We start from the raw sequence: 55773 nt of genomic DNA on the forward strand, positions 1-55773 counted from the left end.
GAAGGTTCGGTGCTGTTCGGCCTGAACTCGTTCGGCGAAGGCCTGGATCTGCCCGGCGAAGCCTGCACCACGGTGGTCATCACCCAGGTGCCGTTCGCGGTGCCGACCGACCCGCAGACCGCCACCCTGAGCGAATGGGTGGAAGCGCGCGGCATGAACGCCTTCAACCTGATTGCCATCCCGCACGCGCTGCGCACGCTCACCCAGTTTGCCGGCCGCCTGATCCGCACCTCGACCGACACCGGCCGGGTCATCATCCTCGACTCGCGCCTGCTGACCCGCCGCTACGGCAAGCGCATCATCGACGCACTGCCGCCGTTCAAGCGCGTGATCGGCTGACGAACGTCGGCGGGGTCAGAGCCCTTTCTGCGAAAGGGATCCGACCCCTGCCGCGATCCGGGGTCAGATCCCTTCCGCAGGAAGGGCTCTGACCCCCGTATCCACGCCCGCCCTCAACCGCCTTCCAGGTTCCGGCAGGCCGGGTTGCCCATCGCATTGTGGTAGTCGCGATCAAAGCAGCGCAGGAAGCCATCCAGCACGTCCAGGTTGGGCGGCCACGGCGCATCCACCTGCTGCCCGCCGGCGGTGGTGAAGTGATAGCGCCCATCCTTCAGCGCCCCGGCGATCTGCTCCGGGGTGGGAATCGCGATCAGCGCTGCGCGCGCTTTTTCCAGCGCCGCACGGTCGCGCTGCAGGAAGGCGATCGTGCCGTCCACGTAGGCGTTCCAGTAGCCCGGATCGGTGTCCTTGGGCGCGTAGGTGCGTTGCATCAGCGCAATCGCCTGCGGGTATTGGCCGGCCTCGGCACGCATCTGGCCGGCGTGCCAGAGGATGATGTTCCTGCCCGCGGCCTTGGGCTGCGCAGCGTAGGCGATCAGCAGATCCGCCGCTTCGCGGTGGCAGCCACGGTCAGCCAGCGGGCGCCAGCCGCCTTCCAGGTCCTGGTCGAACGCATCCGGCTCCATCGCCAGCATGGCATCGCGGTCGTAGCTGCAATCCGCCGCCTTCGGCGGTTCCGGTGCCGCGCCCAGCGCAGCGGCAAGGGCAAGCGAAAGCAACGTCATCACAACCTCCGTGTCGGTGTTTTGTCCTACCTTACCGGGGTCAGAGCCCTTTCTGCGAAAGGGATCCGACCCCATGCCGCGATCCGGGGTCAGATCCCTTCCGCAGGAAGGACTCTGACCCCGTCGGACAGGGACGAATTCTGCATCGCGATGGAGCGGTGTTGAAGGGTGAGCCAGAGTCGTGGAGTGGCCGGGATCTGCGTTGCGGATCGCGCGGCGAGGCGCATGTACGGTTCCTCCGATTTCCCATCGGTGGATGTGCTGGCAGGCATGAGCTCGCCACACGCACCCCCTACAGCCACAAGCGAGTGAGGTCACATGCACGACTGGACAATCATCGCGATCCACGGTGACTGGATCGCCGCCACGTTCGACCTCGTCCTCCGCGATGCGGACCAGGCAGAGCGCCGCCTGCAGTTCGAAGCGGTGGAGCACGTGATGCTGGATAGAAGCGAACCGTGGGGTCCGAGTGCGTCGATCAACGAGGTGATGGCGCATGGAGATCGCGCCGAAGGCGTCGCGCGCATTGCGTTCGAACTGCAGTCCGGTGGCGCCATCCACATTACTGCGGGCGCGGTTCGCCTGGATGGGGCGCCGTTCGCGTTCTGAGGCCTGAGTCGGGGTCAGAGCCCTTTCTGCGAAAGGGATCTGACCCCATGCCGCGATCCGGGGTCAGATCCCTTCCGCAGGAAGGGCTCTGACCCCCACGCAATTCAATCGCCCAGCAGGGCGGTGTTGCGCACGGCGCCCTTGTCGGCGCTGGTGGCCAGCAGGGCGTAGGCCTTCAACGCGCTGGTGACCTTGCGCGGGCGTGCTTCACGCGGCTTCCAGCCACGCGCATCGGCCTCGCTGCGGCGCTGGGCCAGGGTGGCCTCGTCCAGCAGCAGGTCGATGCGGCGGGCCGGGATGTCGATGCGGATGCGGTCGCCATCTTCCACCAGACCAATCGTGCCGCCGCTGGCGGCTTCCGGTGAAACGTGGCCGATCGACAGGCCCGAGGTACCGCCGGAGAAACGGCCGTCGGTCAGCAGCGCGCACTGCTTGCCCAGTCCCTTCGATTTCAGGTAGCTGGTCGGGTACAGCATTTCCTGCATGCCGGGGCCGCCCTTCGGGCCTTCGTAGCGGATCACCACCACGTCGCCGGGCTTCACTTCATCGGCCAGGATGCCGGCCACGGCCGCGTCCTGGCTCTCGAACACGCGCGCGCTGCCTTCGAACACGTGGATCGACTCATCCACGCCGGCGGTCTTCACCACGCAGCCGTCGATGGCCAGGTTGCCGCGCAGCACGGCCAGGCCGCCTTCGGCGGAGTAGGCGTGCGCGACGCTGCGGATGCAGCCTTCGGCGCGGTCCACGTCCAGCGTGGGCCAGCGCGTGGCCTGGCTGAAAGCCACCTGGGTGGGAATGCCGGCCGGGCCGGCGCGGAAGAAGTCGTGCACGCTCGATTCGGCGCTGACCGCCACGTCCCAGCGCTCGATGGCGTCGGCCAGGGTGCGGCTGTGCACGGTCGGCACCGAGGTATCGAGCAGGCCGCCGCGCGCCAGTTCGCCCAGGATGCCGTACACGCCGCCGGCGCGGTGAACGTCTTCCATGTGGTACTTGGGCGTGTTCGGCGCCACCTTGCACAGCTGCGGCACGCGCCGCGACAGCGCATCGATGTGGGTCAGGTCAAAATCGACCTCTGCTTCCTGCGCCGCCGCCAGCAGGTGCAGGATGGTGTTGGTGGAACCGCCCATGGCGATGTCCAACGTCATCGCGTTGGCGAATGCGGCCTGGGTGGCGATGCCGCGCGGCAGCGCGCTTGCTTCTTCGCCACCGTACCAGCGGTGGCACAGCTCGACGATCAGGCGGCCGGCGCGCAGGAACAGCTGCTCGCGGTCGGCGTGGGTGGCCAGGGTGGAGCCGTTGCCGGGCAGCGACAGGCCCAGCGCTTCGGTCAGGCAGTTCATCGAATTGGCGGTGAACATGCCCGAACAGGAACCGCAGGTGGGGCAGGCGCTGCGCTCGAATTCGGCGACCTTTTCATCGCTGGCGCTTTCGTCGGCGGCGATCACCATCGCATCGACCAGGTCCAGCTTGTGCTCGGACAGCCTGGTTTTGCCGGCTTCCATCGGACCGCCGGACACGAACACCACCGGGATGTTCAGCCGCAGCGCGGCCATCAGCATGCCGGGGGTGATCTTGTCGCAGTTGGAAATGCACACCAGCGCGTCGGCGCAGTGCGCGTTGACCATGTATTCGACCGAGTCGGCGATGATCTCGCGGCTGGGCAGCGAGTACAGCATGCCGTCGTGGCCCATGGCGATGCCGTCGTCCACGGCGATGGTGTTGAATTCCTTGGCGACGCCGCCGACCTTTTCGATCTCGCGCGCGACCAGCTGGCCGAGGTCCTTCAGGTGCACGTGGCCGGGCACGAACTGGGTGAAGGAGTTGGCGATGGCGATGATCGGCTTGTGGAAGTCGCCATCCTTCATGCCGGTGGCGCGCCACAGCGCGCGGGCGCCGGCCATGTTGCGGCCGGCGGTGGAGGTGCGGGAGCGGTATTCGGGCATGGCTGGCGGAACGGGCGGGCCGTACAACGTGGGGGTTACCCGATCATGGCGGAGTTTTTCGGTTGCTGCTGCAACCACCTTCGCCGCTTGCAGCGGCTTGGTGGTTCGCGCATTTCTCCTTATCCCCGCGCCTTCGGCGCGCCCCCTTGAACAACAAGGGGGCTCCTCGCCTGAGACGTATGGAACGGGGTCGGATCCCATCGCGGCGTGATGGGCTCTGATCCCGGTGCCCAACCCCGGTGCCCAACGAAAATGAAAACCCGTTCATCTTTCGTACTTTGCCGATTCCGGTTGTTGGCGTGAATTTGGCATCATTGGGGCATTGATCCGAATCCGAGGCATGAGGCCATGAAGCGTTCCCGCACCACCGCGCTGCTGTTGATGAGCGCTGCACCCCTGCTGTTCACCGCCTGCCAGAAGGATGAACAGGTGCAGGTGCAGGAAGGCCTGTACACCTCGGTGGAGGCCTGCACCGAGGCCACCGGCGACCCGTCGTCGTGCCGCAATGCCTTTGCCGAAGCGAAGCAGAAGGCGGCCGATGCGGCGCCGAAGTACGCCAGCAAGGAAGCCTGCGAGCAGGACTACAAGCCGGAACAGTGCGTGCAGCAGCACACCTCGGCCGGTACGTCGTTCATCGGCCCGATGATGATGGGCTTCTTCATGTCGCAGATGCTGAGCAACCGCGGTGGCCTGGCCCCGCAGGCGCCGGCGTCGGCGCCGGCCTACCAGGACAAGAACGCGGGCTGGGCGCGCCCGGCACCGGGCGGCACCGGTGGCATGAACACCGCCAGCGGCATCGGCGCCGGCAAGGCCGGCCTGGCGCCGGTCACCAGCGAACCGAACCGCGCCGTGACCGCCAGCCGCAGTGGCTTTGGCAGCACCAGCGCACGCCGCAGCGGCAGCAGCTTCGGCGGCTGATCGACCCATGCAGCGTATCCAGATTGCCGAGCGCGCCCATTGGCGGGCGCGCGCGGAGGAGGCCGGTTTCCGCTTCCACACCATCGACGGCCAGCCGTACTGGGATGAGCGCGCGTACTACGCCTTCACCCTGCGCCAGATCGAACAGGACATCGAAGACCCCAGCGCCGAACTGCACCAGATGGCGCTGGACCTGGTGGGCGATGTGATCGCCAGCGAGCGCCTGATGGACCAGTTGGCCATTCCGGCGCACTACCGCGACTGGATCGCCGAGAGCTGGCGCCAGCGCCAGCCGCACCTGTACGGGCGGTTGGACCTGGCTTATGACGGCACCGGCCCGGCCAAGCTGTACGAACTGAACTACGACACGCCCACCTCGCTGTTCGAGGCCAGTTTCTTCCAGTGGCAGTGGCTGGAGGACCAGCGCAATGCGGGCCGCCTGCCGCAGCACGCCGACCAGTTCAACGGCATGCACGAGGCACTGGTCGAGCGCTTCGGCGCGCTGGCCGGGCAGCTGCCGCCGCCGTTGTTCTTCAGTGCGGTGGGCAGTTCCGAAGAAGACCGCGGCACGGTGGATTACCTGCGCGATTGCGCGTCGCAGGCCGGCCTGCACGGCCAGGCCATCGCCATCGAGGATATCGGCCTGTCCGAGGATGGTCGCTTCACCGCGCTGGACGATTCGGTGATCGGCACGCTGTTCAAGCTGTACCCGCTGGAAGACCTGATGGCCGAGGAATTCGGCCGCGCGCTGCCCGGGTCGGGTATCCAGCTGCTGGAACCGGCGTGGAAGGCGGTGCTGAGCAACAAGGGCATCCTGCCGCTGCTGTGGCAGCGCAACGTGGGCCACCCGAACCTGCTGGAAGCGCATTTCGACGATGGCAGCGCGCTGGCGTCGGGCTGGGTGCGCAAGCCGTTGTTCTCGCGCGAAGGCGCCAACATCGAAATGCACCTGGCCGATGGCAGCACCCAGCGCAGCGATGGCCCGTACGAAGGCCCGGCGATCATCCAGCGCGCGCACCCGCTTACCCGGTTCGATGGCGGTTACCCGCTGATCGGCAGTTGGGTGATCGGCGACCACGCCTGCGGCATCGGCATCCGCGAGGATGACAGCGCCATTACCCGCGACAGTGCGCGCTTCGTACCGCACGCGATCGTGGACGAGGCGCCGACGCGGATCTACGTCTGATGGCATCGCCGCCGAAGCGCCATCGTGATGACGGCCGTGCCCTGTTCCGCTATGCCGACCGGGTGGCGGTGCGCTGCCATCGCTGCGATACGCCCGGTTGGGTGACTGGCCCCTCCAACGCGCGGCGCTTCCGCTGCCTGGGGTGCAGCGAAGCGCTGGATGGCGGGTGCGGGTGCAGCCGCTGTGGCGCCGGTGACTGGGTGGGCCCGGTGCGCTACAGCGGCTACCGGCCGTGTGGTTACTGCGGGTACAAATGGGTAAGCATTGAGGTGCGTCGTGCCCGTGCCACCATGCCGCTGCGGACCCTGGCGGCAGACTGCAACCAATGTGGCCGCAGCAGTGATGTGGACGTTACCGTGTCCCGGTGGAAGGGCAACGAAGCCGTCGACCCCAGTTTCGGCCTGCCGCTGCGGTTGGTGGAAAAGACCGCTGCCGGTCTGCTATGGGCGTACAACGCCGAACACCTGCAGGCCCTGCACGATTACGCCACGTCCGCGCTGCGCAAGGGTAGTGGATACAACCGTGCGATGTTCTCGCGCCTGCCGCAGTGGATGAAGCTGGCGCGCAACCGGGTGCTGCTGCAGCGCGCGGTGGAGCGGTTGCAACGGCGATTGCTGAAGGTGTGATGCGGTGTGCCGGTAGCGCCGGGCCATGCCCGGCGAGCGCAGCGGTGGTTCCCCATCCGCCGGGCATGGCCCGGCGCTACCGCTTCAGAGCAGGCCTTCGCGCTTCACTGACAGATAGCGGTCCACCAGTGCGGCGGGCAGGGCATCGGCGGTGACGTCCAGCACCATCACTTTCTCGGCACGCAGCGCGTCGTGCGCCTGCGCGCGCTGTTGCAGGTACAGCGCAGTGGCACCGGCCCGGGTGGCCTCTTCCAGTGTGTTCACTTCGCCTTCCAGAACCCCTTCCAGCTCGCTTTCGCGCAGGCTGGCCACGCACACCAGATGGCGGCGCTGCAGCAGGCGCACCGCAGCCAGAAGGTCTTCGATGTCCTCGTCGCGCACGTTGCTGACCAGCATCACCAGCGCGCGCCGCTGCTGGCGCAGGGCCACCTCGGTGGCGGCGGCCAGGTAGTCGGTGGCCACCGGTTGCGGCTGCAGGTCGTAGCTGGCACGCAGCAGGTGTTCCACCGTGCCCATGCCACGCCGCGGTGCCACCCAGCGGCGCTCGCCACCGGCGGCAAACAGGCCCACTGCATCGCCCTGGCGCAGTGCCAGGTAGGCCACCACCAGCGACGCATTCAAGGCATGGTCGAAGTGCGAAAGCCCGCCTTCACTGGCCAGCATGCGCCGGCCGCTGTCGAGCATCAGCAGCAATTGCTGGTTCTTCTCGTCCTGGTACTCGCGCGAGATCAGCTTGCGCGCGCGCGCGGTGGCTTTCCAATCCAGCTGGCGCAGGCTGTCGCCGGTGCGGTACTCACGCATCTGGTGGAAATCGGTGCCTTCGCCGCGGCGGCGCTTCACGTGTGCGCCCACCAGCCGCGATGCCTGGTCGGCACTGAACAGGGCGAAACGGGTAAGCGGCACGAAGTTCGGGTAGACCCGAACGTCCAGCATGGGCGGCAGGGTGCGCTGCTGCCACCACAGGCGCCACGGCGAACGCAGGCGCAGGTGTACGCCGTCGAAACTGAAACGTCCGCGCTGCTGCGGGTGCACGTGGTAGTGCAGGGTGCTGGCATGGCCGGGGCGCAGCTGCAGCTGCTGCGGCAGCTCTTCCACCGGCCAGCCACCGGGTGCCAGGTCGAACACCTGCACATACTGGGCGCGCTCGGCCTGCAGGCGCAGGCCCACCTCGCGCCGCACGCCCAGCGCCAGCGCTTCGGGCACTTGCCGCTGCACCTGCGGCGACGGCTGCCGGGCCACCCGCCAGGCATCGAGCAGTGCCAGCACCAGCACCGCCGCGCCCATTGCGGCCCAGCTCCAGCGCGGCAGCAGGCCGGCCAGCACCACGCCGCCCAGCACGGCCCAGGCCACCAGTACAGCCAGCAGCAGCGGCGCAGGCCTCATCGGCGCGGTGCTTCCACCTTGGCCAGCAGGGCGCCCAGCACGTCGTCCGGGCCCTGGCCTTCAATCTGCAGCTCCGGGGCCAAGGCGATGCGATGGCGCAGCGCAGGACGGGCGATGTCGCGCACGTCGTCGGGGGTGACGAAATCGCGCCCGGCCAGCACCGCCTGCGCGCGCGCCGCCCGCACCAGGGCGATGCTGCCGCGCGGGCCGGCGCCAACGGCGATGCCCGGCCAGGAACGGCTGGCGGCCACGATGCGCACGGCGTAATCGATCACTTCATCGTCCACGGTGATCGCCGCCGTGGCCTGCTGCAACCCCAGCAGCTCGCCGGCGCCCAGTACGCGCGGCACCTGGCTCAGGTCGAAATCGCTGGCCGCGCGGCCGTGGGTGATCGCCGCCACCATGCGCTTTTCGTCGTCCAGCTGCGGGTAGTCGATCAGCACCTTCAGCAGGAAGCGGTCCAACTGTGCTTCCGGCAGCGGGTAGGTGCCTTCCTGTTCCAGCGGGTTCTGCGTGGCCAGGGCCATGAACGGCGGCGCCAGGGTGAACGCCTTGCCTTCGATGGTGACCTGGCCTTCCTGCATCACTTCCAGCAGCGCAGACTGGGTCTTGGCCGGGGCGCGATTGATTTCATCGGCCAGCAGCAGGTTGGTGAACACCGGGCCGCGACGGATCTTGAAGCTCTCGCTCTTCGGGTCGTACACCGCGTGGCCACTCACATCGCTGGGCATCAGGTCCGGGGTGAACTGCACGCGCCCGTAATCCAGTTCCAGCGCCTGGGCCAGCGCGCGCACCAGCAGGGTCTTGCCCAGTCCGGGCACGCCTTCGATCAGCACGTGGCCGCCGGCCAGCAGGGCGACCAGGATCTGGTCCAGCACGTCGGTCTGGCCGATGAAGGCACGGCCCACCGCTTCGCGGATGGCATCGACGCGCTCGATCAGGCTGGCAGCGGTGGGGGACGGAAGCTCAGGGGCATCGGTCATAGCAGGGATCTCATCTGGAGCAGCAAGCGGATGCGCTCGCGCAGGGCGGAGGAATCGTTGGCGGCGGGGACGGTCAGTGCGGTGGAAACGCGCGTGACCGGCCAGCGCAGCAGTTCGGCAATGGCCTGGTCGCGCGCGCCGCCGTCGAGCGCGGCGGCCAGCGGCGCACGCAGGCGCAACCGCTGCAGGAACAGCGCCTGCACCGCGCGGTACAGGTGTGGCCCCTGGCCGAAGCGCAGCAGCAGTTCGCCGCTGGCGCCCACGTGTTCCAGCAGCGAACGACGTGCCACCACCGGTGACGGCTGCGCACTGCCCAGCCGCTGCGAGCGTGTCCACAGCCAGCCCAGGATCGCCAGCAGCAGGGGCACCCACACCGGCCAGCCCTGCAGCACCAAGCGGGCGAACAGCGTGGGCGGCCGCTTGCCGTAGACCAGCCAGACCGTGCCGCGGCCATAGTTGGGGGCCAGCAGGTAGCGGGTCAGGTCGCGATGGGACAGGTCGTGCAGGCCATCACGCATGCGTTCCTTGGTATCCAGCACGCGCTTGTCGGTGATCGTGCCGGCGCCGTTGCCGCGCATGAATTCCATATCGGCCAGTACATCGATGCGGCCCTGGCCATGGCGCAGGCGTGCGAACACCAGACCGTGTTCGTTGCCCCAGCGGCGTTCGGTGTTGGCCGAGGCGCGGAAGCCCAGCGAGAAGCGGCGGCCATTGCAGAACTCCACGTGGTCCGGATCATCGGTCACGTGGAAGCGCTGGCATTGCTTGTCGTGGAACAGGCTGTCCACGCCGATGCGATCGAGCAGCGGACCCTGGTGGGTGTCCTTGCGCCGGCCGTCAGTGGGCGGGGGCGTGCGCAGCAGCAGATGGCCGCCCTGTTCCACCCAGGCCAGCAGGGCCTGCCCGGTGTGCGGTGACAGATCGCGGGTGTCCTGCAGCAGGACGAGGGTATCGCCCGGCGCCAACGGCATGTCGCGCAGCTGCAGCTGCTGGCGGGTCTGTACCTGCAGACCGTCGGCGCGCAGCGCCTGGCCCAGCACGTACAGCGGGTTGAAGCTGGCCTCGCCCTGTGGCGGCAGCACCAGGGTCTGGCTGACCTTTTCGTGGGTCCGCAGGAACAGGATCGTCAGCGGCACGCTCACCACGATCAGCGCGCCCAACAGCAGCGACCAGAACAGGCGCGGCTTCATGCCTGCCACCGGAACTGCTGCTGCAGCGCTGTGGACAGGTCATCGAAATCGCCACGGCTCGGCAGGCGCCCGCCGTAGGCGGCGAACTGCCACATGCGCACGATGCGTGCGAACAGTTCGCGGTCGCTGGCCTCGGGCATGCGCCGCGACGCGCGCAGGCACTGCGCTTCGGTGGCGCCGGGCGGCAGGACCACGCCGCTGCGGTCCACCACGGTGCCGACGCTGGCGCGATAGAGCAGGGCCAGCGCCTGGCGTGGGCGACCCTGGTCCCACAGCCGCGCGGCCTGGGTGGCCACATCCGGTGGCAATACGTCAGGCAGCACGATGCTGTCTTCGCGGATGGCCGGGGCGGCTGCCGCCTTGCGCCTGCCGCTGCCACGCAGCCAAGGCAGCCACGCAGCCAAGGCAGCCACATCCGTGCGGTCAGCAGCAGCACCAGCACCAGCAACCCCAGGCCACCCCACAGCGCCCACTCGGCGGCGCGTGCCATCCACAGGCGCATGTCCTGGCGGGCCTTGCGCGCGCGGCTGCCGTCGGCGTCCTTCTGCAGGTCCTTCTTGTCCTTCTGTTCCTTTTCGTCGCGGTCGATCGGCTGCCAGTGGGTGACCTCGCGCAGCGGCCGCTGCAGCGGATCCTCGTAGGCGCGGTTCACCGCCTGGCGGAAGCCGGCCGTGTCCACCGGCGCGTCGCCGAAGATCACCGCCGGGGTGTTGGCCGGATCTTCGGCCGCCTTGTTCCGCTTGCGCGCGGGCTTTTCGCTCTGCTCCGTGGTGGCCGGGCGATCGTCGCTTTCCTGTGCGTGGGCCGGCGCCAGCGGCAGCAGCAGGCACAGCAGCAGCACCAGCGAGGATGCCGCCGGCAGCAGACGGTCACGCAGCCGGCGCAGGGCCATTTCCACGTCCCAGGCCTCCATTTCCGTGCGCCGGTTCAGATACAGCCCGAAGCCGGCACCGACGTACAGCGGCCCGACCAGCGCCGAGGCCAGCCAGCACAGCAGGTTGAGCAACAGCAGGGCCCACGGCGGGGGCGCCACGCGCACCAGGTCCAGCGCCGCACGCCACGAGTCGGGCAGCAGATCCAGCGGAATGAACAGGAAGGCGGAGGCGATCGCGCCCAGCACCAGCACCAGCTCGAAGCCCAGGCACAGGCAGCACAGCATCATCGCCGAGCCGCCCGCACCGGCCGCCACCGCGCGGCGGCGTGGCGCGCGCTGTTCCGGCGCGTTGCCTTCCAGCAGGTTCACCGGCAGGCACAGGCTGCGCAGCCCGCTGAAGCGGCGCCAGCCCAGGTAGCCCCAGAAGCCGGTGTTGCCCCAGTGCCGCTGCGCACGCAGTGCCGCGCGCGGCGCCACCTGTTCGCCAAAGATGCCGCGCGAAAGCACGTACAGCGGCGCACGCTCGAACAAGGGTTTGCACCACCACATCAACAGCCAGGCCCAGCCGAACGCATCCAGCCACCAGGCCAGCGCGTTGAACAGGACGAACAGCGGCGCGCTGGCCAGCAGCCAGCTGCCCCACGCACTGCGTGCGTGGCGGCGGGCCAGGGCCATGCCCAGTTCCATCGCTTCCCAGCTGCTGCGGGCACGCAGCGCCACGTTCAGATGTTCAATCCGCACGGTTGCCCCCACGCCCACCGCGCCACAGCCACAGCAGCACACCGGCCCACAGCAGGCCGGCCACGCCGAACTTCAGCCAGGCCGGAATATCGCCAATGGAGGACCAGAACGCCTCCACGAAGGCCGCCAGCAGCAGCATGAAGGCCGCGCCCAGGCATAAGCGTGCGCCGATGCGCCCGCCCTCCACCAGCGCGTCCACGCGGCGCTGCCGGCCCGGTGCCAGCAGACGCATGCCCAACTGCAGGCCTGCACCGCCGGCAATCACGATGGCCGTCAGTTCGAACGCCGCGTGCCCGACTACGAAGCGCCAGAACGGGTCGCCGTGGCCGATGTGCTGCAGGTGGCCGGCCACCGCCCCCATGGTGACCCCGTTGAACAGCAGCACCAGCAGCGTGCCCAGCCCGGCCAGCAGGCCGCTGGCGAACGTGCGCAGGGCGATGCTGATGTTGTTCATGATGTAGTAGCCGAACATCATCCAGTCGGTGCCGCTGTCGCGGCCCAGGCGGTCGGCCGAAGGGTCGTACATGCGTTCCATGCTGGCGATCTGCGCGTTGTCCATCAGCAGGTACACGCTGTCCGGGTGCCACTGCACCAGCACGAAGCAGGCGATGGCGGGCACCGCGAACATGGCCAGCGCCGCCCACATGCTGCGTGCCTGGCTGCGCACCAGCAGGGGGAAATCGGCGACCAGGAATTCCAGCGCACGCCGCCAGCGCGTGGGCGGCGTGCGGTACAGCACGTCATGGCCCTGCTGCATCAGCCCCTGCAGGCGCTGCACCAGCTGCGGGCTGTAGCCGCGCTCGCGGGCCAGTGCCAGCTGCTGGCACAGCCGCCGATAGCGCTGGGCAAAGGCGGTATCACCGGGGTCTTCGCTGCCCACGGCAGGGCGCCGCCGCCCCAACAGGCCGCCGCGCCGCTGCAGCCACTGTTCCAGCGCATGCCATTCCTGCTGGTGGCGGGCGACAAACTGTTCCTGTTTCATCGGCGGCCCAGCAGCCAGTTGGCCATGGCGTACAGGCGCAGAACGCCCACCTGGCCGTTGGCCCCGGTGAGGGGCTGGGCCAACCCGGCCAGTTCCTGCTGGCGGGCCGGCGACAGGCGCGGCGCACGCTCGGCGAAGGCCATCACCGCGGTCTGTTCTTCCGGGCGCAGCGGTTGTGCCGGTGCCAGCACGCTGTCGATGGTGACCGGCGGCGGCAGGTAGAACGGCGGCGCGTGCACCACGACGGTGCCGGCGACCAGATCGCCCAGGCGGCGCCCATGCGGATCGAACAGGCAGCTGATCAGGCCCAGCGCGTAGGCGAACGGCAGCATGTCCACGGTGCGCAGCAGGTTGCGGGTGATCGCCCCGGTCCAGCCCAGCGGTGCGCCATCGCGCATCACCACGCGCAGGCCCAGCGCACGCTTGCCGGGGGTACGGCCCCACAGCGCTTCGCAGACGATGGGGTAGGCCCACATCAGCAGGAACATGATGGCCAGATAGATGCCGCGGCCGAACTCATCCAGCAGCGCCAGCGGAAAGGCCAGCACGAAGCCGGCGCCCATGCGGATGCCCAGGTCGATCAGCCAGGCCAGCGCACGCGGCATCGGCCCGGCGGCCGGCAACTGCAGCAGCACGCCTTCGGGCGTGACTACCTCGCGGTAGGTATCGAGCATGGGCGCGACCATCAGGGCGATGTTCGCGGATGTGGGCGCTGGAGTCCTCTCCGGCGTGCGGCCACGGGCATGGGCGGGGTCTCGACGGTTCCTGGTCGGGCCCCGACTGTAGCAGAGCGTGATGGCCGCGGAGCGGCTCAGCCCAGGTATTCGTTCTTCAGGCGCACGTAGTGGTCGGCCGAGTAATGCAGCGATTCGATCTCTTTGTCGCTGAGCGTGCGCGCCGGCCGCGCCGGGTTGCCCACCCACAGCTCGCCTTCGCCCACCACCTTGCCGGGGCCGACCACCGCGCCGGCGCCGACGAAGGCATGGCGGGCGATCTGTGCGCCGTCGAGGATGCATGCGCCCATGCCGATCAGGCTGTAATCGCCAATGCTGCAGGCGTGGATGATGCAGCCGTGGCCGACGGTCACGCCCTCACCGATCAGGGTGGGGTAGCCGGCCTTGTTGTACGGACTGTGGTGGCTGACATGGATGATGGTGCCGTCCTGCACGTTGGTGCGTGCGCCGATGCGCACATGATTCACGTCACCACGGATCACCGTGCCCGGCCAGATGGACACATCGTCGGCCAGCTCCACATCGCCGATGACGGTGCATGCCGGGTCGATGTACACGCGTTCGCCGAGTACGGGCATCTTGTCGCGGAAAGGGCGCAGCGGGTTCATCGGTGTCTCCAGCATTCGGGGCATTCGCGACGATGATACGCGTGCCGCCGCGCTCGCCGGGCATGGCCCGGCGCTACCGCGGTCTCGGCGCTACCGCCTATGCCGGCGCGTGCGCGGCCAGCATCTGCCGGAACAGATCATCCAGCCACGCCGCATTCCCATCCCCGGCGGGCAGTCGTGGGCCTTCGGCGCGCGCGGCCAGTTCCGCATCGATGTAATCACTGATGGCGGCAATGCGCGGCCCGGCCGCGACTTCGGCGCTGGCGCGCTTCACTACCAGCAGTGCATCGATGGCTTCACGCACCGGGCCGTGCGGCAGCAGCCGGTCCAGCAGGTCCTCGAAGGCCATCGGCGGCGGAGTCTGCTCGTGTTCGATCCATTGGCAGGCCAGCAGCGGGCGCAGTACGTACAGGTACTTCTTGGTGCGCACCGTGTCGCCGCGCAGGTAGCCGCGATGGTTGGAACGGGCCATGTTGAAGTAGTGCCACCAGGTGCCCAGCGGCGAGTAGAAGCGCTCGGCGGCCTGCCACAGCTGCGCCACGGCAGCGGCATCCTGCTGGTAGATGATGGGGGAGCGCAGCCATTCGATCAGGGTCGGGTTGGACTTGGATACCAGCCGCAGCGCCTTGCGCAGGTCCCAGCCGCTGACATCCAGCTCATCATCGATGGGCAGCTCGATCACATCGCGCTGCGCCTGGCCTGGGCCGGTGGCTTCGTTCACGCTGAGGTACCACGGCTGGCGGTGCACGTAGATGAAGCGCGCATCGTAGTCGCTGTCCGGCGAGGAGAAGCCCCAGCCGCGGCTGCCCGATTCGCAGGCCAGCAGCACGCGCACGTCATGCGTGCGTTCGATGTCGGCCAGGGTGGAAAGGATGGCGGCGCGCTTGTCCGGCGCGATCGGGTGGATGTCGTCCATGCAGAGCAGATTGGTAGAGTCGAGCTTGCTCGACTGTAGCGATCGTGTCGACCAAGGTCGACACCTACCAGGGCGGGTAGCGCCGGGCCATGCCCGGCGTCCACCAGGGGGTTACGCCACGCGGCCGCGGCGGGCGCGTTCCAGATGCACCAGCAGCAGCGAGATCGCCGCCGGGGTCATGCCCGGAATGCGCTGGGCCTGGCCGATGGTCTGCGGGCGTACGCGTTCGAGCTTCTGCAGCGCTTCGGCCGACAGGCCGCGCACGATGGCATAGTCGAAATCCTGGGCAATGGGCGTGGCTTCATGCCGCTGCTGGCGCTCGATCTCCTCGCGCTGGCGGTCCAGGTAGCCGGCGTACTTCACGCCGATCTCGACCTGTTCGGCCACCTTGCCATCGGCCACGGCCGGGCCCAGTGACGGCACCTGCATCAACTGCGCGTAATCCAGTTCCGGGCGCTTGATCAGGTCCAGCACGTTGGTTTCGCGGCTGACGGCCACGCCCAGCGTTTCCTGCACCTCGCGGCCCAGCGCATTGGCCGGGGTGGCCCACAGCGCGCCCAGTCGCGCGCGCTCGGCGGTGACGGCGGCCTGCTTGGTTTCAAACGCGCTCCAGCGGCGGTCGTCGACCAGGCCCATCTCGCGGCCGACCGGGGTCAGGCGCTGGTCGGCGTTGTCCTCGCGCAGCTGCAGGCGGTACTCGGCGCGGCTGGTGAACATGCGGTACGGCTCGTTGGTGCCGTGGGTGATCAGGTCATCGACCAGCACGCCCAGGTACGCCTCGTCGCGGCGCGGGCACCAGCCGTCCAGCCCACGTACCTGGCGCGCGGCGTTCAGGCCGGCCAGCAGGCCCTGCGCGGCGGCTTCTTCGTAGCCGGTGGTGCCGTTGATCTGGCCGGCGAAGAACAGGCCGTTCACCAGCTTGGTTTCCAGCGAGGCCTTCAGCCCGCGCGGGTCGAAGAAGTCGTATTCGATGGCATAGCCGGGGCGGGTGATGTGCGCGTTCTGGAAGCCGACGATGCTGCGCACCATCTCCAGCTGCACGTCGAACGGCAGCGAGGTGGAAATGCCGTTGGGGTAGATCTCGACGATACCCAGGCCTTCGGGTTCCACGAAGATCTGGTGGCTGGCCTTTTCGGCAAAGCGCACCACCTTGTCTTCGATGGACGGGCAGTAGCGCGGGCCGATGCCTTCGATCTGGCCGCTGTACAGCGGCGAGCGGTGCAGCGCGTCGCGGATGATCTGGTGGGTCTGCTCGGTGGTGTGGGTGATCCAGCAGCTGACCTGCTGCGGGTGCTCGTCCACCGAACCGAGGAAGGACATGACCGGCCGCGGCGTATCGCCGGGCTGTTCGTCCATCACGCTGTAATCGAGCGAACGGCCATCGATGCGCGGCGGCGTGCCGGTCTTCAGCCGGTCCACCTGGAACGGGCGCTCGCGCAGGCGCGCGGCCAGCGTGGTGGCCGGCGGGTCGCCCATGCGGCCGGCGGCGTACTGGGTGGGGCCGACGTGGATCTTGCCGGCCAGGAAGGTGCCGGCGGTCAGCACCACGGCCTCGGCGTCGAAACGCAGGCCGGTCTGGGTGATCACCCCGCGCACGGCATCGCCCTCGATGACCAGGTCATCCACGGCGGCCTGGAACACGGTCAGGTTGGCCTGGCCTTCCACGATGGCGCGGATCGCCATGCGGTACAGGTTGCGGTCGGCCTGGCAGCGGGTGGCACGCACGGCCGGCCCCTTGGAGGCGTTCAGGGTGCGCCACTGGATGCCGGCGCGGTCGGCGGCATGGGCCATGGCCCCGCCCAGCGCATCGATCTCCTTCACCAGATGACCCTTGCCGATGCCGCCGATGGCCGGATTGCAGCTCATCGCGCCCACCGTTTCGATGTTGTGGGTCAGCAGCAGGGTGCGCACGCCGGTACGGGCCGCGGCCAGCGCGGCCTCGGTGCCGGCGTGGCCGCCGCCGATGACGATGACGTCGTAACGATGGAAGGACGGGTTCATAGGGGCAGGTCAACAGGGGGGGCGGGCGCGCCGGGGGCGCTGCCGGGGTGGCGATTTTAGCGCCATTCGGCGGGGGGCGAAGGGGGCGCCTGCATGCTCGGATGAAATCAACCCTAAAGTTGGCAGGAAAGTTGCAGATAACCCGATAGCACCCATCGTGGCTGGCGCTCAGGCGTTGGTGACCGGAATTGGAACAGGGGCCGGTACAGGCGCACGATGGGGAAGCAGGGGGCCGGTGGTCGGGGGACTGCCGGCCCCGTTTTTTTTCGGCCGACAGTGGCGCTATCCACGCATGGCGTGGATCTACCGGCAGCATCAAAAACGAACGGCCCCGCAGTGCGGGGCCGTTCGTCCTGCAGAGGTGCCGACATCCGACAGGGCCGGAACAGGGGGGATCCAGATGTTCCTGTCGGATATCGACGTAGAGCGATTGGTTACAGCTGTGACGTTTTTGTCACTTTGTGACGCGGGCCGTCACCACCCGCGTAGATTGAGGCTTGAACCGGGGGAAATGCAAGATGGTTCAGGGCTCAACTGTGCGCTGCGTCGCACGATTGAGATTGCGCCAAGGGGAACCGTTCATCCTGGGCGCGCTGGGGGCAGCAGCAGGACGCGGCGGCGGCCCGGCCGGGCGTGGCGGAGGCGACGGCCGCTGGGCACCCTGCGGCGGACGGCGCATGGAATCCATGTTGCGCCACGGCGATCCACCGTTGTTCTGGCGGGGCGGCGGCGGCGGACGGTTCTCGCCGCCATTGCCCGGGCGCGGCGGCGGGCGATGGTTGTGCGGCGGTGGGCGATAGATCGGCCGCGAGTAGTACGGGTTGCCATAGCCGTAGTAGCCATAGCCGCCATAGCCGCCGTAGTACGGGTAGCCGGCATCGTAGGGATAGCCGTAGGGGTAGCGGTACTCCGTGGTGGGGGCACCGTGGTAGTAGCCGCCACCGCGGCCGCCGCCAACGTAGTCGTAGGTCGCGCAGCCGGTCAGGGCCAACATCAGGCCACCGGCAAGCAACAGGCGCATTTTCATGTGGAGTCCCCCCAAGGACGGGTGTAGAGCCAGCTTCGGGCGCGCGCGTTGAATCGGCCCTTAATCCCGCCGGCCAGAATGAATGGCGGTGAAGGCCTGCATGCTGGCACGGTCGCAGGCATCGCCGCCAGCGCGGGGGCTTACGTTAACCTTGCGTCATGAGCGATTCACTGTTGCCTACCCCCGCCGATGTACTGGCCGCCGCGGCGCGCATTGCGCCCCATGCCCATGTGACCCCGGTGCTGCGTTCGCACGCGCTGGATGCGCTGGCCGGTGCGTCGTTGGCCTTCAAGGCCGAGCACCTGCAGCGTGGCGGCGCCTTCAAGTTCCGTGGCGCGTGCAATGCGGTGTGGTCGCTGCCGGACGATCAGGCGGCAGCGGGCGTGGTCACCCATTCGTCGGGCAACCACGGCGCTGCGCTGGCGCTGGCCGCGCGCACCCGCGGCATTCCCTGCCACGTGGTCGTGCCTGAAGGCGCGGTGGCCGCCAAGCTGGCCAACATCGCCCGCCACGGCGCCACGCTGTGGCGCTGCCCGCCGACCACCGCCGACCGCGAAGCCACCTGCGCCCAGGTGCAGGCCGATACCGGCGCGACCCTGGTGCACCCCTATGCCGATGCCGCGGTGATGGCCGGGCAGGGCACCGCGGCGCTGGAACTGCTGCACAGCGATGGCCCGTTCGATGTGCTGGTGGTGCCGGTGGGCGGTGGTGGCCTGGCCAGCGGCACTGCGCTGGCGCTGCAGCAGGCCAGTCCGCACACCCGTCTGGTGCTGGCCGAACCGGCCGGCGCCGATGACACGGCCCGTTCGCTGGCCGCCGGTACCCGCCAGGGACCGTTCACCCCGGACACGATCTGCGATGGCCTGCGGACCCTGGTCGGGGTGCCCAACTTCGCCCTGCTGCAGGCTGCCGGCGCCGAGGTGATCGTGGTGGATGATGCCGCCACGATGGCCGCCATGCGCCTGCTGTGGGAGGTGTTGAAGCAGGTGGTCGAACCTTCTTCGGCCACCGTGCTGGCCGCGGTGCTGGCGCAGCCCGCGCGGTTTGCCGGCCTGCGTGTGGGCCTGGTGTTGTCCGGTGGCAACGTGGATCTGCCGGCACTGCGCTGGGAGGCGGCGTGAGCCGCGGCCGGCACCGTGCCCGCACCGGCCTGCTGGGCTGGTTGTGGCGGCTGTTCGTGCTGGTGGTGGTGTGGTTGCTGGGCGTGACGGCCTGGATTGTCTGGGTAGGCGAGCGCGACCAGGCGGCCAAGGCCGACGCGATCATCGTGCTGGGTGCTGCGGCGTACGACGCCAAGCCGTCACCGGTGTTCGAAGAGCGCATCCGCCATGGGCTGGATCTGTACCAGGCCGGCTACGCGCCATTGCTGATCTTCACCGGCGGCTACGGTGGCAGCGGCGCGCGTTTCTCGGAATCACAGGTGGCGCGCCGCTATGCGCTGAAGCATGGCGTGCCCGATGACGCGATCCTGATTGAAACCGCCTCGCGCAATACCGTGCAGAACCTGGTGGAAGCCAAGCGCCTGATGGAGCAGCGGCACCTGCAGCGGGTCATCATTGTCAGCGACCCGCTGCACATGGCCCGCGCGCTGCGCCTGAGCCAGGCGATGGGGATTGAAGCGCTGGCCTCGTCCACGCCCAGCACGCGCTTCCGCAGCTTCCATACCAGCTGGCGTTTCCTGCTGCAGGAAATCTACTTCTTCCACCGCGATCTGGTGCGCCCGCCGTTGAGTTCGCCGGGTAATACCTGAGCGGTTGCCACCCGTTCCTGGTGGGTGCCGAGCCCCGCCCGCTTCTGGTAGGTGCCGACCTTGGTCGGCACGATGTTGGGTCTGCCGGGTTGCAGGTTGCCCCGGTAGGTGCCGACCTTGGTCGGCACGATGCTGGGTGCCCGGCAATCTGACGGGTTGTGCCAACCAAAGTTGGCACCTACCAGAGCGGGATGCAGGTCGGCACGATGTTGGGTGCCCGGCGATCTGACGGGTTGTGCCGACCAAGGTCGGCACCTACCAGAGCGGGATGCAGGTTGGCACGATGCTGGGTGCACGGCGATCTGACGGGTTGTGCCGACCAAGGTCGGCACCTGCCAGAGCAGGCCGTGGGCGGTCATCAGGTCTGCTTGCGGCGGATTGGGATGGCCGACACGGGGACCGACGCAATGTCGTGGCCGCCTTCGCGGATCGGCGCGCCGGGGTCCGGTGCCCAGGCATGGGCGTAGATCACTTCCCAACTGCTGGGCAGCTTGCCATCGGCGCGGCGCAGGGGTTCGTAGGCCGCGGCGGCGGCGGCGAAACGGCCGCGCCCGGTCAGGGTGTGGCGACGGTCCACGCGGGCGTTGGTCGCCCCCATCGCGCGCAGTTCGCGCATCAGCGCGGGCAGGTCGTCGTAGGTCAGGGTGAACAGATCGCGGTCCAGCACCGGGTCGCGGAAGCCGGCCATCATCAGCGCATCGCCGAACTGGGCGATCTGCGCGAAACGACTCACGTGCGGGCGGTCATCGGCGGCGGCAAACGCTTCGTTCAGTTCGATCAGCGTTTCCGGGCCGAAGGTGGAACACAGCAGCAGGCCGCCGGGCTTGAGCACGCGGCGGAAGCCGGCAAACACGGCCGGCAGGTCGTCCAGCCACTGCAGGCACAGGTTGCTGAAGATCACATCGACGCTGTTGTCGGCCAGCGGCAGCGCGGCGGCATCGCCACACAGGCGCTGGAACGGCTTCCACCAGCCGGCCTGGCGCTTGGCCTGGCCCAGCATGGGCAGGGCGACATCCAGCGCGATCACCTGCGCCTTCGGCCAGCGCTTCTTCATCAGCGCACTGGCATGACCGGTGCCGGCACCAATGTCCAGCACCACCGCCGGCGTGCGTGCTTCCAGGTAGTCCAGCGATTCGATCAGCCGCGACTGCACCTCGCGCTGCAGGGCAGCGGCGGCGTCGTAACTGCTGGCGGCGCGGCCGAAGGCGCGGCGGACGTGGCGGGCATCGAAGTGGGACGGCATTGCGAAAGTCTCTTAGAACGTACCGGGGTAGGCGCCGCCGTCGATCAGCAGGTTCTGCCCGGTGAGGTAACCGGCCTGTGCACTGCACAGGAAAGCGCAGGCCGCGCCGAATTCGTCCGGCGTGCCGAAGCGGCCGGCGGGGATCTGCTGGCGGCGGCGCTCGGCCACGGCCTGCGCGTCGCCGTCCTGGCCCGCTGCATGGGCGAAGTTGGCGCGCAGGCGGTCGGTGTCGAACTGGCCGGGCAGCAGGTTGTTGAGGGTGACGTTGTGGCCGACCGTGCGCCGCGCCAGGCCGGCGACGAAGCCGGTCAGGCCGCTGCGCGCGCCGTTGGACAGCGCCAGGGTGTCGATCGGCGCCTTCACCGACGAGGAGGTGATGTTGACGATGCGGCCGAAACCACGCGCGATCATCGCGTCCACGGTGGCACGGATCAGCGCGATCGGCGCCAGCATGTTGGCGTCCAGCGCGGCGATCCAGTCGTCGCGTTCAAACGTGCGGAAATCGCCCGGCGGCGGGCCGCCGGCATTGGTGACCAGGATGTCCACCTGCGGGCAGGCGGCCAGTGCCTGGGCGCGACCGGCATCGGTGGTGACATCGGCGGCCACCGCGCGCACCTCGCCCGCACCGGGCACGGCGCGCAGTGCGTTGGCGGCGGCCAGCAGGGCGGCTTCGCCACGGGCCACGATCACCACGTTCACGCCCTCGGCCACCAGTGCCCGCGCGCAGCCCAGGCCCAGCCCCTTGCTTGCGCCGCACACCAGTGCCCAGCGGCCGGAAATACCCAGATCCATGCGTCAGTCCTGCGTCGTTCGGAAGGCGGTCATTGTCCGCCATCGGCCGGTGACAGGCCGGCAACGAAGTGTTGCAGGGCGGCGGCCACCTGGTCGGCATGGCCGAGGAACGGTGCATGACCGCCGTGGGCGATGGTCAGTGCCTGCGCGTTCGGCGCCAGCGCTGCGGCGGCCTGCATGGCCGCCGGTGACACCAGACGGTCGCGCTGGCCGGCGATCCACAGGCTGGGTGTGGCCAGCGCCGGCAGGGCGCCGCGCAGGTCGGTGCCTTCCAGCAGCCGCAGGCCTTCCAGCAGGGCGCGCTCGGTCGGCGCGCCCCGTTCCACCAGGCGCTGGCGCAGGGTGCGCAGTTCCTCGCGGGCATGCGCCGACCCCATCACGTCCAGGGCCAGGAAGCGTTCCAGGGTGCCGGCGAAATCGCTGGCCAGGTCGCGGCCGAACTGCTCGAACACCGCCGGTTCCACCGCGTGCGGCCAGTCATCGCCGCGCACGAAGCGCGGGGTGGCGGCGATCATCGCCAGGCCGCGCACCTTGGGTACGGTGGCCGCCGCATGCAGGGCGAACAGCCCGCCCAGCGACCAGCCGCACCACACCGCTGGCGGGGTGGCCGTGGCGATCGCGTTCACCACGTAGGGCAGGCGCAGTGGCGTGCTGTCGTCACGGCTGTGGCCGTGGCCGGGCAGGTCCACCACGTGCAGGGTGAAGTGCTCGGCCAGGCGTTCCACCAGCGGCGCGAACACGCCGCCCTGCAGGGCCCAGCCATGGATCAGCACCAGGTCCGGCCCGCGGCCGGTGACATCGATATGCATGCGCGGCCCTGCGTGTATCAGGCGATGGCGCGGTCGAACGGCAGCGACGGCGGCAGCGGATCGGGGGCGAGGGCGGCGCGGCCGACCTGGTCGCGCGCGGTGGCAATGGCGTCCACCAGACCGCGCACCTGTTCGGGCGTATGCAGCGCCGACAGGGTGACGCGCAGCCGCGCCTTGCCTTCCGGCACGGTGGGCGGGCGGATGGCACCGACCAGCCAGCCGGCCTGCTCCAGCGCCTGCGACATCGCCACGGCGGTGTGGTCGTCGCCGCACAGCAGCGGCTGGATCGGCGTTTCCGAGGCCATCACGTCCAGGCCCTGGCGGCGCGCTTCGCTGCGGAACAGGGCAATCAGATCGGTCAGGCGCTCGCGCCGCCAGTGGTCGCGGCGGGCCAGGCGCACCGCTTCCAGCGCGGCGGCGGCCAGGGCCGGCGGCAGCGCGGTGGTGTAGATGTAGGGGCGTGCGGTTTCGGCCAGGTGTTCAATCAGATCGTCGCGGCCCAGCACCAGGGCGCCAGCGCCACCGAGGGCCTTGCCCAGGGTGACCAGCTGCAGCGGCACATCGTCCACGCCCAGCCCGGCGCTGGCCACGGCACCGCGGCCGTCACCCAGCACGCCCACGCCGTGCGCATCGTCCACATAGAACAGCGCCTGCTGCAGGCGCGCCACCAGTGACAGCGCACGCAGCGGCGCGATATCGCCATCCATGCTGAAGACACCGTCGGTGGCCAGCATGGCCGCGCCGTCGGGCGCGTGCTTGAGCTGGCGCATGGCGCCTTCCGGGTCCAGGTGCGGGTAGCGGCGCAAGCGTGCACCGGCCAGCCGGGTGGCATCGAGCAGGCTGGCGTGGTTGAGCTTGTCCTGCACGCAGACGTCGTTCTCTTCGCTCAGCAGCGCCTGCTGCACCGCCAGGTTGGCGGCGAAGCCGCTGCCGAACAGCAGGGCGCGCGGGTACCCCAGCCAATCGGCGACTTCACGTTCCAGTGCGTCGTGCAGCGCGTGGTGGCCGCAGACCAGATGCGAGGCACCGGCGCCGGCGCCTTCGCGCGCGGCGGCGTCCTGCAGTGCATTGACCACACTGAACTGCTGGGCCAGGCCCAGATAATCGTTGCTGCAGAAGCCGGTCAGCCAGCGCCCGTCAACTTCCAGGCGCACGCCATCGCGGCGCGACACCGTGCGCCGGGGGCGGCGACGGCCTTGGGCATCGCGCAACGCGCGCTGGGCTTGAAGGCGGGCGGTCAGGTCGGGGCGGGCCATGGTGGCTACGGGCGACGACGGGGCGGCTAGGGTAGCGCGTTGCCGTCGCGCCCGCTTGTGCCCCGCATCAAGCGGCGCTGGCACGTGCGCAGCCGCCGATATCGGCATGCACGGTGCCGCCGTGGTCATGGCCGGCCGCGTCCACCTGCACCGGCATGGGCTGCAGGCCCAGGCGCGCGAACAGGGCCTGGTCGCGTTCGCTTTCCGGATTGCCGGTGGTCAGTAGTTTTTCGCCGTAGAAAATCGAGTTGGCGCCGGCAAGGAAACACAGCGCCTGCAGCTCATCGCTCATGGACTCGCGGCCGGCCGACAGCCGCACCATCGAACGCGGCATGACGATGCGGGCCACGGCAATCATGCGCACGAACTCGAACGGGTCCAGGGCCGCGCTGCCGTGCAGCGGCGTACCGGCCACCTGCACCAGCTGGTTGATCGGCACCGAATCGGGATGGGCCGGCAGCGTGGCCAGCGCCAGCAGCAGGCCGATGCGCTGCGCACGCGTTTCACCCATGCCGACAATGCCGCCGCAGCAGGTTTTCAGCCCTGCATCGCGCACGTGGCCCAGCGTATCCAGACGGTCCTGGTACTGCCGGGTATGGATGATCGAATCGTAGTAATCCGGCGCGGTGTCCAGATTGTGGTTGTAGTAGTCCAGGCCGGCCTCTTTCAGGGCACGTGCCTGTTCGCCGCTGAGCATGCCCAGGGTGGCGCAGGTTTCCAGGCCGAGCGCCTTCACTCCGGCAATCATCGCGGCCACCTTCGGAATGTCGCGGTCCTTGGGCGAACGCCAGGCGGCGCCCATGCAGAAACGCGATGCACCGGCCGCCTTGGCCTGGCGCGCCTTGGCCAGCACCGCGTCGGTGTCCATCAACTTCTGCGCGTTCACGCCGGTGTTGTAGCGCTGCGCCTGCGGGCAGTACGCGCAGTCTTCCGGGCAGCCGCCGGTCTTCACCGACAGCAGGGTGGACACCTGCACCTGGTCCGGATCGAACTGCGCGCGGTGCACGCTGGCGGCACGGAACAGCAGTTCCGGCAGGGGCAGGTCGAACAGCGCCTGTAGTTCATCGTGCTGCCAGTCGTGGCGGATGGCATAGGCCATGGCGGGACCTGGAAGGGGTTGGAGCGAGGGCGGCAGTGTGGGTGGGTCGGTGAAGACTGTCAACTTCAGATATTACATGTAGGTTTACAGATGTAGGTGCAGCAAGCCGCCGCTGCGGTGTAAGTTGATGGCTGCATAGGGAGTCGCGAGCACCTGCCATGGACAGTTCCCAGACCTACCCGATCGGCCGCGATGCGGTGCTGTGCAGCCTGGCCGAACTGCCGGGCGGCGGCCTGCGCGTGGTGCTGGATGATCTGCGCCAGACCGATCCGCTTGGGCACTGGAAGCACCACGTGCTGGTAACCTTCAAGGACTACCCGGCGGGGCAGCTCGATCCGTCGGCGCTGTCGAACGAGGAACTGCAGGCATTCGGCCATTACGTGCTGGTACGCCTGCTGGCCATCAACGGTTGCCTGCCTGCCGAGGAAAGTGCTGCCGAACCCGATGCGCCGCGTGCCGGCCCGTAGCGGCCGCAGGCACGACCGCGCCGCTACACTGGCCCGCCCAGCAACGGACCTGCCATGGAACTGCCGCACTTCGCCTACCACCCCGACCCGCTCGCCACCGGCAGTGTGATCGCCGCCGATACGCCGTGCGCGTGCTGTGGGCAGTCGCGCGGCTACGTCTATGCCGGGCCGGTCTACGCCGAAGACGAGTACGAGCAGGCGATCTGCCCCTGGTGCATTGCCGATGGGTCGGCGCATGCGCAGCTCGGCGCCACCTTCACCGATGAAGAAGGCGTGGGCGGTGGCGGTGAATGGGACGCGGTAGACGAAGCGATCATCGATGAGGTGGCCCAGCGCACGCCGGGCTTCAACGGCTGGCAGCAGGAACAGTGGTGGACGCACTGCGGCGATGCCGCGCAGTTCATCGGCCGCGCCGGCCGCGTTGAACTGGAAGCACAGGGCGCGGCTGCAGTTGCGGCGATCCAGGACAGTACTGGTTTGGACGACGGCCCACAGTGGCAGCACTTCCTGGCGGCGCTGGACAAAGACGGATCACCCACGGCCTATCTGTTCCGCTGCCGGCACTGTGGCGAACTGGGCGGTTACCAGGATTGCCACTGACAGGAGTCACAAGCATGCAGGCAAGCGAATCTGCCCGTGTTTCAAGGTGCGCCGCTGCGATGGCAATCGTGCTGGCCTGCCTGCTTCCGCTGCAGGGCGGGGCGCAGCAGGCGACGGCCACCGACATTCCCTACGCCACGCCAGACCTTGCCTTGCCTGCCCTGCGTGCGCTGCCGCAGGTACGCGAGCGCCAGGACAACGACTGGGTGGTGCTGCACGACATGCAGGGCCAGGTGTTCTGGTCGGTCACCCTGCCGGGTAATGGCTGGCATCCGTCCATCGTCCGCCGGCAGCTACGCGAGCAGCAGGGTGAAGTCAGCGTCGACATGAAGGTGCGCTGCGGCGCTGCCAAGGAAGACTGCGACAGGTTGCTGCAGGTGTTCCAGGCCAGCAACGACCAATTGCGCGCGGCGGCCAAGGCGATGGCCGGATCGCCGGACAAGGATGGAGGCTGACATGTACCAATGGCAGCCCATCACGTTGCCTGAGCTGGAGGCGCTGGTGGCCGAACAGCTGGGCCGCTGCACGCCCGCCCAGCAGGTGGCCTTCGCCACCCTGCGCGTGCCCTTCCATCGCGTGCCCCTGCATCGCCTCGGTGCCGTAGAGCAGGTGTGGGTGGTGGCCCATGCAGCGGCGGGCTGGCTGTACTACGAAGACGTGGAAGAAGGCTTCGAGACAGGCAAGCCCGATGCGCGCGGCGTACTGCCGGAACGCGGCTGCGATCAGCTAGAGCTGACCCACGCGCTGTACCGCCTGGGGCTGTAAGCCACTACAGCCCCGGCGTGCAGCGCAGCAGCGTCAGGCCGCCTTTGCCTGCTGGCGCGCGCGTGCGCGGCGTTCGATGCTGGCGGCGAACAGCGGGGTTTCGCGGCCATTGTGATCGCCGCCATCGCGCTGGCGTGCTTCGGCCGCTTCTTCGAACGGCGTGCCATGTTCGGCGATGAACTCCAGGAATTCCTGGGTGGGGTGGGCGACCACGCTGTTGGTGTACTCGCAGGTTTTTTCGTCGATCTTCTTCACGCTCAGCGTCCAGATCACCTGCACGCGGGTGCGCCCATTCGGGGTGAAGGCATCGGAGGTGGACACCATGCGGCACAGGCTGGGCGTGGCCACTTCGGCCACGTAGTGCTGCACCATCAGGGTCTTGCCGATCATTTCCACGTTGATGGACATGCGCGTGCCATCGTCGGTGGTGGTGCTGCCAGCGGAAATATGGTCCGGCGGGCAGCAGCGCTGGTACTCGGCTTCGGGCAGGTTGAACAGCCACTCGGCGATGTCCACCTGTTCGATCGGCAGGTTGATGATGGCGCTGTAGGCCGAGGAAGACAGCTGCTTGTCGCTGATGATGATGTCGGACATGTGCGGGCTCCGCAGGGGTGGGGGTGTGTGACCACTATCGGTTGCCGCTGCGCGCAGGGCAGCCAGCCATCGGTATGGGGGCCGCCATCCATCGGGGCGACCTGCCCATACGAAGGTAGGCACGGTGCTGCCGGCAGGTCGTCAGCGGCTGCCGGGTGCGCGAGGTGGCTGCAGCGCGTGCATGCCGGTGCGCAGCGCGGCCGAATCCTCCAGGTCACCCAGGCCGGCCTGCACAAGCAGGGTGATCGCCTGGCCCTGGCGACGGGCCATGTCCTGCACCGATTCGCCACTGGAATCGTTGCGCCACACCGTCCACAGCGCGCCCAGGCGGTCGTCGATCCGCACCACCGCGGTATGGAACTCGTCAACGTCACCGCCAAAGACTCTTGCCGGGCACAGCAGGATCGCGCCCTCCTTCTCTGAGGGAAGCCGCTGCCGCGGTTCGCCTTCCAGGCAGTTTGGAACCACGCGGCCGCCATGGGCCTGCAGCGCCTGCAGATCGACCAGAGTGAACCGCGCAGGTACCGCGCGGGCCGTGGCATCGCTGCCTTCCAGGCACGCCGCCCGCGCCCAAGGTCGTGCAAGCCGCTGGCACCGCACTGCGCGATCGAGGCTTTCAGTTGACAGCGCGGGACTGCTTACCGCTACCTCGGCGGAGTCGAAGCGGATCGGCGCCTTGCGCTGCAGGCTGCGACGCAGCAGCGCGGCCCGAAGCCTGTTGTCTTTCAGGCTGTCGTCACGCGGGCCCAGCGAGAACACGCTGCCGTGCTCGCCGTAACCCTGCAGGGCCGCGATGGGCAGCTCAAGAGTGTGTTGGCCAATCTCGATACGCACCTGCGTGGCCAGCGTCTCCACGTCGGTTTCCTTGCCGCCGGTCTGGCAACTGGCCGTCAGTGCGATGGCGGCCAGCCACAGGACGTGTCGAAGCGTGCGGAGGTGTCGCGGCCGCTGCACGGCAACCGCTGCGGAAGACCGGATGAACGTGTGAGGGGGCATGCGCGCGGCGACCGGTTCGGAGTGGAGCGCAGCATGCCGGGGTTGGATGGTGCCACGATGGGGCGAATGTGAAGTGGCGATGGAGTGCTTCCGCCTCTACCGACAAGCAACGCCGATCTGCACGCATCCCTGGCGCAGCGGCGCCCTGCAATGGCAGGGCGCCCGCAGAACGTTGCCCGCTTACACCTGGGCCATGCCACCGTCGACGAACAACTCGACGCCGTTGATGAAACTGGCCGCATCCGAGGACAGGAAGGCCACGGCATTGGCCACCTCCTGCGGTTCGCCCAGGCGTGCCAGCGGCACCTGCGCTGCCAGATGATCGAACAGGCCCTGGCGGGCGTCATCGGGCACCAGGTCGCCCAGGCCGGGGGTGCGGATCGGGCCCGGGCTGACCACGTTCACGCGGATCTTGCGGTCCTTCAGGTCCAGCGACCACGAGCGGGCAAAGTTGCGCACCGCCGCCTTGCTGGCGCTGTACACGCTGAAGTTGGCGGTGCCCTGGATCGACACGGTCGAACCGGTCAGCACGATCGAGGCGCCGTCGACCAGCAGCGGCAGGGCCTTCTGCACGGTGAACAGCACGCCGCGCACGTTGGTGGCGAAGATGCGGTCGAAGTGTTCTTCGGTGATCGCCCCCAGCGGCAGCATGTCGCCGCCGCCGGCATTGGCGAACAGAATATCCAGGCGGCCGGCCTGGCGGGCGATCTGCGCGTAGACCGCATCGAGGTCGCTCGGCTGCGAGGCGTCGGCACGGATGCCGGTGGCCTGCGCGCCGATGCTGGCCACGGCGGCATCCAGTTCCGGCTGGCGGCGGCCGGTGATGAAGACCGTTGCGCCCAGGCGGGCCAGGTGCTGGGCGGTGGCCAGGCCGATGCCGGTGGTGCCACCGGTGACCAGGGCGATCTTGCCGTTGAAATCAGTGCTCATGGTGTTCTCCTGTAGGGGCTGCCGGGGAGGGAGGTGGCAGCGGGTGGGAGAATGATGGGCGGCCGCGCTTGGGTGATAAATCATGCGCAATGACAATCACTATGCACCTGCATGCATAATGCGCGGCATGAACCAGCTCAACGCCATCCATGCCTTCGCCCGCGTGGTCGAGACCGGCAGCTTCACCCGCGCCGCCGATTCACTGGACATGCCCACCACCTCGCTGAGCAAGCTGGTGCGCGAGCTGGAGGCGCACCTGGGCGTGCGGCTGCTGCAGCGGACGACCCGCCGGGTGGCGGTGACCGCCGAAGGCCAGACGTACTACGAGAAGGCTGGCCGCCTGCTGCGCGACCTGCAGGATGTCGATGCCTCGTTCAGTGCGGCACGCGGAACGCCGCGGGGCCTGCTGCGCGTGGACATCGGCGGTTCCACGGCGCGTGACGTGCTGATTCCGCTGCTGCCGGCGTTCATGGCGCGCTACCCGGAGATCCGCATCGAGCTCGGCGTGTCCGACCGCACGGTGAACCTGATCGGTGAGAACGTGGATTGTGTGATCCGCGGCGGCGCGCTGGATGACTCGTCGCTGGTCGCACGGCACCTGGGCGATGCGCGGCTTATCACCTGCGCCAGCCCGGCCTATCTGAAGGCGCATGGCGTGCCGGCGTATCCGGAAGAACTGCGCAATGGCCACCGCTTGATCAGCTATCTGCTGCCGTCGAACGGGCGCGCCGTGCCGTTCCGGTTCCGTGGCCCCGATGGTGCTTTCGAGATCAAGGCCGAGCACCGCCTGGGCATCAATGAAAGCAATGGCCATCTGGCCGCTGCGGTCGCAGGGCTGGGCCTGGTGCAGACCTTCGGCTATGCAGCCGGCGCGGCGCTGCGCAGCAAGGCGCTGGTGGAGGTGCTGCAGCCCTGGCGGCCGGCGTCGTATCCGTTCCATGTGGTGTACCCGGATAACCGCCATGTCAGCCCGCGGCTGCGGGTGTTCATCGACTGGCTGGTGGAGGTGATGCCGCCGTTGTTGGGGGCGGCACCCTGAGCCGTCAGCGCAGCATTACCGGCGTCGCGGCCGCACGGATACGTGTGGGTGGTCCGGAACATGCCAGCGCCACGGGAAATCCACGGCGAGGCTGATGCCGATGCGCGGTCCCACCACGGGCGCGGTCGGCGGTGGCGTGTCGTCGGAGGCGATGACGATGCCACGGTTGGCGCCGACCAGGTCCGCACCGTCCAGATCGCGAGTAATGCCGAAGGCCTGGGAGAGCTTGCCGGGGCCGTTGGCCAGATCGCGCTCGCGCCTGGCAGCAGGCCGCGCCGCCTGCATGGCCCCTACGCCGGCCACGGGTTCGGCCGCCCTCAGCAGTACGCCGACACCTTCGCCGACCTCACCACACACCGCGTTGCTGCCCCAGTGCATGCCATAGGTGAAGTACACATAGAGATGACCCGCCTCGCCGAACATCGTGGCATTGCGTGCGGTCTGCCCTCGATACGAGTGCGCGGCGGGGTCTTCGCTTCCCGCATAGGCCTCGACTTCCACGATGCGCGCGGCGCGGCCGTCGTCACGCACGATCAGTTTGTTCAACAACTCCGGTGCAACCAACGTGGGATGGCGTCGGTAGAAATCGCGCGGCAGTACGCTCCATTCGGCGGGAAGCCAATGGAGGGTTGTGCCCGGCTTCTGCGTTGATGCCGACATGTCATTGCATGCGTTGCGCGATGGCGATCAGGCTAGACCACCCTATGTGCAGTGCACGTGTCGGTTCGCGGGCGATGCAGCGGGCAATCCTTACCGCATGGCGCCGCAGCGACTGATAGCGCCCTGGCGGCGCTGCGTGCATGTTCAAGCGCATGCACGTACGGCGATTCCAGGACGTCCTGACCCACGCTGCGAGGCAGACGCTGCAGCTGCTGCTGCCCCTGCGCTGCCTGGTCTGCGGCGAGCCCGGCCACGATGGCCTGGATCTGTGCGCTGCCTGTCTGGCCGATATCCCCTGGTCGGGCCGGGCGTGCCACCGCTGCGCGCTGCCGCTGCCCGACAGCGCGCTGCCGGTGTGCGGTACCTGCCGCGACGAGCCGCCACCGCAGATGGCTACGCACGCCAGCCTGTTGTACCTGCCGCCGGTGGACCAGTTGCTGCTGCGCTTCAAGTTCCACCATGATCTGGCGGCGGGACGATTGCTGGCGCAGCTGATGCTGCGCCATCCCCCGGCGTGGACCTGCCCGCCGCTGGCGCCGGTGCCGCTGCATCGCCGACGCCTGCGCCAGCGTGGCTACAACCAGGCCGGGGAGCTGTGCCGGTTCCTGCAGCAACCGGTGTGGCGCGGGCTGTACCGCCGCCGCCATACCGCGCCGCAGTCAGAGCGCAGTGCCGAACAGCGAAGGGACAACCTGTTCGATGCGTTCGACGTGCGCGGCCCGGTGCCGGCACGGGTGACCCTGGTGGATGACGTGATGACCACCGGCAGCACGGTGCTGGAAATCGCCGAGACGCTGAGGCTGGTGGGCGTGGGTGAGGTACGCGCCTGGGTCTGCGCGCGGGTGCCGTGAGCGTGCCCGGATGGTCTGTGGCTTACGGCGCTGTGATGCAAGCCGGTAGAGTCGACTGTCAGTCGACCAGCGCGCGCAGCGCGGGGTTTTTCGCCATCTGAAGCAAGAGCAGTCGACCAACGGTCGACTCTACCCAGCAGATCTGCACGCGGGTGCCATGACGGTGTCGTCATCGACGCTGGCGCTAGGATGCAGGTTGGATCCTGATCGAAGGAGTGGTCATGTTGTCTCCGGACTCGTCCCGCCCGTCGCTGGTGACGGCCATTGGCCGCAGCTGGCCGATCCTGCTGCTGTACGGCGTGGTGGCGTTGGGGTTTGGCATCACCGCCATTGGCTGGCCGCTGTCGGCGGCTACCGCACTGGCCTGGGTGCTGGGCGTGATGGCCATTGCCGAAGGGGTGATCAGTCTGCTGGCGCTGATCACTGGCGGCAGCGGCGCGCCGCGCGGTTGGCTGCTGCTGTATGCGCTGGCGTCGCTGGGTTTTGGCGTGCTGGCGATCATCAACCCGCTGGCTACGGCCAGTGTGCTGGTGCTGCTGCTGGCCGTGTGGCTGCTGATGGCCGGGCTGTATCGCATCGTGTTTGCCATTCGCGTGCGCAAGCAGATCCAGGGCGAGTGGCTGCTGATTGTCAGCGGTGTGCTGGCCGTGGTGCTGGGCGTATTGCTGGCGGCCAACCCGGTGACAGGCCTGGCGGTGACCACGCTGTGGATCGGCGTTGGCAGCCTGGTGTATGGGGTGCTGCAGATCGTGGTGGCATTGAAGCTGCGCAAGCTGACGTAGCGTCGAGCTTGCTCGACGGCTGTTGGAGGGTCGACCAAGGTCGACCGCTACCAGTCAAAGCGGGGCCAGGTAGAGTAGAGCTTGCTCGACTGCGGTTCGCGACAAGCCCGCGCTGCGCGCGATGGTCGACCAAGGTCGACCGCTACCAGGCAAAGCGGGGCCGGTAGAGTCGAGCTTGCTCGACTGCAGTTCGCGTCAAGCCCGCGCTTCGCGCGACGGTCGACCAAGGTCGACCGCTACCAGGCAAAGGGGGGCCCGGTAGAGTCGAGCTTGCTCGGCTGCAGTTCGCGACAAGCGCGCGCTGCGCGCGATGGTCGACCAAGGTCGACCGCTACCGGGCAATGCGGGGCCCGGTAGAGTCGAGCTTGCTCGACTGCAGTTCGCGACAAGCACGCGCTTCGCGCGACGGTCGACCAAGGTCGACCGCTACCAGGCAATGCGGGGCCCGGTAGAGTCGAGCTTGCTCGACTGCAGTTCGCGACAAGCCCGCGCTGCGCGCGATGGTCGACCAAGGTTGACCGCTACCAGGCAAAGCGGGGCCGGTAGAGTCGAGCTTGCTCGACTGCTGTTCGCGACAAGCCCGCGCGGCGCGCGATGGTCGACCAAGGTCGACCGCTACCCAGCAAAGCGTCCAACCGCTTACCGGAAATGCGCTTCGATCTCCTCCAGCGATTTGCCCTTGGTTTCAGGCAGCCACAGCGCGGCCACCAGGAAGAACACGAACGTGCAGCCGGCCCAGAGCAGGAACATGCTGGCGTAGCCGTAGTGGCCCACCGTGGGCAGGAACAGCGCCGCAATCGTGGTCGAAACGAACTGGTTGATCAGCAGCGCGATGCTCATGCCGTTGGAGCGGATGCGGTTGGGCATCAGCTCGGACAGCGCCAGCCATACGCACACACCGGGGCCGACGGCGAAGAAGGCGACGAATACCAGGATGCACGCGGCTACCGCCCAGCCATGGGCCGGCGGCGGTACCGGGCCGATGCGCGCCTGTTCGATGCGCAGCGGCGCCTGCGCGGCGCTGGCCGGGTCGGCGAAGGGATTCAGGTGCAGACGGCGGAAGAACGTACCGATCACGCTGTCCGGCTGCACGGTGCCGGCACGCTCGATGCGCAGCTCGCGGTCACCCGGGTTGTCGCTGCGCAACGCGCGCACATTGGTGAAATCGCCGTAGGCATAGGACACGGTCAGTTGCAGCGGCCGCCCTTCGCGGTCGATGCCCGCGCCCAACTGTTGCCACTGCGCGTCATCCAGCACCAGGCGAAGGCCATCGCCCTGTACCGCTGCGTGCAACTGCGGCTGCACATCGGCACGGCCGCGCTCGGCCTGGAAGAACAGGGTGGCGGCTGCCAGCAGCGCTACGCAGATGCCACCACTGCCCAGCATCAGCAGGAACTTGCGGCCCTTGCGATCGACCAGCAGCAGCGCGGCCACGGTCATCAGCGCATTGAGCAGCTTGATGGCTACGTCGGCACCATTGGCCACCGAACCCGACAGACCCGCCTGGTTGAGGATGTTCACCGCATAGGCCAGCACCGAGTTGATGCCGGTGGCCTGGGTGCAGGCCAGCACCACGCAGGCCAGCAGGAAGGGCTTCACGTAGCGGCGGCTGAGCAGCGGCTCACGCTTGCCGTCGGCACTGCGGGTATCCGGTGCCTGGATCTGCGCCAGCGTGGGCTCCACCTGGTCGGGCGCCAGTACGCGCTGCAGGCTGCGCCGCGCGTCGTCCAGGCGCCCACGCTGGACCAGCCAGCGCGGGGATTCAGACAGCCAGAACAGGCCCACGCAGAACACGATGCCCGGGGTCAGGCAGCTCCAGAAGATGGTGCGCCAGGCATGGTCCTTGGCCGCGAACAGTGCCTGCGCCTGCTGTGCGTCCGGCAGGCGTCGCGCTGCTTCGCTGGCTGCATCCACGGCGTGGGCCTGGTACAGACCGATCAACGCGGCCAGCACCAGGCCAATGGTCAGCAGCAGCTGGAACATGGCCGCACCCCGGCCACGCCTTTCGGGGCTGAGTACTTCGGCCAGGTACAGCGGCACCACCACGCCGATCAGGCCGCCGCTGATGCCCTGCAGCAGGCGGCCCAGCAGCAGCGGCGTATAGCCGGAGGCGAGCGCCATGATCGGAATGGATGCGGTGAACAGCACGCCGGCCAGCAGCATGGCGCCACGGCGGCCGATCAGGTCGGCCACCAGCCCGGCGAACAGCGAAGAGAGCACACTGCCCAGCAGCACCGCCGCCACCACGAAGCCCAGCTGCTGGCTGCTCAGGTGCCAGGCCTGGCTGGCGGTGGCTTCCAGGTAGGGCAGGGCGCCGGCAATGATGCCGATGTCGATGCCGTACAGCAGACCGCCCAGGCCGCCGATGAACAGCAGATAGCGAACGGGCCAGCGCGGAGCGGTACATGCAGTCATCGACAGGTTTCCTGTGCGGCGTTTCGGTGCGGATTGCTTCTGTAGAGTCGAGCTTGCTCGACTGAGCGCGCACGGCGGGGCAGAGCAGTCGAGCAAGCTCGACTCTACGAGAGGCGGTACGTCAGGCGTTTTCGGGTGTTACGAACGTGGTACGTCAGGCTGGTGCAGCGTTGAGATCAATCACGTGCCCACCCACCACCACCTGCTGCAGGCGCAGGCTGGCGTCGAGCACCACCAGGTCGGCCAGGGTGTCGGGCGCAATGCGGCCGCGATCCTGCAGGCCCAGGTAATCGGCCGGGAAGGTGGATACGCGCTGCGCGGCGTCAGCCAGGTCCAGGCCCACCTGCACCAGGTTGCGCAGTGCCTGGTCCATGGTCAGCGCGCTGCCGGCCAGCGAACCGCTGGCCAGGCGCACGCAGCCGCCGCACTTGTGCACGCGCTGTTCGCCCAGTGCGTATTCGCCATCGGGCATGCCGGTAGCGGCGGTCGCATCGGTGACCGCGTACAGCCGCGGAATCGCGCGCGCGGCCAGGCGGATCACGCCGGGATGGATGTGCTGCAGATCGGGAATGATTTCCGCGTACTGCGCATGCGCCAGCGCGGCGGCGGCAATGCCGGGGCGGTAGTGATCCACGCCAGTCATGCCGTTGAACAAATGGGTGAATCCCGAGGCGCCGGCCTGCAATGCGGCCACGCCTTCTTCGTAGCTGCCAGCACTGTGCCCCAGCTGCACGCGGATGCCCATGGCGGCCAGCGCGGGTATCAGCGCGGTGTGCTCGCCGATCTCCGGGGCCAGCGTCATCACCCGGATCGGGGCGAGCGCATGCAGCTGCTGCACCAGTGCCAGCGTGGCCTCGATGGTGCGGTTGGGCTGTGCGCCCAAGCGCTGTGGACTGATGAAGGGCCCTTCCAGATGCACGCCGGCGATGCGGGCGGCATCGGCCTGCGGCGCGGCCTGGGCCGCCGCGACGCCACGCAGGGCGTGCTCGATCTCGTCCAGCCCGGCGGTCATGGTGGTGGCCAGCAGGGTGGTGGTGCCGAACCGGGTATGGGTGCGGGCGATGGTGCGCGCCACGTCGCCACCCTGCATCAGGTCCACGCCCGCCGCACCGTGCACGTGCAGGTCGATGAAGCCGGGCAGGATCACCGGCAACTGCAGGTCATCCGCACCGCTGTGGTCATCGACCTGCAGCTGGCGCACGTGTGAATCAAAGTGGACATGGCCGCGTCGCCAGCCCAGTGGGGTCAGGATGCGGCCGTACAGCGTGTGTGTCGGGTTCATGGCGGTGTCTCGGCGATGATCACTTCGATGCCCAGCCGCTGCAGCCCCTCGCGGGTGGCGTCGTCGATGCCCGGATCGGTGATGACCGCGTGGATCTGGTCGAGGCGGGCGATGCGGTGCAGGCTGACGCGGCCAAACTTGGATGCGTCGGTGAGCACCACGATGCGTCTCGCCCGTTCGACCATGCGGTGGTTGAGGCGGGCTTCGGCTTCGTCGTGGGTGGTCAGGCCGAACTGCAGGTCCAGGCCATCCACGCCCAGGAACAGGGTGTCGAAGCTGTAGGAGTTGAGGCTGGCCTCGGCCTGGCTGCCCTGCAGCGACAGCGATTGCTGGCGCAGCAGGCCGCCGGTCAGCAGCACGTTGATGCCCGGCGCATTGGCCAGTTCCCAGGCGATGTTCAGGCCGTTGGTCATCACGGTCACATCGCGATGGCCGCGCAGGTGGCGGGCCAGGGTCATGGTGGTGGAGCCGGAGTCGATGATGATGTTGTCACCGCCCTGCACCAGCCGCGCGGCGCGGGCGCCGATCGATTCCTTCAGCGGCAGGTTCAGCGCATCCTTTTCATGGATGTCCTGTTCCTGCGGCGGGGTGCGCACCAGCGTGGCGCCGCCGTGGGTGCGGTTGGCCAGGCCTTGCGCCTCGAAATGGGTCAGGTCGGCGCGGATGGTCACCGCAGACACGCCATAGCGCTCCACCAGATCAGCCACCTGCACGGTGCCGTGTTCGATCAGGCGCTGCAGGATCTGTTGGCGACGGGAGCGGGTGTTGCGCATGGCCATCTCTCGGTTTCGTGTGAAAGGTAGAGATTAGCCGTTCGCAAGAACGCTGGCAGCAGAACTTGCGTTGTGCTTGCGGGTGCCGGCCTGGTTGGCGCTGCACGCACGTGCGTATTCGCCCAGGCACTGGCCCACCCGGTGCTGCACCAGCGCGGCGGGCGTGTTGGCCAGCGCGCCGTCGCGCACCGCACGGTACTGCTCGGGCAGGTACTGGCTGAGCAGCACCAGCGGCGGCGCGTGCTGTTCCAGGTTGGCGAACAGGGTCTGCACCGCCTGCACCAGCGCCGGTTCGCCCCAGTAGTAGCGGCAGCGGTCGCTGAAGGAGAACGCGCGCAGCAGGCGCAGCGCGGCCTCGTCACCCAGGTAGTAGGACTGCCAGTACTTCGGCTGCGCTACCATCACCGCGTCCAGCACCTGCGGCAGGCGCGAACACTCTGCCGCCGGCAGCAGCTCGGCTTCGATCGCGGCCAGTGCGAACAGCGCTTCGCGATAGGCGAAGGTGGCCGCCGGGCCGACCTTGAGGATGGCGAAGTGATCGCGCACCAGCGCGTGCAAACCACTTTCGCGCTGGTAATCGGTGGAATGTGCTTCGAAGACGATGCGCGGCTGCTGTTCCAGGAAGTCGGCCAGTGCGCTGGCTGCCGCCGGATCGTACTCGTGCACGCTGCTGTGGTCGAAGTCCACGCCCGGCTGCACCACCATGGCGATCACCCGCTGCCAGGCAGCGCGCAGCTGCGGCGTATCGAAGGCATGCTGGTGGATGGCCAGGGTTTGCGCGGCAGCGGCCGGCGTGGTCACCTGCAGGCCTTCGGCCAGCGACGCTTCGCCACCGGGAATCGGCACTTCGGTACCGATCACGTAGACCGGTGGCGGCAGGCCGTGCTCGGCGGCGGTGCGTTCGGCGATCTCGGCCAGCTCGGCCGAACGCGCGGCCACGATGGCGTCGGGCAGCGGCACCGGGTCGTCGGCGCAGGACATGCTGCAGTCCAGGTGGATCTTGTGGAACCCGGCGGCCACGTAGGCTTCGATCAGCACGCGCGCATGGGTCATCGCTTCGGCGGCGGGGCGCTTCTGCCAGGCATTGGGACCCAGATGGTCACCGCCCAGTATCAAGCGTTCGCGCGGGAAACCTTCTTCATCGGCCAGCGTGCCCACGTAGTCGCGGTACTGCGGCGGCGTCATACCGGTGTAGCCACCGAACTGGTCCACCTGGTTGGAGGTGGCTTCGATCAGCAGCACCGTGCCATGGGCCAGCGCCACGTGCATGGCCGCGCGCAGCACCTGTTCGTTGCTGCAGCAGACGCTGTACAGGCCAACGTTGGCACCGGCACGGTGGGAAGCAAGCAGGGTCTGCAGCGGGGACATGGTCAGGCTCCGGTCGATCAGGAAAGCGAGGGGTGGCAGGCCAGCAGGGCGGCGCCGCGTGCGCCACCGGCATCGCCGAAGCGTGGCGGCACGATGGGCGGCACCTGCACGCCGTTGAACAGGTGCGCGGCGACGGCGGCGGGCAGCTGCTGGTACAGCGGCGCGTACTGCGACAGGCCACCGCCGAGCACGATCACGTGCGGGTCGAGCGCCAGCACCAGCGCAGCCAGGCTGTGGCCCAGCAGGTCGCGGTGGATATCCAGTGCCTGCCGTGCACGCGCATCGCCGGCCTCGGCCAGGGCGATCACCGCGCTGGCATCGGCGGCCCTGCCACCAAGATGGCGCTCGATCATCGCCAGCCCGCTGCCGGACACATAGCGCTCCACGCAGCCCCGCAGGCCGCAGGCGCAATCGAGCAGCGGCAGGCCGTGGCGCTGCAGCAGGTGGCCGGGCACGCTCCAGTGGCCCCATTCGCCGGCCAGGCCGTTGAAGCCGGACAGCAGATGGCCGTGCAGGCAGAAACCGCCGCCAGCACCAGTCCCGAGAATGGCGCCGAACATGCTGGGGTAGCCTTCGGCGGCGCCGCCGTGTGCTTCGGACAGAGCGAAACATTGCAGGTCGTTGCCGAAGTGCAGCGGGCGCTGCAGGCGCGCCTGCAGATCGGCGGCCACGGTCTGCCCGGTCAGTGCCGGCACGTTCGCACTCAGTTGGCGGCCACTGCGGCGGTCGCGCACGCCGGGCAGGGCAATGCCGATGGCCGCGGCCGGGCTGCCGAGCGCGGTATCGGCCTCGGCCACCAGTGCGGCCACCGCCTGCAGGAAACCGGCGTAGTCGCCCTGCGGGGTGGCCACGCGGCGGCGCCAGCTGACCTGCATCGTCGTATCGCAGGCCACCAGTTCAATCTTGGTGCCGCCGATATCGATGCCGTAGCAGGCGTGGGCGATCAGCTCAGCCATGGTGGATGGTGACGCCCTGCACGACGCGGTTGACGGTGCCGTCGGGGAACGGGTTGTCCGGGGTCAGGCCGAGCGCGGCCGAGCGCTGCAGCGCGTAGAGCTGGGCGAAGCCCAGCCACACCGGCGCCAGCCACGGATCATCAAGCGCTGGCACCGCCAGGGTGTAGTCATCATCGGCGCCGATATCCGCATGCGGACCGATGGCCAGCACCTGCCCGGCCACGCCGTCGCGGCGCAGTTCGTCCAGCAGGTCCTGTTCGTAGCGGCGGGCCAGCGCCTGGCCGCTGCGCAGCACCACCACCAGGGTCTGTGCATCCAGCGTCGATTTCGGGCCATGGCGGAAGCCCAGCGGCGTGTTGGCCAACGCCAGCACGCGGCCGGCGGTCAGTTCCAGCACCTTCAGCGCGCTTTCGCGGGCCAGCGCTTCCAGCGGGCCGCTGGCCAGGTTGATCACCCGGTTGAAGGGGCGCTGCGCCAGTGCCGCCACCGGTGCATCCCAGGCGGCCAGGCCTTCGCGGCCCAGCGCGGCAATCTGCTTCAGGCGCGCGACGCGGGCCTCCCACGGCGTGCGATCGAACACGGTCAGCGCGGCCAGCAGCATGCAGGTCAGGCTGCTGGTCATCGCGAACGCGCGGTCGCAACTGGCCGAGGGCATCAGCAGGGTGCAGGTATCGGCGCGGCCGGTGCCACGCCGGGCCAGTTCGCCATCGGCATTGCAGGTGATGTCCAGGAAGCGCGCCTGCGCCACGTCGCTGCGCACGCGGTCCACCGCGGCCACGCTTTCCGGGCTGGAACCGCTGCGCCCGAACGACACCAGCAGGGTGGGGCGGTCGCGCTGCAGGTACAGCGCCGGGTGGGTCAGCAGGCTGGTGGTGTGAACCACGCGCACCTCGGCCGGCCACTGCGCGTTGATCGCATCGGCCACCATTTCGGCGATGAAGCCGGAGCTGCCGGCACCGGTGAACAGCACGCGCTGGTTCGAATCGTTGAGGCTGTCGCCAAGGAAGGCCTGCAGGCGGTCGCGGGCACGCGACAGGTCCTGCGCCAGGGTTTCCCACAGCGCCGGCTGCTGGGCGATCTCGGCAGCGGTGTCGGCTCCGCCAAGGCGCTGCCAGGCGGGCACATCGGAAAGCAGGGTGACGTCCATTCAGAGGTTCCAGTTGGGCCAGCGCACCATCTGCGTTTTCTTTCGAAATGTCAAATATCGAAAGCAAAAGAAAAGAAAATGGCGTGGCGGGTTTGCCCTGCCAGTACGTGGCATGCAGACGAAAGAAAGGGCGGAATGCCGTATCGCACAACGCTTAATAGGGGCCTGCAAGCGCTTACACAAAGTATTGCGGCGCATCATCTTTCGTTTTGTGGAAATAAATCTTCCTTTTTGCTTTCAATTTGTTGACATCTTTCGAATCGCTGCCCTAGAGTCGGCCCAACCGCTTTCGAAACGCCCGGTGAACGGGTTGGGAGTCTGTGTGGAGAACTGCGTTCGTCGCTCGCCGCTGCTGCTGGCCCTGCTGCCGGCATTGATGCTGGCAGCGACATCGGCCCGCGCCGAACCCGTGGGCAACCTGCGTTCGATCACCGCCAGCGATGGCCGCGAGGGGCTGCGCGGCTGGGACCTGCAGACCGACAACGGCACCCGCTTGCGCATTGAACTGCCGGCCGCCGACATCATCCGCGTGCAGGCCGGCCGCAACGGCACGCTCACCGGCGCCGGTGACAAGGCCGCGCCGATCATGCTGCCGCAGCCCAAGGCGAACGTGCAGGCACGGCTGGAAGAAGACGCGCAGGAAATCCGCGTGCGTACCGACGCACTGGTACTGCATGTGCAGAGGCAGCCGCTGCGGCTGCGCCTGGAACGGCTGGACAATGGCCAGCCCACCGCGCTGTGGCAGGAACTGCAGCCGCTGGACCTGGATGCCTCGCAGAGCGTGCAGGTGCTGTCTTCGCAGGCCGATGAAGGCTATTACGGCGGCGGCCAGCAGAACGGTCGCTACCAGTTCAAGGGCCGCGAACTGGACGTGTCCTATTCCGGTGGCTGGGAAGAGGGCGACCGCCCCAGCCCGGCGCCGATGCTGCTGAGCAGCCGCGGCTGGGGCATGCTGCGCAACACCTGGAGCGATGGCAGCTACGACCTGCGCCAGGCCGACCAGGCCACCCTGCTGCATCGCGAAGACCGTTTCGATGCCTACTACTTCGTCGGCGCCGACCTGCCCAGGCTGATCGAGCGCTATACCCAGCTGACCGGCCGCCCGAACCTGGTGGCGCGCTGGGCGCTGTCCTACGGCGATGCCGACTGCTACAACGACGCCGACAACAGCAAAAAGCCCGGCACCGTGCCCGAAGGCTGGAGCGACGGCCCCACCGGCACCACGCCCGATGTGATCGACAGCGTGGCCAGGCAGTACCGCGAACATGACATGCCCGGCGGTTGGATCCTGCCCAACGATGGCTACGGGTGCGGCTACAAGCAGTTGCCGGAAACGGTGAAGGGGCTGGCCGGTTACGGTTTCCGCACCGGTCTGTGGACCGAGAACGGCGTGGACAAGATTGCCTGGGAAGTGGGCAAGGCCGGCAGCCGCGTGCAGAAGCTGGACGTGGCCTGGACCGGCAAGGGCTACCAGTTTGCGATGGATGCCAACCGCCAGGCGTTCAACGGCATTCTCGATAATTCCGATTCGCGCCCGTTCCTGTGGACGGTGATGGGCTGGGCCGGCATCCAGCGCTACGCGGTGGCCTGGACCGGCGACCAGAGCAGCAGTTGGGACTACATCCGCTGGCACGTGCCGACCCTGGTGGGGTCGGGCCTGTCTGGCATGGCCTACGCCAGCGGCGACGTGGATGCGATCTTCGGCGGCAGCGCCGAAACCTTCACCCGCGACCTGCAGTGGAAGGCGTTCACCCCGGTGCTGATGGGCATGAGCGGCTGGTCGTCGAACGCGCGCAAGCACCCGTGGTGGTATGACGAGCCCTACCGCAGCATCAACCGCGACTATCTGAAGCTGAAAATGCGCTTGACCCCGTACATGTACGGGCTGGTGCACGAAGCCGCGCAGACCGGCGCGCCGCCGGTACGCGGCCTTATGTGGGACAACCCGCGCGATCCGCACGCGCAGGATGAAACCTACAAATACCAGTTCCTGCTCGGCCGCGATCTGCTGGTGGCACCGGTGTACCGCAGCCAGGCCGCCAGCCGTGGCTGGCGCCGCGATATCCATTTGCCGGCCGGCGGCTGGATCGACTACTGGGATGGCCGCCGCGTGCAGGCCGGTGCCCAAGGTCGCCAGCTCGACCGCCAGGTGGACCTCGCCACGCTGCCAGTGTTCGTGCGTGCCGGCGCGATCCTGCCGATGTACCCGTCGATGCTGTTCGACGGCGAGAAGCCGCTCGATGAAGTGACCTTCGACCTGTATCCGCAGGGCGATGCGCAGTACACGCTGTATGAAGACGATGGCACCACCCGCCGCTACCAGCAGGGTGAATCGAGCACGCAGGTGGTGCGCGTGCAGGCACCGGCGCAGGGCAGTGGCCCGGTGCAGGTGCAGATCGATGCGGTGCAGGGCCAGTACAACGGCCAGCTGGCACAGCGCCGCTACGGCCTGCGCGTGCTCAGCCGGCAGGCGCCGCGCGCGGTGCAGGCCGCTGGCCGCACACTGCCCGCACTGGCCGATGCCGCCGCGTTCAAGGCTGCTGCCGAAGGCTGGTACTTCGACGCCAGCGAGCGCCGTGGCACCCTGCACGTGCGCACCGCCGCGCAGGACATCCGCCAGCCGCTGCAGCTGCAGCTGGACTTCGCCGTCGCGGCGGCGGCCGCCGACGATGCCTTCCCGGCCGCACCGGTACTGGGCCGCGAACTGCCGGCCGACAGCCTGCTGGTGGTCAATCGCCCGGCCGAAGAACCCGGCCATGCACTGGAAAATGCCTTCGATGATGATCCGGGCACCTGGTTCCGCAGCGTGCGCAACCAGGCCGTGCGCACCGGCGCGCACGAGTGGGTGATCGGCTTCGGCGAGCGCAAGATGATCGATGGCATCGACATCGCGCCGCGCAACGACAAGAACTGGAAGCACGGCCAGGTACGCGATTATGAGGTGTACCTGGGCGACAGCAACGGCGAGTGGGGTGAGCCGATCGCACGTGGCCGCCTGCAGTTGAAGGAAGGTGTGCAGCGCATCGACTTCCCTGCCCACGCCGGCCGCCTGCTGCGCTTCCGCGTGCTGAGCGTGCAGAACCCGGAGGGCGACGGCGCCAGCAGCACCGATCCGATGGTCAGCGCGGCACAGGGCAGCGCCCGCGCCTTCGATGCATTGCAGCCACGCGACGTGGGCCCGATTGCCCTTTCCACCTTCCACATTCTTGAACACCCGACACCAGAACGGCCGGCCCAGCAGCGCTTTCTCTCGGAACTGCCGGTGCCGGCCGCGCTGGCCGGTCAGCTGCGCGCCGACCAGTCCTTCCGTGGCAACGGCGGCATGCGCATGAACGGCCTGCAGTTCCGCCGTGGCCTGGGCGTGGCCGCCAGCAGCCGCATCGACCTGCGCCTGCAGGGCGGCTGGCAGCTGCTGCGCGCCGACCTGGGTATCGACGATGCCTGCCGCAGCGCCGGTGGCCTGCAGTTCCAGGTCTGGGGTGACAACCGCCTGCTGTATGACAGCGGCCTGGTGAAGGCGCCCGGCGTGGTCAAGCCGGAACTGGACATCCGCGGTCTTTCCACCCTGAGCCTGCGCACGCTGGGTGCGCAGGGCAGCCAACCCACCCAGGTCTGCGCGAACTGGGCCAACGCCGTGCTGATCGGCCAGGAGGGCGACTCGGCCAGCATCGTCGCCCCATGACCCCCACGTAACACCGCTCCTCCCCCGCCCATTCCGACTACGGCTTCCGAGCCGTGGCCCGAGAGCGTTTTGCCCGCCAATCGCTTTCGCGCCGCCCACCCGCCGCGCACCCCTGCCAGGAGAGAACCCCGATGTTGCCCGCCCGCCACGCTCGTCCGCCCTGTCGTTCGCTCGCCCCGTTGTCGCTGGCCATTGCCGGCGTGCTGCTGTCCATCGCCCTGCCTGCTGCCGCCCAGGACAGCAAGGACGCCGCCACGGACCTGGCCCGCATCGAAGTCACCGGCTCCAACATCCGCCGCACCGACGTGGAAACCGCCTCGCCGGTGCAGGTGATCAGCAAGCAGGACATCCAGAACATGGGGGCGCGCACCCTGCTGCAGGTGCTGGACAACCTGCCCGCCGCACGCCCGGCGCAGCAGGATTCGCGCTCGCTGTTCACTGGCTCCGATGGCGCCTCGCAGGCCAACCTGCGCGGCTTGGGTGCGCAGGGCACGCTGGTGCTGCTGAACGGCCGCCGCCTGTCGTACTACGGTGCGCCGGCGGGCTTCCAGACCCAGTTCGTCAACATCGATGCCATTCCGGCCGCTGCCATTGAACGCATGGAAGTGCTGACCGACGGCGCCTCGGCGGTGTACGGCACCGACGCGGTGGCCGGTGTCATCAACGTGATCACCAAGCGCAACTTCCAGGGCGCTGAAATCAACTTCAGCAATGACACCTCCTCGCGCATCGATTCCTACGGCGAACGCCAGGCCAGCATCACCGCCGGCTTCGGTGACCTGACCGAGAACCGCTTCAACGTGTACGGCGCGGTGAACATGTACCGCCGCGACGCCATTCCGCTGGCCGATTTCTACGACAAGCGGCCGGACCAGTTCTACGTCAACAACCCCAACTACCTGACCAACCTGCGCCTGGGCGTGGGCAGCAAGCCGGGCCAGTTCAATCCGGGGACCTATTTCGCCTTCGATCCGGTGACCGGCCGCCGCGTGCAGGAAGCCGCACCGGGCTGCCAGAACGTGCTGCAGGGCCAGGCGGCCGGCCCCAGCTGCGTCTGGGAAACCTGGATGAACAACGAGATCGACGCCGGCGCCAAGTCCGAGCGCAACACCGCCTACCTCAACGGCACCTTCCTGGTCGGTGACAACACCGAGATCTTCGCCGAAGCCACGTACACCGACATCGACCTGCGCGCCAACGGTGGCACCCCGCGCACCTACGGCACCACCACCGGCAACCCGAGCAGCTGGTTCTCGCGCGATACCGGCACCTCAGTGAACCAGTTCCTGTACCCCTACCTGGGCCCGAACAACGAATACAACCACGCCAGCCCGGAACTGAAGGCGCTGATGGGCGGCGTGGTGGGCCTGAACTACCTGCTGCAGGATGCGGGCCCGAACTACTTCGGCCAGCGCAACACCGACCAGAGCTATCGCGTGCTGACCGGCGCGCGTGGCAACGTGGGTGACTGGAACTGGGAAACCGCGTTCGCCACCGCTGGTACTCACTCGGTGACCTACCAGACCATCAACGTGAACCTGAAGGGCTTCGAAAAAGCCTTCGGTCCGTACTCGGTGGATCCGGGTACCGGTCGGGTGATCATTTCCGACCATCCGGCCTATAAGTTCGGTGAGATCAGCGAGGCCAACGCCGCGCTCATCCGCGAAGCGTTCCCGACCTTCGACATCCAATCGTGGACGCGCCTGCACACCCTGGACGGCAAGATCGAGGGCCCGCTGGCGCAGCTGCCGGCCGGTGAAATGCGCGCGGCGTTCGGCTTCAACGCCAGCCGCGAAACCTTCTACACCCCCGGCAACCCGGATGCCGCTGCGGGCCTGATCACCCAGCAGGGCGGTTCGTGGTTCGATGGCGCGCGCAACACCTATGCGCTGTTCGCTGAAACGGTGGCGCCGATCACCGACAAGCTGGAACTGGACGCCGCGCTGCGCGTGGACAAGTACCCCAACTTCAAGGCCAACGTGGCGCCGAAGATCGGCTTCAAGTACCAGGCGTTCGATCAACTGATGCTGCGCGGCACGTATTCCACCGGCTTCCGTGCACCCAGCCTGGCCGAATCGGGCAGCGGCGGCGTGTTCGCCCAGCTGGGCGGCTACCGCGACGACGTGCGCTGCGACGAAACCAACGCGATCGCCAACCTGCTGTTGAAGTCGCAGCGCCCCGGCGATGTCGACCTGGGCAAGGGCCTGCTGAACGTGGATTGCAGTCGCACCGTGGCCCGCATGACCCAGCCCAACCAGGACCTGAAGCCGGAAAAGGCGAAGATTGCCACGCTGGGCTTCGTCTACGAGCCGGCCAGCTGGCTGTCGGTGTCGGCCGACTACTGGTTCATCTACCGCGATAACGAAATCGTCGCGCCGGATTTCACCCGGGACACCGACATCATCGCCTCCACCCGCTCGCCGATCACCGACGCCGACCGCGCCAACCTGGCCCAGCTGGCCGCCATGTGTGCCGACCCGGCCAGCGGCGTGGCCTGCCCGGGCGTGCTGCCCGGCTACAGCGTGGGCAACGTGGCCAGCGTGGTGGGCCAGTACAAGAACCGCGGCAAGACCCTGGTCGATGGCTTCGACGTGGACGCGCGCAGCCGCTTCTCGCTGGGCGCATGGGGCGGGCTGAACATCGGCCTGGCCGCGACCATCGCCAACCGCAACCGCTACTACATGGATGAAGAGAGCGGCTGGTACTACGGCGATGTGGTGGGCTACTACAACAACCCGCGCCTGCGTGCCACGCTCAATGCCGACTGGACCTACAAGCAGGTGACCACCAGCATGTTCGTGAACTACGTGGGCGGCACCAAGTGGGCACGCGACCGGGTGGACGAGGTGGACAACAATGCGCAGACCTGCACCGCCGGCTATCTGCCCGTGGAGAAGAGCAAGTGCGATGGTGCGCCTTCGTGGTGGACGGCCAACCTGAGCGTGACCTGGCGTCCGGACGATGCCTGGAACCTCAGCTTCACCGTCAAGAACCTGTTCGACCGCCTGCCGTTCTACGACCCCAACAGCTTCCTGGGCGATTCCAGCGATTACGCCACCATCTTCGGCCGCGGCTACAGTGTCACCGTGGGCTACAAGTTCCAGTAAACCGATCGTGTGACCCGGCGCGCCGGCTGCGGCTGGCGCGCCTTCAAGAGGAGAGTGAGAGCCATGCAACGTAGGGAATTCATTGCGGCCGGTGCCGCCATCGCCGCCAGCAGCCTGCTGCCGCAGACCCCCGCCTGGGCACGCGGGCGCAAGGTGCGCCTGGCCCTGATCGGCACCGGCATGCGTGGCCTGGTGCTGCTGAAGGAGCTGGTGCGCCGCGATGATGTGGAGGTTGTCGCCCTGTGCGACATCGAACCGATCATGCTGGGCCGCGCCATGGACATGGTGGCCAAGGCCGGCAAGCCCGCGCCGAAGACCTACGGCCAGGACCGCGACAGCAACGCGTGGAAACGCCTGCTGGAACAGAAGGGCATCGACGGCGTGATCATCGCCACGCCGTGGGAGTACCACGCGCCGATGGCGATTGCGGCCATGCAGGCCGGCGTGGCCGTGGGCTGTGAAGTGGTGGCAGGCATCACCCTGCAGGACCACTGGGACGTGCTGAAGACCCAGCTGAGCACCGGCACCCCGTACATGCTGCTGGAAAACGTCTGCTACCGCCGCGACGTGATGGCCGCGCTGCAGATGGTGCGGCAGGGCCTGTTCGGCGAACTGGTGCACCTGCAGGCCGGCTACCAGCACGACCTGCGCGGGGTGAAGTTCAATTCCGGTGATCCCAACCAGCCCTACGACAGCGGCGTGGAGTTCGGCCCCAAGGGCTGGAGCGAAGCGCGCTGGCGCACCGAACATTCGGTGCAGCGCAATGGCGAGTTGTACCCCAGCCACGGCATCGGCCCGTGCGCGATGTACACCGGCATCAACCGCGGCAACCGCTTCACCCACATCAACGCCTTCGCGACCAAGGCCCGCGGCCTGCACGACTACACCGTGGCCAAGAGTGGTGGCACCACCCACCCCAGCACGAAGGTGAAATTCAAGCTGGGTGACATCGTCACCACCACGCTGGCCTGCGAGAACGGCGAAACCATCCTGCTGCAGCACGACACCTCGCTGCCGCGCCCGTATTCGATGGGCTTCCGCGTGCAGGGCACCAAGGGCCTGTGGATGGACGTGAACCATTCGATCCACATCGAAGGCCGCAGCCCGCCGCACCAGTGGGAAGAGTTCAAGAAGTACCAGGACCAGTACGAACACCCGCTGTGGAAGCAGAACGCCGACACCGCTGCCAGCGCCGGCCACGGTGGCATGGACTGGTTCGTCATCCACGCCTTCGTGGAAGCGCTGAAGGCCAAGGCACCGATGCCGATCGACATCTACGACGCGGTGACCTGGAGCGCGATCACCCCGCTGAGCGAACAGTCCATCGCCAACGGCTTCCAGACCCTGGAATTCCCCGACTTCACCGCCGGCACCTGGAAGCAGCGCAAGCCGATCTTCGCCTTCGACGGCACCTACTGACCGGCTCTTGTAGAGTCGAGCCATGCTCGACTGCTTTCAACGCAACGCCGGGCCATGCCCGGCGTCCGCGCGGTCTTTTGTAGAGTCGAGCCATGCTCGACTGCTCTGCAGGTGGCGCCGGGCCATGCCCGGCGTTGCTGTATACCGGCCCGGGACGGCGTGCTGTCGCCTGCGATACTCTGCACGCCGAAGTTCAGGCAGCCGAGCCAGCAATTGTAGAGTCGAGCTTGCTCGACTGCTTTGAACCCAACGCCGGGCCATGCCCGGCGTTGCTGCCGGCGCCTGCGCTACTCTGCACGCGGAAGTTCAGGCAGCCGAGCCAGCAATCCGCAGGAAACGGAGGCACGTCATGGAAGACACAGTGGTGGAACTGCAGGCCGATAGCGTGGTGTTCTTCTCGCCACGCGACGAGGCGCATTTCTTTGCGTGGTTGGATCAGATGGCATGCGTCGTTGAAGTGGTGGGACGGGGCCGCATCATCTACATCAGGGTCGACCGGCGCCGGGTGGACGCTGAAGCCCTGCGCGACATCCTTGCCTTCTTCCAACGGTATGGCATTGCGATGGCACAGCTCAGGGCGTTCGATTCGGAATCGTTCTCGTCCTGGTTCCGGTGCACTGCCACCTATTGGTACCACCGTGTATTTGGTTCCCGCACAAGCCAGGGCGTTGGTACGTGAGGCGCGAAGGTAGGCTGGCCAGCACTGTTGTACGGGCGGCGGGACTGTCTGCATTACTCGCTGCAACGCTTTGTGGGTGCACGTACCGCTCTGAGCATTACGATAGCGTTGAAGAAGCCAGAGCCAATAATTTGTTTGAGAAAGGCTGGTTGCCTGATGTGCTGCCAGCGTCCGCGCATGACCTGAATGTGTTCACTGCAGTAGAGACATCATCGGGGTACGGACGATTTCGTTTTGATCCTAAGGACTATCGTGCCTTCTCAGCGAGGTTGTCGGCGGCAGACGGTCCGATGCCAGACAGTGATCGAGACAGAAAAGCGGCCAGAAGACTGTTGGACGAAGGCTACGAAGCCCGGCGCTACGCGTCCGTTTCGACCCGCTGGCTGTTCCTCTGCAACGCGAACGGGGCAGTGTGCGAGTTCTTTGTCTGGCAATAATTGCGGCAGAGCCCGTACCCAGCCCCCTGACACTACACTTGACCACTTCCTGGCGCAGGACCCCTCACCCCCATGACATGGCAGAAGATCAGCGACCTTCCTGACCAACGATTCGTAGGCCCCTACGGCATCGAATTCTGGCGAATCCACGAAGGCCAGGTCTTCCACCAGGGTCGCTTGCTGCGCAAGGCCGATGCGGCCACCTTCGAGTTCATTCCCGCCCACTACTTCATCGCGCGCGACGCGCATGCCGTCTACCACGCCTGGACTCGGCTGCCCGCCATCGACCGCGACAGTTTCCGCCAGTGCGGCGATTACTGGCTGGACAACCGCCATGTGTACTTCGAGTACGAAACATCGCTGAAAGCGCTGGCAGAAGCCGATTGCATCACCTTCCGCAGTCTGGGCGGTGCCTACGGCGCCGATGACAACGGCGCCTGGTACGGCGGCCGGCGCATGAAACAGTGCCTGCGGGGTAACCAGCTGCAGCTTTCAGCGCTTGACCCGCTGTTCGCGCTGGACGACACCCATGTCTACTGCGATGGCAAGCCGCTGCCCGGGGTGGATCGCGCGCGCTGGCGCCTGCTGAACGATGGGTTCTCCCGCGACGACAGTCGCATCTACTACCTGGAACGGAAACTGCCGCGCGTGGATGCGGCGTCGTGGCGTCCGTTGCAGGGAAGTTGGTCGCGGGACCATAAGCACCTGTTCCATATGTTCATGATCGAGACCGACCCGGCGCTGCGTGCGCAGCATGGTTTCAGCGATGACGAGGGGTGACGCTGCAGGCGGTCAGCGCGACATCTTGATCTGGGTCAGGCGCCCCCCGGATGCCCTGGCGTGCGGTACGCGGAACATCGCGCCGGGTTGCACGAGTTCGGCCTGCTGCATCATCTTCGGCCACCACTCCAGAAGCCGCGCTGCGCGCTCGTAGTGGTTGAACGTGCTCCATCCCTTGGCCAGCACGAACACGGTCAGACCGAGGCGTGCGATGGCCTCGCGTTCTGCAGGCTTGCGATGGTGATGATCCTGGGTGACGTGTACGCGGATGCCGCGCTGGGTGGCCGCGTCGAAGAGCTCCAGGTCGGTGGTGCCGGGTGTCACGAACTCTCTTACATGGAAGACTTCGTGTTCGTCCGCACCTGCAATGGCGTCGATGGCCCGGGCCAGCGCGGACGGAAGATTCTCATCGATCTGCGCCTTCAAGGCGCGGCTCGATTCTCGAACTGCAGTGCTTTCTTCACTGCAGCCAGAGGCAGGTCATACAGGCGTGCCACGCGACGCTCGTCGCCACCTTCGGCTTGCATCGCCTCGACAATGGCGACGGTGGGAACGCCCGATTCGGAAAGGATGGGCTGACCAAAACTGCGCTGGGGATCAAACACCACCGCGCGGGAGCCCTTCAGTGGGAACCATCGTTCGGCACGATCATCGATGCCCAGCTCAATGCCCTCACGCAGTGACGGTGCGATGACTTTGCGCATCACGTCCTGGCGCTTCACCACATCCACCAGTGCGGCATCGCCGCTGTCGCCCACCAGTTCCATGAAAATGCGGCGCCCGTCGGTCTTGAAGCTGGTGCTGGTGAAGGGATACTCCTTACCGAGCCGCTCGTTCAGTTCGACAATGGTTCGCCGCACCAGGTTGAGTGGCACGCCACAGGCGACGAACGTGCGGACGAAGCGCAGTTCGATCAGATCGCGGAAGCCAATGCCGTCGATCTCTGAATCGGCCCATTGCGACTTCCACAGGGGAGGGTGGACCTCAGAATGTCCGTGCTTTCGGCCCTGGTAGCCCTTCAGCCACCGGCGCAGCTCCGACGAGCTGCCGCCAATGAAGCGCGCGGCATCGGCGTAGGAATAGAGGCCGACGCCGAGGCTTTCCTGTGCTGGCAAGGCGATACCCATGGCAGCGAGTCTACTCAATGCGAAGGGAGCAGGAGTGCAGAGCCACATTCTGCGCCCTGCGGGATGCATGAACTGAGACGGGAGACATGCGGGGGGGCAAATCTGCCCGCTGCTTGGAAGGCCGTAGCCGACACGAAGATGGCGCGCCCGGAGGGATTCGAACCCCCGACCAATGGCTTCGGAAGCCACTACTCTATCCGGCTGAGCTACGGGCGCGTTGTACAACCGCCACACCGTCGGCCAGTGCCGGGGCGGGCATCGCAGCGCCATGAAGACGGTGCGGGAGGGGCATTCTATCCAGTTTCGCCGCACAAATCTCCCCCCGCCTGCAAAGTCGGGCCGAGGGCACAGGAGTATCCTAGTGCGATGGCTGATACCCCCCTTTCCGCGCCGCATCCGGCGCCGACGCCGCGCTGGCGTCATTACTGGTCCCTGATGCGCGCCGATCGCCCGATCGGCACGCTGCTGCTGCTGTGGCCCACCTGGTGGGCGCTGTGGCTGGCCGCTGGCGGCCTGCCGCCGCTGTGGACGCTGTTCGTGTTCACCGCCGGCGTGTGGCTGACCCGCTCGGCCGGGTGTGTGATCAACGACTACGCCGACCGCTGGCTCGACCCGCACGTGGAACGCACCAAGGCCCGTCCGCTGGCCACCGGTGCGATCAGCGGCCGCGCGGCGCTGGTGCTGTTCGCGGTGCTGATGCTGGTGGCGTTCGCGCTGGTGCTGACCCTGAACGGCCTGACCATCGGCCTGAGCTTCATCGGCGTGTTCCTGGCCGCCAGCTACCCCTACCTGAAGCGCTACACCCACCTGCCGCAGGTGTATCTGGGCATGTCCTTCGGCTGGGGCATTCCCATGGCGTTTGCCGCCGTGCAGGGCGAAGTGCCCACGCTGGCGTGGCTGCTGTACGCCGGTAACATCCTGTGGTCCACCGCCTACGACACCTGGTACGCCATGGTCGACCGCGAGGACGACCTGAAAATGGGCTCGCATTCCACCGCGATCCTGTTCGGCGAACTGGACCTGGTGATCCAGGGCGTGCTGTATGCACTGTTCCTGGCCACGATGGCGCTGGTGGGCGTGCGCGGCGGGCTGGGCGGCTATTACCTGGCGGGCGTGGCGGTGGCCGCGGTGCTGGTGGCGTATGAATTCTGGATCTGCCGCAACCGTGAGCGCGGCCCCTGTTTCAAGGCCTTCCTGCACAACAACTGGGTGGGCGCGGCCTTGTTTGCGGGTATTGCCGCCGATCTGGCGCTGCGTTGATGGTGCCCGCCGGGCATGGCCCGGCGCTACCGCTGTGGGTTTGCGCGGATGGCGCACGGCGCCGCCTTTCGTAGAGTCGAGCTTGCTCGACTGCTCTTCGCGGCCAACCCAGGGCAGTCGCGCAAGCTCGACTCTACGACCAATAGGTGGCTGACAGCCCGCATCGCGCCGCCCAGAATCGGGCCATCGAACCTGGGAGGGTAGGCGATGGCCTCGACGGCAGCAGTACAGGACGGCTGGATGGCGCGCGCGGCGCTGCGTTCGGCCGCCTGGGCGGAAAAGTGGTTCCCCGATGCGTACGTGTTCGCGGTGCTGGGGGTGGTCATCGTCGCGCTGGCGGCACTGGGCTTCGGCTCGACCCCGCAGGCCACCGCCAGCGCCTTCGGTGATGGCTTCTGGAGCCTGATCCCCTTCACCATGCAGATGGCCTTCGTGGTCATCGGCGGCTATGCCGTAGCCACTGCGCCGGTGGTGGCGCGCTTCATCGATTTCCTCGCCCGTGTGCCGCGCACCGGCCGTGGTGCGGTGGTGTATGTGGGCCTGGTCAGCATGCTGGCCTCGCTGCTCAGCTGGGGCTTCTCGCTGGTGTTCGGCGGCCTGCTGGTGCGCGCGCTGGCCCGCCGCAGCGAACTGCGCATGGATTACCGCGCCGCAGGTGCGTCGGCCTACCTGGGCCTGGGCGCCGTGTGGGCGATGGGGCTCAGTTCGTCGGCGGCGCAGCTGCAGGCCAACCCGGCCAGCATGCCGCCGGGGCTGGTGGAGATCACCGGCGTGCTGCCGTTCACCGAAACCATCTTCCTGTGGCAGTCGATCGCGCTGACCGCGGTGCTCATCCTGGTTTCGCTGCTGATCGCCTGGCTGACCGCACCGGCCGCCGGCAGTGCACGCACCGCCGAAGATTTCCCCGGCGCCGCGCAGGCCGAGCCGGAGCCGCTGCAGCAGCGCACCCGCCCCGGTGAATGGCTGGAATACAGCCCGTTGCTGACCGTGTTGCTCTCGCTGCTGGCCTTCGGCTGGCTGTTCAACGAATTCGCCAGCAAGCCGGTGGTCACCGCCATCGCCAACCTCAACACCTACAACTTCCTGTTCATTTCGCTGGGCCTGCTGCTGCACTGGCGGCCGCGCAGTTTCCTCAACGCGGTGGCCAAGGCGGTGCCCAGCACCACCGGCGTGCTGATCCAGTTCCCGCTGTACGGTGGCATCGCCATGATCCTCATCCATGCCGCCGGCGGCGATGGGCAGACGCTGGCGCATCGGCTGTCCAGCCTGTTCGTGCACGTGGCCAGCACCGATACCTTCGCCCTGGTGATGGGCGTGTACTCGGCGGTGCTGGGCTTCTTCGTGCCGTCCGGTGGCGGCAAGTGGATCATTGAAGCGCCGTATGTCATGCAGGCCGCCAACGAACTGAAGGCGCACCTGGGTTGGGCGGTGCAGGTCTACAACGCCGCCGAAGCGTTGCCGAACCTGATCAACCCGTTCTGGATGCTGCCGCTGCTGGGCGTGCTGGGCCTGAAGGCGCGCGATATCGTGGGCTTCACCTTCATCCAGCTGCTGGTGCACATCCCGCTGGTGCTGGGCCTGTTGTGGGTGCTGGGCATGACCCTGACCTACGTGCCGCCGGTGATGCCGTAGCGCACCCCGTAGAGTCGAGCTTGCTCGACTGCTTTACCGCTCCTGCCGTTGTAGAGTCGAGCTTGCTCGACTGCTTTTCGCGGCCAAGCTAGAGCAGTCGAGCAAGCTCGACTCTACGACCCAGCCGCCTGCTTCTCGATCTCGGCCTTGCGCAGCAGGAAGCGCTGCACCTTGCCGCTGGGCGTCTTCGGTACCTGCAACACGAATTCCACCAGGCGCGGATACGCATGCGCAGACAGGCGCGAACGCACGTGCCGCTGCAATTCAGTGGCCAGGCTGTCATCACCGCTGTAGCCATCGCGCAGGATCACGAAGGCCTTCACGATTTCGGTGCGCTCCGGGTCGGGCACGCCGATCACCGCGGCCTCGGCCACGGCGGCGTGTTCCATCAGCACGCTCTCCACATCGAATGGTCCGATGCGGTAGCCCGACGAGGTGATCAGATCATCAGAGCGGCCGATGAAACTGATCGAGCCACCGTCTTCGCACTCCACCGAATCGCCCGTACGGTACCAGCCATCGCGCAGCGCGGGTGTCTCGGAGCCGTAGTAGCCGGTGAACCAGAGAATGGGCGACTGCTGCACATCCACCGCCAGGATGCCCGGCGTGCGCGGCGGCAGTACGTTGTCGTGCTCATCCAGCACCGCCACCCGGTAGCCAGGCATGGCGAAGCCGGAAGATCCGGGCCGCACTGCGTGCGCCAGCGCGTGGTGGTTGTTCACCACCATGCCGGTTTCGGTCTGGCCGTAGTGGTCCAGCACCGTAGTACCCAGGTGTTCGCGGAACCAGCGGGCGATTTCCGGATTCAGCGGCTCGCCCGCACTGCTGACCACCCGCAGCTGTCCCTTGATGCCGGCGCTGGCCGCAGGGCCGGCACCGATGATCTGCCGGTAGGCGGTGGGCGATCCGGCCAGGTTGGTGACCCCCAGCTGCTGGATGATCTGGTTCAGGCCGGCCACGCTGAAGCCGGCTTCGCTGAAGGTGGTGGCATGGCCCAGCAGCAGCGGGCCGGTGACCCCGTAGTACAGCCCGTAGGCCCAGCCGGGATCGGCAATGTTCCAGAACACGTCGTCGCCGCGCAGATCCACCGCCAGGTCAATGTAACTGGCAAAGGCCAGCAGGGCGCGCAGCGGCACCGGCACGCCCTTGGGGCTGCCGGCGGTGCCCGAAGTGGACAGCAGGGCCATCAGTTCGTCGCCGCGCAGCATGACGGGCGCCCGCTCGGCCGGTGCCTGCCGCGTGCGCGCCCGCCAGTCGATATCGCCGTCGGCCACGGTCTGCCCGGCGCTGG

51 protein-coding genes, 1 tRNA gene and 1 pseudogene (2 of these 53 cut by a window edge) are annotated in these 55773 nt (G+C 67.9%); 22 read left to right on the forward strand and 31 right to left on the reverse strand.

Going from position 1 to position 55773, the window contains the following annotated elements; translation table 11 throughout:
* Window positions 1-339: the 3' portion of an ATP-dependent DNA helicase DinG gene (dinG, locus tag AC06FA_RS06765; protein ID WP_108754518.1), read on the forward strand. 1764 nt of this gene lie to the left of the window's left edge; 339 of the gene's 2103 nt are visible here — the last part of the coding sequence; its start codon lies beyond the left edge, outside the window; its stop codon occupies window positions 337-339.
* Between the two features lie 113 nt (window positions 340-452).
* Here dinG and AC06FA_RS06770 read toward each other — a convergent pair whose 3' ends face one another.
* Complete coding sequence (locus AC06FA_RS06770) at window positions 453-1064, reverse strand: hypothetical protein (RefSeq protein ID WP_478067635.1); 612 nt, start codon at window positions 1062-1064, stop codon at window positions 453-455.
* A 318-nt stretch (window positions 1065-1382) separates the two neighbouring features.
* Between AC06FA_RS06770 and AC06FA_RS06775 the strand changes: the two genes are divergently transcribed.
* Window positions 1383-1673, forward strand: a complete 291-nt coding sequence (locus tag AC06FA_RS06775) for a hypothetical protein (RefSeq protein ID WP_478067636.1) — start codon at window positions 1383-1385, stop codon at window positions 1671-1673.
* A 104-nt stretch (window positions 1674-1777) separates the two neighbouring features.
* On the opposite strand, the gene ilvD is transcribed toward AC06FA_RS06775, so the two are convergent.
* Complete coding sequence (gene ilvD, locus AC06FA_RS06780) at window positions 1778-3616, reverse strand: dihydroxy-acid dehydratase (protein WP_478067637.1); 1839 nt, start codon at window positions 3614-3616, stop codon at window positions 1778-1780.
* Between the two features lie 348 nt (window positions 3617-3964).
* Between ilvD and AC06FA_RS06785 the strand changes: the two genes are divergently transcribed.
* The 3 genes from AC06FA_RS06785 to AC06FA_RS06795 are packed head-to-tail and all read left to right on the forward strand — an operon-like array spanning window position 3965 to window position 6346.
* Complete coding sequence (locus AC06FA_RS06785) at window positions 3965-4534, forward strand: DUF1190 domain-containing protein (RefSeq protein WP_478067638.1); 570 nt, start codon at window positions 3965-3967, stop codon at window positions 4532-4534.
* Between the two features lie 7 nt (window positions 4535-4541).
* Window positions 4542-5720: a glutathionylspermidine synthase family protein gene (locus AC06FA_RS06790; protein WP_478067639.1), complete on the forward strand. Its 1179-nt coding sequence runs from the start codon at window positions 4542-4544 to the stop codon at window positions 5718-5720.
* Window positions 5720-6346 (forward strand): hypothetical protein, encoded by a 627-nt coding sequence (locus AC06FA_RS06795; RefSeq protein ID WP_478067640.1) that lies wholly within the window; start codon window positions 5720-5722, stop codon window positions 6344-6346. Before AC06FA_RS06790 ends, AC06FA_RS06795 begins: the two co-directional genes overlap by 1 nt.
* Window positions 6347-6430: 84 nt before the next feature.
* On the opposite strand, the gene AC06FA_RS06800 is transcribed toward AC06FA_RS06795, so the two are convergent.
* From AC06FA_RS06800 to AC06FA_RS06845, 10 genes and pseudogenes are all read right to left on the reverse strand, one after another.
* Window positions 6431-7729 carry a DUF58 domain-containing protein gene (locus AC06FA_RS06800; RefSeq protein ID WP_478067641.1) on the reverse strand — a complete coding sequence of 433 codons (1299 nt, stop codon included), beginning with the start codon at window positions 7727-7729 and terminating at the stop codon, window positions 6431-6433.
* Window positions 7726-8712 carry an AAA family ATPase gene (locus AC06FA_RS06805; protein WP_478067642.1) on the reverse strand — a complete coding sequence of 329 codons (987 nt, stop codon included), beginning with the start codon at window positions 8710-8712 and terminating at the stop codon, window positions 7726-7728. The genes AC06FA_RS06800 and AC06FA_RS06805 overlap by 4 nt, the downstream gene beginning before the upstream one ends.
* A complete protein-coding gene (locus tag AC06FA_RS06810; protein WP_478067643.1) occupies window positions 8709-9902 on the reverse strand; it encodes a DUF4350 domain-containing protein in 1194 nt (397 codons plus the stop codon). Before AC06FA_RS06810 ends, AC06FA_RS06805 begins: the two co-directional genes overlap by 4 nt.
* A pseudogene (locus tag AC06FA_RS06815) lies at window positions 9899-11517 on the reverse strand (DUF4129 domain-containing protein). The gene AC06FA_RS06810 and the pseudogene AC06FA_RS06815 overlap by 4 nt, the downstream one beginning before the upstream one ends.
* The gene (locus tag AC06FA_RS06820; protein ID WP_478067644.1) at window positions 11507-12499 is read right to left on the reverse strand and encodes a stage II sporulation protein M; all 993 of its coding nucleotides are present in this window, start codon (window positions 12497-12499) and stop codon (window positions 11507-11509) included. Before AC06FA_RS06820 ends, AC06FA_RS06815 begins: the two are co-directional and overlap by 11 nt.
* The gene (locus AC06FA_RS06825; RefSeq protein WP_478067645.1) at window positions 12496-13185 is read right to left on the reverse strand and encodes an RDD family protein; all 690 of its coding nucleotides are present in this window, start codon (window positions 13183-13185) and stop codon (window positions 12496-12498) included. Before AC06FA_RS06825 ends, AC06FA_RS06820 begins: the two co-directional genes overlap by 4 nt.
* 125 nt (window positions 13186-13310) lie before the next feature.
* Window positions 13311-13841, reverse strand: a complete 531-nt coding sequence (locus AC06FA_RS06830; protein WP_478067646.1) for a gamma carbonic anhydrase family protein — start codon at window positions 13839-13841, stop codon at window positions 13311-13313.
* 97 nt (window positions 13842-13938) lie between these two features.
* The gene (locus AC06FA_RS06835; RefSeq protein WP_478067647.1) at window positions 13939-14757 is read right to left on the reverse strand and encodes a nucleotidyltransferase domain-containing protein; all 819 of its coding nucleotides are present in this window, start codon (window positions 14755-14757) and stop codon (window positions 13939-13941) included.
* A gap of 111 nt (window positions 14758-14868) precedes the next feature.
* Window positions 14869-16758: a tRNA uridine-5-carboxymethylaminomethyl(34) synthesis enzyme MnmG gene (gene mnmG, locus AC06FA_RS06840; RefSeq protein WP_478067648.1), complete on the reverse strand. Its 1890-nt coding sequence runs from the start codon at window positions 16756-16758 to the stop codon at window positions 14869-14871.
* 523 nt (window positions 16759-17281) lie between these two features.
* Complete coding sequence (locus AC06FA_RS06845; RefSeq protein ID WP_478067649.1) at window positions 17282-17785, reverse strand: hypothetical protein; 504 nt, start codon at window positions 17783-17785, stop codon at window positions 17282-17284.
* Window positions 17786-17943: 158 nt separating this feature from the next.
* On the opposite strand from AC06FA_RS06845, the gene AC06FA_RS06850 reads away from it, so the two are divergent.
* Window positions 17944-18906: a pyridoxal-phosphate dependent enzyme gene (locus AC06FA_RS06850; RefSeq protein ID WP_478067650.1), complete on the forward strand. Its 963-nt coding sequence runs from the start codon at window positions 17944-17946 to the stop codon at window positions 18904-18906.
* Complete coding sequence (locus AC06FA_RS06855) at window positions 18891-19535, forward strand: YdcF family protein (protein WP_164275080.1); 645 nt, start codon at window positions 18891-18893, stop codon at window positions 19533-19535. Before AC06FA_RS06850 ends, AC06FA_RS06855 begins: the two co-directional genes overlap by 16 nt.
* A gap of 358 nt (window positions 19536-19893) precedes the next feature.
* On the opposite strand, the gene bioC is transcribed toward AC06FA_RS06855, so the two are convergent.
* The 5 genes from bioC to bioB all read right to left on the reverse strand — a co-directional run bounded on the left by bioC (window position 19894) and on the right by bioB (window position 24734).
* Window positions 19894-20778 (reverse strand): malonyl-ACP O-methyltransferase BioC, encoded by an 885-nt coding sequence (gene bioC, locus AC06FA_RS06860; protein ID WP_478067651.1) that lies wholly within the window; start codon window positions 20776-20778, stop codon window positions 19894-19896.
* 12 nt (window positions 20779-20790) lie between these two features.
* On the reverse strand, window positions 20791-21570 hold the full coding sequence (locus AC06FA_RS06865; RefSeq protein ID WP_478067652.1) for an SDR family oxidoreductase: 780 nt from the start codon (window positions 21568-21570) through the stop codon (window positions 20791-20793).
* A gap of 29 nt (window positions 21571-21599) precedes the next feature.
* Entirely contained in the window at window positions 21600-22379 is a 780-nt protein-coding gene (gene bioH, locus AC06FA_RS06870) for a pimeloyl-ACP methyl ester esterase BioH (RefSeq protein WP_478067653.1), read from the reverse strand.
* Between the two features lie 17 nt (window positions 22380-22396).
* Window positions 22397-23635, reverse strand: coding sequence for an 8-amino-7-oxononanoate synthase (gene bioF, locus AC06FA_RS06875; RefSeq protein ID WP_478067654.1), 1239 nt, complete (start codon window positions 23633-23635; stop codon window positions 22397-22399).
* 67 nt (window positions 23636-23702) lie between these two features.
* Window positions 23703-24734, reverse strand: coding sequence for a biotin synthase BioB (gene bioB, locus AC06FA_RS06880; RefSeq protein WP_478067655.1), 1032 nt, complete (start codon window positions 24732-24734; stop codon window positions 23703-23705).
* Window positions 24735-24892: 158 nt separating this feature from the next.
* Here bioB and AC06FA_RS06885 point away from each other — a divergent pair, with 158 nt between their 5' ends.
* From AC06FA_RS06885 to AC06FA_RS06900, 4 genes are read left to right on the forward strand one after another with little or no spacing between them, the layout of a single operon-like run.
* Complete coding sequence (locus AC06FA_RS06885; protein WP_478067656.1) at window positions 24893-25201, forward strand: hypothetical protein; 309 nt, start codon at window positions 24893-24895, stop codon at window positions 25199-25201.
* A 54-nt stretch (window positions 25202-25255) separates the two neighbouring features.
* Window positions 25256-25801 carry a CbrC family protein gene (locus tag AC06FA_RS06890; RefSeq protein ID WP_478067657.1) on the forward strand — a complete coding sequence of 182 codons (546 nt, stop codon included), beginning with the start codon at window positions 25256-25258 and terminating at the stop codon, window positions 25799-25801.
* Between the two features lie 59 nt (window positions 25802-25860).
* On the forward strand, window positions 25861-26256 hold the full coding sequence (locus tag AC06FA_RS06895; protein WP_478067658.1) for a hypothetical protein: 396 nt from the start codon (window positions 25861-25863) through the stop codon (window positions 26254-26256).
* A gap of 1 nt (window position 26257) precedes the next feature.
* Entirely contained in the window at window positions 26258-26566 is a 309-nt protein-coding gene (locus tag AC06FA_RS06900; protein ID WP_478067659.1) for a hypothetical protein, read from the forward strand.
* Between the two features lie 33 nt (window positions 26567-26599).
* On the opposite strand, the gene AC06FA_RS06905 is transcribed toward AC06FA_RS06900, so the two are convergent.
* From AC06FA_RS06905 to AC06FA_RS06915, 3 genes are all read right to left on the reverse strand, one after another.
* Window positions 26600-27160 (reverse strand): hypothetical protein, encoded by a 561-nt coding sequence (locus tag AC06FA_RS06905; protein WP_478067660.1) that lies wholly within the window; start codon window positions 27158-27160, stop codon window positions 26600-26602.
* A 141-nt stretch (window positions 27161-27301) separates the two neighbouring features.
* Entirely contained in the window at window positions 27302-28114 is an 813-nt protein-coding gene (locus tag AC06FA_RS06910; protein WP_478067661.1) for a hypothetical protein, read from the reverse strand.
* A 222-nt stretch (window positions 28115-28336) separates the two neighbouring features.
* Window positions 28337-29086, reverse strand: coding sequence for an SDR family NAD(P)-dependent oxidoreductase (locus tag AC06FA_RS06915; protein ID WP_478067662.1), 750 nt, complete (start codon window positions 29084-29086; stop codon window positions 28337-28339).
* A 127-nt stretch (window positions 29087-29213) separates the two neighbouring features.
* On the opposite strand from AC06FA_RS06915, the gene AC06FA_RS06920 reads away from it, so the two are divergent.
* A complete protein-coding gene (locus AC06FA_RS06920; protein ID WP_478067663.1) occupies window positions 29214-30125 on the forward strand; it encodes a LysR family transcriptional regulator in 912 nt (303 codons plus the stop codon).
* 15 nt (window positions 30126-30140) lie between these two features.
* On the opposite strand, the gene AC06FA_RS06925 is transcribed toward AC06FA_RS06920, so the two are convergent.
* Window positions 30141-30785, reverse strand: a complete 645-nt coding sequence (locus AC06FA_RS06925; protein WP_478067664.1) for a DNA-3-methyladenine glycosylase — start codon at window positions 30783-30785, stop codon at window positions 30141-30143.
* Window positions 30786-30937: 152 nt separating this feature from the next.
* Here AC06FA_RS06925 and AC06FA_RS06930 point away from each other — a divergent pair, with 152 nt between their 5' ends.
* Complete coding sequence (locus tag AC06FA_RS06930) at window positions 30938-31636, forward strand: double zinc ribbon domain-containing protein (protein ID WP_478067665.1); 699 nt, start codon at window positions 30938-30940, stop codon at window positions 31634-31636.
* A gap of 221 nt (window positions 31637-31857) precedes the next feature.
* Window positions 31858-32418: an HdeD family acid-resistance protein gene (locus AC06FA_RS06935; protein WP_478067666.1), complete on the forward strand. Its 561-nt coding sequence runs from the start codon at window positions 31858-31860 to the stop codon at window positions 32416-32418.
* A 639-nt stretch (window positions 32419-33057) separates the two neighbouring features.
* On the opposite strand, the gene AC06FA_RS06940 is transcribed toward AC06FA_RS06935, so the two are convergent.
* The 6 genes from AC06FA_RS06940 to AC06FA_RS06965 form a co-directional block, all read right to left on the reverse strand.
* Complete coding sequence (locus tag AC06FA_RS06940; protein ID WP_478067667.1) at window positions 33058-34833, reverse strand: MFS transporter; 1776 nt, start codon at window positions 34831-34833, stop codon at window positions 33058-33060.
* A 154-nt stretch (window positions 34834-34987) separates the two neighbouring features.
* Window positions 34988-36115: an N-acetylglucosamine-6-phosphate deacetylase gene (gene nagA, locus AC06FA_RS06945; RefSeq protein ID WP_478067668.1), complete on the reverse strand. Its 1128-nt coding sequence runs from the start codon at window positions 36113-36115 to the stop codon at window positions 34988-34990.
* Window positions 36112-36888, reverse strand: a complete 777-nt coding sequence (locus AC06FA_RS06950) for a DeoR family transcriptional regulator (RefSeq protein ID WP_478067669.1) — start codon at window positions 36886-36888, stop codon at window positions 36112-36114. Before AC06FA_RS06950 ends, nagA begins: the two co-directional genes overlap by 4 nt.
* 33 nt (window positions 36889-36921) lie before the next feature.
* The gene (locus AC06FA_RS06955) at window positions 36922-38256 is read right to left on the reverse strand and encodes a D-tagatose-bisphosphate aldolase, class II, non-catalytic subunit (protein WP_478067670.1); all 1335 of its coding nucleotides are present in this window, start codon (window positions 38254-38256) and stop codon (window positions 36922-36924) included.
* A 17-nt stretch (window positions 38257-38273) separates the two neighbouring features.
* Window positions 38274-39212 carry an ROK family protein gene (locus tag AC06FA_RS06960; protein WP_478067671.1) on the reverse strand — a complete coding sequence of 313 codons (939 nt, stop codon included), beginning with the start codon at window positions 39210-39212 and terminating at the stop codon, window positions 38274-38276.
* The gene (locus tag AC06FA_RS06965; protein ID WP_478067672.1) at window positions 39205-40359 is read right to left on the reverse strand and encodes an SIS domain-containing protein; all 1155 of its coding nucleotides are present in this window, start codon (window positions 40357-40359) and stop codon (window positions 39205-39207) included. The genes AC06FA_RS06960 and AC06FA_RS06965 overlap by 8 nt, the downstream gene beginning before the upstream one ends.
* Before the next feature lie 322 nt (window positions 40360-40681).
* Here AC06FA_RS06965 and AC06FA_RS06970 point away from each other — a divergent pair, with 322 nt between their 5' ends.
* From AC06FA_RS06970 to AC06FA_RS06995, 6 genes are all read left to right on the forward strand, one after another.
* Window positions 40682-44041 carry a TIM-barrel domain-containing protein gene (locus tag AC06FA_RS06970; RefSeq protein WP_478067673.1) on the forward strand — a complete coding sequence of 1120 codons (3360 nt, stop codon included), beginning with the start codon at window positions 40682-40684 and terminating at the stop codon, window positions 44039-44041.
* Window positions 44042-44172: 131 nt separating this feature from the next.
* The gene (locus AC06FA_RS06975) at window positions 44173-47148 is read left to right on the forward strand and encodes a TonB-dependent receptor domain-containing protein (RefSeq protein ID WP_478067674.1); all 2976 of its coding nucleotides are present in this window, start codon (window positions 44173-44175) and stop codon (window positions 47146-47148) included.
* Window positions 47149-47211: 63 nt separating this feature from the next.
* Window positions 47212-48567 (forward strand): Gfo/Idh/MocA family protein, encoded by a 1356-nt coding sequence (locus AC06FA_RS06980; RefSeq protein WP_164275086.1) that lies wholly within the window; start codon window positions 47212-47214, stop codon window positions 48565-48567.
* A 349-nt stretch (window positions 48568-48916) separates the two neighbouring features.
* Window positions 48917-49246, forward strand: coding sequence for a hypothetical protein (locus tag AC06FA_RS06985; RefSeq protein ID WP_478067675.1), 330 nt, complete (start codon window positions 48917-48919; stop codon window positions 49244-49246).
* Window positions 49243-49683, forward strand: coding sequence for a YbbD-related protein (locus tag AC06FA_RS06990; RefSeq protein ID WP_478067676.1), 441 nt, complete (start codon window positions 49243-49245; stop codon window positions 49681-49683). The genes AC06FA_RS06985 and AC06FA_RS06990 overlap by 4 nt, the downstream gene beginning before the upstream one ends.
* 72 nt (window positions 49684-49755) lie before the next feature.
* Window positions 49756-50463 carry a DKNYY domain-containing protein gene (locus tag AC06FA_RS06995; protein WP_478067677.1) on the forward strand — a complete coding sequence of 236 codons (708 nt, stop codon included), beginning with the start codon at window positions 49756-49758 and terminating at the stop codon, window positions 50461-50463.
* Window positions 50464-50475: 12 nt separating this feature from the next.
* Here the strand turns inward: AC06FA_RS06995 and AC06FA_RS07000 are convergent, their stop codons facing one another.
* The 3 genes from AC06FA_RS07000 to AC06FA_RS07010 all read right to left on the reverse strand — a co-directional run bounded on the left by AC06FA_RS07000 (window position 50476) and on the right by AC06FA_RS07010 (window position 51806).
* On the reverse strand, window positions 50476-50889 hold the full coding sequence (locus tag AC06FA_RS07000) for a PIN-like domain-containing protein (protein ID WP_478067678.1): 414 nt from the start codon (window positions 50887-50889) through the stop codon (window positions 50476-50478).
* Complete coding sequence (locus tag AC06FA_RS07005; RefSeq protein ID WP_478067679.1) at window positions 50886-51590, reverse strand: DUF433 domain-containing protein; 705 nt, start codon at window positions 51588-51590, stop codon at window positions 50886-50888. The genes AC06FA_RS07000 and AC06FA_RS07005 overlap by 4 nt, the downstream gene beginning before the upstream one ends.
* Window positions 51591-51729: 139 nt before the next feature.
* Window positions 51730-51806: transfer RNA gene (locus AC06FA_RS07010), tRNA-Arg, on the reverse strand.
* A 150-nt stretch (window positions 51807-51956) separates the two neighbouring features.
* Between AC06FA_RS07010 and ubiA the strand changes: the two genes are divergently transcribed.
* Complete coding sequence (gene ubiA / locus AC06FA_RS07015) at window positions 51957-52850, forward strand: 4-hydroxybenzoate octaprenyltransferase (RefSeq protein ID WP_164275100.1); 894 nt, start codon at window positions 51957-51959, stop codon at window positions 52848-52850.
* 207 nt (window positions 52851-53057) lie between these two features.
* Window positions 53058-54482, forward strand: a complete 1425-nt coding sequence (locus tag AC06FA_RS07020) for a short-chain fatty acid transporter (protein WP_478067680.1) — start codon at window positions 53058-53060, stop codon at window positions 54480-54482.
* Between the two features lie 113 nt (window positions 54483-54595).
* On the opposite strand, the gene AC06FA_RS07025 is transcribed toward AC06FA_RS07020, so the two are convergent.
* Window positions 54596-55773, reverse strand: the 3' portion of a protein-coding gene (locus AC06FA_RS07025; RefSeq protein ID WP_478067681.1) for an AMP-binding protein. The gene runs 487 nt beyond the window's last position; 1178 of the gene's 1665 nt are visible here — the last part of the coding sequence; the start codon falls outside the window, past its right edge — the gene reads right to left on this strand; the stop codon is at window positions 54596-54598.

The organism is Stenotrophomonas sp. Steno-C17, from assembly GCF_056393165.1.

Excerpts from the sequence above, each read along its gene's own strand:
- AC06FA_RS06770 (WP_478067635.1), bottom strand. The coding sequence starts at position 1,064 with ATGACGTTGCTTTCGCTTGCCCTTGCCGCTGCGCTGGGCGCGGCACCG.
- AC06FA_RS06775 (WP_478067636.1), top strand. The coding sequence starts at position 1,383 with ATGCACGACTGGACAATCATCGCGATCCACGGTGACTGGATCGCCGCC.
- ilvD (WP_478067637.1), bottom strand. The coding sequence starts at position 3,616 with ATGCCCGAATACCGCTCCCGCACCTCCACCGCCGGCCGCAACATGGCC.
- AC06FA_RS06785 (WP_478067638.1), top strand. The coding sequence starts at position 3,965 with ATGAAGCGTTCCCGCACCACCGCGCTGCTGTTGATGAGCGCTGCACCC.
- AC06FA_RS06790 (WP_478067639.1), top strand. The coding sequence starts at position 4,542 with ATGCAGCGTATCCAGATTGCCGAGCGCGCCCATTGGCGGGCGCGCGCG.
- AC06FA_RS06795 (WP_478067640.1), top strand. The coding sequence starts at position 5,720 with ATGGCATCGCCGCCGAAGCGCCATCGTGATGACGGCCGTGCCCTGTTC.
- AC06FA_RS06800 (WP_478067641.1), bottom strand. The coding sequence starts at position 7,729 with ATGAGGCCTGCGCCGCTGCTGCTGGCTGTACTGGTGGCCTGGGCCGTG.
- AC06FA_RS06805 (WP_478067642.1), bottom strand. The coding sequence starts at position 8,712 with ATGACCGATGCCCCTGAGCTTCCGTCCCCCACCGCTGCCAGCCTGATC.
- AC06FA_RS06810 (WP_478067643.1), bottom strand. The coding sequence starts at position 9,902 with ATGAAGCCGCGCCTGTTCTGGTCGCTGCTGTTGGGCGCGCTGATCGTG.
- AC06FA_RS06820 (WP_478067644.1), bottom strand. The coding sequence starts at position 12,499 with ATGAAACAGGAACAGTTTGTCGCCCGCCACCAGCAGGAATGGCATGCG.
- AC06FA_RS06825 (WP_478067645.1), bottom strand. The coding sequence starts at position 13,185 with ATGGTCGCGCCCATGCTCGATACCTACCGCGAGGTAGTCACGCCCGAA.
- AC06FA_RS06830 (WP_478067646.1), bottom strand. The coding sequence starts at position 13,841 with ATGAACCCGCTGCGCCCTTTCCGCGACAAGATGCCCGTACTCGGCGAA.
- AC06FA_RS06835 (WP_478067647.1), bottom strand. The coding sequence starts at position 14,757 with ATGGACGACATCCACCCGATCGCGCCGGACAAGCGCGCCGCCATCCTT.
- mnmG (WP_478067648.1), bottom strand. The coding sequence starts at position 16,758 with ATGAACCCGTCCTTCCATCGTTACGACGTCATCGTCATCGGCGGCGGC.
- AC06FA_RS06845 (WP_478067649.1), bottom strand. The coding sequence starts at position 17,785 with ATGAAAATGCGCCTGTTGCTTGCCGGTGGCCTGATGTTGGCCCTGACC.
- AC06FA_RS06850 (WP_478067650.1), top strand. The coding sequence starts at position 17,944 with ATGAGCGATTCACTGTTGCCTACCCCCGCCGATGTACTGGCCGCCGCG.
- bioC (WP_478067651.1), bottom strand. The coding sequence starts at position 20,778 with ATGCCGTCCCACTTCGATGCCCGCCACGTCCGCCGCGCCTTCGGCCGC.
- AC06FA_RS06865 (WP_478067652.1), bottom strand. The coding sequence starts at position 21,570 with ATGGATCTGGGTATTTCCGGCCGCTGGGCACTGGTGTGCGGCGCAAGC.
- bioH (WP_478067653.1), bottom strand. The coding sequence starts at position 22,379 with ATGCATATCGATGTCACCGGCCGCGGGCCGGACCTGGTGCTGATCCAT.
- bioF (WP_478067654.1), bottom strand. The coding sequence starts at position 23,635 with ATGGCCCGCCCCGACCTGACCGCCCGCCTTCAAGCCCAGCGCGCGTTG.
- bioB (WP_478067655.1), bottom strand. The coding sequence starts at position 24,734 with ATGGCCTATGCCATCCGCCACGACTGGCAGCACGATGAACTACAGGCG.
- AC06FA_RS06885 (WP_478067656.1), top strand. The coding sequence starts at position 24,893 with ATGGACAGTTCCCAGACCTACCCGATCGGCCGCGATGCGGTGCTGTGC.
- AC06FA_RS06890 (WP_478067657.1), top strand. The coding sequence starts at position 25,256 with ATGGAACTGCCGCACTTCGCCTACCACCCCGACCCGCTCGCCACCGGC.
- AC06FA_RS06895 (WP_478067658.1), top strand. The coding sequence starts at position 25,861 with ATGGCAATCGTGCTGGCCTGCCTGCTTCCGCTGCAGGGCGGGGCGCAG.
- AC06FA_RS06900 (WP_478067659.1), top strand. The coding sequence starts at position 26,258 with ATGTACCAATGGCAGCCCATCACGTTGCCTGAGCTGGAGGCGCTGGTG.
- AC06FA_RS06905 (WP_478067660.1), bottom strand. The coding sequence starts at position 27,160 with ATGTCCGACATCATCATCAGCGACAAGCAGCTGTCTTCCTCGGCCTAC.
- AC06FA_RS06915 (WP_478067662.1), bottom strand. The coding sequence starts at position 29,086 with ATGAGCACTGATTTCAACGGCAAGATCGCCCTGGTCACCGGTGGCACC.
- AC06FA_RS06920 (WP_478067663.1), top strand. The coding sequence starts at position 29,214 with ATGAACCAGCTCAACGCCATCCATGCCTTCGCCCGCGTGGTCGAGACC.
- AC06FA_RS06925 (WP_478067664.1), bottom strand. The coding sequence starts at position 30,785 with ATGTCGGCATCAACGCAGAAGCCGGGCACAACCCTCCATTGGCTTCCC.
- AC06FA_RS06930 (WP_478067665.1), top strand. The coding sequence starts at position 30,938 with ATGCACGTACGGCGATTCCAGGACGTCCTGACCCACGCTGCGAGGCAG.
- AC06FA_RS06935 (WP_478067666.1), top strand. The coding sequence starts at position 31,858 with ATGTTGTCTCCGGACTCGTCCCGCCCGTCGCTGGTGACGGCCATTGGC.
- AC06FA_RS06940 (WP_478067667.1), bottom strand. The coding sequence starts at position 34,833 with ATGACTGCATGTACCGCTCCGCGCTGGCCCGTTCGCTATCTGCTGTTC.
- nagA (WP_478067668.1), bottom strand. The coding sequence starts at position 36,115 with ATGAACCCGACACACACGCTGTACGGCCGCATCCTGACCCCACTGGGC.
- AC06FA_RS06950 (WP_478067669.1), bottom strand. The coding sequence starts at position 36,888 with ATGCGCAACACCCGCTCCCGTCGCCAACAGATCCTGCAGCGCCTGATC.
- AC06FA_RS06955 (WP_478067670.1), bottom strand. The coding sequence starts at position 38,256 with ATGTCCCCGCTGCAGACCCTGCTTGCTTCCCACCGTGCCGGTGCCAAC.
- AC06FA_RS06960 (WP_478067671.1), bottom strand. The coding sequence starts at position 39,212 with ATGGCTGAGCTGATCGCCCACGCCTGCTACGGCATCGATATCGGCGGC.
- AC06FA_RS06965 (WP_478067672.1), bottom strand. The coding sequence starts at position 40,359 with ATGGACGTCACCCTGCTTTCCGATGTGCCCGCCTGGCAGCGCCTTGGC.
- AC06FA_RS06975 (WP_478067674.1), top strand. The coding sequence starts at position 44,173 with ATGTTGCCCGCCCGCCACGCTCGTCCGCCCTGTCGTTCGCTCGCCCCG.
- AC06FA_RS06980 (WP_164275086.1), top strand. The coding sequence starts at position 47,212 with ATGCAACGTAGGGAATTCATTGCGGCCGGTGCCGCCATCGCCGCCAGC.
- AC06FA_RS06985 (WP_478067675.1), top strand. The coding sequence starts at position 48,917 with ATGGAAGACACAGTGGTGGAACTGCAGGCCGATAGCGTGGTGTTCTTC.
- AC06FA_RS06995 (WP_478067677.1), top strand. The coding sequence starts at position 49,756 with ATGACATGGCAGAAGATCAGCGACCTTCCTGACCAACGATTCGTAGGC.
- AC06FA_RS07005 (WP_478067679.1), bottom strand. The coding sequence starts at position 51,590 with ATGGGTATCGCCTTGCCAGCACAGGAAAGCCTCGGCGTCGGCCTCTAT.
- ubiA (WP_164275100.1), top strand. The coding sequence starts at position 51,957 with ATGGCTGATACCCCCCTTTCCGCGCCGCATCCGGCGCCGACGCCGCGC.
- AC06FA_RS07020 (WP_478067680.1), top strand. The coding sequence starts at position 53,058 with ATGGCCTCGACGGCAGCAGTACAGGACGGCTGGATGGCGCGCGCGGCG.